General features: G+C 21.9%; 69 protein-coding genes and 1 pseudogene (2 of these 70 running past the window's edge). 12 read left to right on the top strand and 58 right to left on the bottom strand.

Annotated features, from left to right (window positions below; genetic code table 11):
* On the bottom strand, window positions 1-563 hold the 5' portion of the coding sequence (locus Q8777_RS00700; RefSeq protein ID WP_318749433.1) for a hypothetical protein. 193 nt of this gene lie to the left of the window's left edge; 563 of the gene's 756 nt are visible here — the first part of the coding sequence; it begins with the start codon at window positions 561-563; its stop codon lies beyond the left edge, outside the window.
* Between the two features lie 253 nt (window positions 564-816).
* Entirely contained in the window at window positions 817-1,686 is an 870-nt protein-coding gene (locus Q8777_RS00695) for a hypothetical protein (RefSeq protein WP_318676207.1), read from the bottom strand.
* A 764-nt stretch (window positions 1,687-2,450) separates the two neighbouring features.
* Here Q8777_RS00695 and Q8777_RS00690 point away from each other — a divergent pair.
* From Q8777_RS00690 to truB, 3 genes are all read left to right on the top strand, one after another.
* A complete protein-coding gene (locus Q8777_RS00690) occupies window positions 2,451-3,386 on the top strand; it encodes an HD domain-containing protein (RefSeq protein ID WP_318676208.1) in 936 nt (311 codons plus the stop codon).
* 70 nt (window positions 3,387-3,456) lie between these two features.
* Window positions 3,457-3,777: a thioredoxin family protein gene (locus tag Q8777_RS00685; protein ID WP_318676209.1), complete on the top strand. Its 321-nt coding sequence runs from the start codon at window positions 3,457-3,459 to the stop codon at window positions 3,775-3,777.
* Window positions 3,778-3,792: 15 nt separating this feature from the next.
* Entirely contained in the window at window positions 3,793-4,644 is an 852-nt protein-coding gene (gene truB / locus Q8777_RS00680; protein WP_318676210.1) for a tRNA pseudouridine(55) synthase TruB, read from the top strand.
* Here truB and metG read toward each other — a convergent pair.
* From metG to rpsT, 49 genes are all read right to left on the bottom strand, one after another.
* A complete protein-coding gene (metG, locus tag Q8777_RS00675; protein ID WP_318676211.1) occupies window positions 4,628-6,202 on the bottom strand; it encodes a methionine--tRNA ligase in 1,575 nt (524 codons plus the stop codon). The two genes, truB and metG, sit on opposite strands and share 17 nt — an antisense overlap.
* Before the next feature lie 102 nt (window positions 6,203-6,304).
* On the bottom strand, window positions 6,305-7,021 hold the full coding sequence (gene rsmI, locus Q8777_RS00670) for a 16S rRNA (cytidine(1402)-2'-O)-methyltransferase (protein WP_318676212.1): 717 nt from the start codon (window positions 7,019-7,021) through the stop codon (window positions 6,305-6,307).
* Window positions 7,015-7,992 (bottom strand): hypothetical protein, encoded by a 978-nt coding sequence (locus Q8777_RS00665; RefSeq protein ID WP_318676213.1) that lies wholly within the window; start codon window positions 7,990-7,992, stop codon window positions 7,015-7,017. The genes rsmI and Q8777_RS00665 overlap by 7 nt, the downstream gene beginning before the upstream one ends.
* Window positions 7,989-8,609 (bottom strand): dTMP kinase, encoded by a 621-nt coding sequence (gene tmk, locus Q8777_RS00660; protein ID WP_318676214.1) that lies wholly within the window; start codon window positions 8,607-8,609, stop codon window positions 7,989-7,991. Before tmk ends, Q8777_RS00665 begins: the two co-directional genes overlap by 4 nt.
* Before the next feature lie 18 nt (window positions 8,610-8,627).
* Complete coding sequence (truA, locus tag Q8777_RS00655; protein ID WP_318749435.1) at window positions 8,628-9,338, bottom strand: tRNA pseudouridine(38-40) synthase TruA; 711 nt, start codon at window positions 9,336-9,338, stop codon at window positions 8,628-8,630.
* A gap of 69 nt (window positions 9,339-9,407) precedes the next feature.
* Window positions 9,408-10,475: an energy-coupling factor transporter transmembrane component T gene (locus tag Q8777_RS00650; RefSeq protein WP_318676215.1), complete on the bottom strand. Its 1,068-nt coding sequence runs from the start codon at window positions 10,473-10,475 to the stop codon at window positions 9,408-9,410.
* Window positions 10,468-11,334, bottom strand: a complete 867-nt coding sequence (locus Q8777_RS00645; RefSeq protein WP_318676216.1) for an ATP-binding cassette domain-containing protein — start codon at window positions 11,332-11,334, stop codon at window positions 10,468-10,470. The genes Q8777_RS00650 and Q8777_RS00645 overlap by 8 nt, the downstream gene beginning before the upstream one ends.
* Entirely contained in the window at window positions 11,310-12,149 is an 840-nt protein-coding gene (locus Q8777_RS00640) for an energy-coupling factor transporter ATPase (protein ID WP_318749434.1), read from the bottom strand. The genes Q8777_RS00645 and Q8777_RS00640 overlap by 25 nt, the downstream gene beginning before the upstream one ends.
* A gap of 84 nt (window positions 12,150-12,233) precedes the next feature.
* Entirely contained in the window at window positions 12,234-12,593 is a 360-nt protein-coding gene (rplQ, locus tag Q8777_RS00635; RefSeq protein ID WP_318676217.1) for a 50S ribosomal protein L17, read from the bottom strand.
* A gap of 185 nt (window positions 12,594-12,778) precedes the next feature.
* Entirely contained in the window at window positions 12,779-13,738 is a 960-nt protein-coding gene (locus tag Q8777_RS00630) for a DNA-directed RNA polymerase subunit alpha (RefSeq protein ID WP_318676218.1), read from the bottom strand.
* 30 nt (window positions 13,739-13,768) lie between these two features.
* Window positions 13,769-14,158: a 30S ribosomal protein S11 gene (gene rpsK / locus Q8777_RS00625; RefSeq protein WP_318676219.1), complete on the bottom strand. Its 390-nt coding sequence runs from the start codon at window positions 14,156-14,158 to the stop codon at window positions 13,769-13,771.
* 2 nt (window positions 14,159-14,160) lie between these two features.
* On the bottom strand, window positions 14,161-14,556 hold the full coding sequence (rpsM, locus tag Q8777_RS00620; RefSeq protein ID WP_318676342.1) for a 30S ribosomal protein S13: 396 nt from the start codon (window positions 14,554-14,556) through the stop codon (window positions 14,161-14,163).
* Between the two features lie 31 nt (window positions 14,557-14,587).
* Window positions 14,588-14,704 (bottom strand): 50S ribosomal protein L36, encoded by a 117-nt coding sequence (gene rpmJ / locus Q8777_RS00615; RefSeq protein ID WP_318676220.1) that lies wholly within the window; start codon window positions 14,702-14,704, stop codon window positions 14,588-14,590.
* 38 nt (window positions 14,705-14,742) lie between these two features.
* Complete coding sequence (locus tag Q8777_RS00610) at window positions 14,743-14,955, bottom strand: translation initiation factor IF-1 (protein ID WP_318676221.1); 213 nt, start codon at window positions 14,953-14,955, stop codon at window positions 14,743-14,745.
* A 51-nt stretch (window positions 14,956-15,006) separates the two neighbouring features.
* Complete coding sequence (gene map / locus Q8777_RS00605; protein WP_318676222.1) at window positions 15,007-15,750, bottom strand: type I methionyl aminopeptidase; 744 nt, start codon at window positions 15,748-15,750, stop codon at window positions 15,007-15,009.
* 56 nt (window positions 15,751-15,806) lie between these two features.
* Entirely contained in the window at window positions 15,807-17,090 is a 1,284-nt protein-coding gene (gene secY, locus Q8777_RS00600) for a preprotein translocase subunit SecY (protein WP_318676223.1), read from the bottom strand.
* Between the two features lie 18 nt (window positions 17,091-17,108).
* Window positions 17,109-17,552 carry a 50S ribosomal protein L15 gene (gene rplO, locus Q8777_RS00595; protein ID WP_338140411.1) on the bottom strand — a complete coding sequence of 148 codons (444 nt, stop codon included), beginning with the start codon at window positions 17,550-17,552 and terminating at the stop codon, window positions 17,109-17,111.
* 6 nt (window positions 17,553-17,558) lie between these two features.
* Window positions 17,559-17,759, bottom strand: a complete 201-nt coding sequence (rpmD, locus tag Q8777_RS00590) for a 50S ribosomal protein L30 (RefSeq protein ID WP_318676225.1) — start codon at window positions 17,757-17,759, stop codon at window positions 17,559-17,561.
* Window positions 17,760-18,293, bottom strand: coding sequence for a 30S ribosomal protein S5 (rpsE, locus tag Q8777_RS00585; protein ID WP_318676343.1), 534 nt, complete (start codon window positions 18,291-18,293; stop codon window positions 17,760-17,762).
* 5 nt (window positions 18,294-18,298) lie between these two features.
* The gene (gene rplR / locus Q8777_RS00580; RefSeq protein WP_318676226.1) at window positions 18,299-18,652 is read right to left on the bottom strand and encodes a 50S ribosomal protein L18; all 354 of its coding nucleotides are present in this window, start codon (window positions 18,650-18,652) and stop codon (window positions 18,299-18,301) included.
* 29 nt (window positions 18,653-18,681) lie between these two features.
* Window positions 18,682-19,224, bottom strand: a complete 543-nt coding sequence (rplF, locus tag Q8777_RS00575) for a 50S ribosomal protein L6 (RefSeq protein ID WP_318676227.1) — start codon at window positions 19,222-19,224, stop codon at window positions 18,682-18,684.
* A 19-nt stretch (window positions 19,225-19,243) separates the two neighbouring features.
* Window positions 19,244-19,618 carry a 30S ribosomal protein S8 gene (gene rpsH / locus Q8777_RS00570; protein ID WP_318676228.1) on the bottom strand — a complete coding sequence of 125 codons (375 nt, stop codon included), beginning with the start codon at window positions 19,616-19,618 and terminating at the stop codon, window positions 19,244-19,246.
* Window positions 19,619-19,630: 12 nt separating this feature from the next.
* Window positions 19,631-19,900, bottom strand: coding sequence for a 30S ribosomal protein S14 (rpsN, locus tag Q8777_RS00565; RefSeq protein WP_318676345.1), 270 nt, complete (start codon window positions 19,898-19,900; stop codon window positions 19,631-19,633).
* A 43-nt stretch (window positions 19,901-19,943) separates the two neighbouring features.
* On the bottom strand, window positions 19,944-20,486 hold the full coding sequence (rplE, locus tag Q8777_RS00560) for a 50S ribosomal protein L5 (protein WP_318676229.1): 543 nt from the start codon (window positions 20,484-20,486) through the stop codon (window positions 19,944-19,946).
* A 29-nt stretch (window positions 20,487-20,515) separates the two neighbouring features.
* The gene (gene rplX, locus Q8777_RS00555) at window positions 20,516-20,851 is read right to left on the bottom strand and encodes a 50S ribosomal protein L24 (protein ID WP_318676230.1); all 336 of its coding nucleotides are present in this window, start codon (window positions 20,849-20,851) and stop codon (window positions 20,516-20,518) included.
* A gap of 10 nt (window positions 20,852-20,861) precedes the next feature.
* Complete coding sequence (gene rplN, locus Q8777_RS00550; RefSeq protein WP_318676232.1) at window positions 20,862-21,242, bottom strand: 50S ribosomal protein L14; 381 nt, start codon at window positions 21,240-21,242, stop codon at window positions 20,862-20,864.
* Complete coding sequence (rpsQ, locus tag Q8777_RS00545; protein ID WP_318676234.1) at window positions 21,239-21,505, bottom strand: 30S ribosomal protein S17; 267 nt, start codon at window positions 21,503-21,505, stop codon at window positions 21,239-21,241. The genes rplN and rpsQ overlap by 4 nt, the downstream gene beginning before the upstream one ends.
* 76 nt (window positions 21,506-21,581) lie before the next feature.
* A complete protein-coding gene (gene rpmC / locus Q8777_RS00540) occupies window positions 21,582-21,782 on the bottom strand; it encodes a 50S ribosomal protein L29 (protein ID WP_318676235.1) in 201 nt (66 codons plus the stop codon).
* Window positions 21,782-22,201 (bottom strand): 50S ribosomal protein L16, encoded by a 420-nt coding sequence (gene rplP / locus Q8777_RS00535; protein WP_318676236.1) that lies wholly within the window; start codon window positions 22,199-22,201, stop codon window positions 21,782-21,784. The genes rpmC and rplP overlap by 1 nt, the downstream gene beginning before the upstream one ends.
* 127 nt (window positions 22,202-22,328) lie before the next feature.
* A complete protein-coding gene (rpsC, locus tag Q8777_RS00530) occupies window positions 22,329-22,994 on the bottom strand; it encodes a 30S ribosomal protein S3 (protein WP_318676237.1) in 666 nt (221 codons plus the stop codon).
* A gap of 17 nt (window positions 22,995-23,011) precedes the next feature.
* Window positions 23,012-23,356, bottom strand: a complete 345-nt coding sequence (gene rplV / locus Q8777_RS00525) for a 50S ribosomal protein L22 (protein ID WP_318676238.1) — start codon at window positions 23,354-23,356, stop codon at window positions 23,012-23,014.
* Between the two features lie 20 nt (window positions 23,357-23,376).
* Complete coding sequence (gene rpsS / locus Q8777_RS00520; RefSeq protein ID WP_318676239.1) at window positions 23,377-23,658, bottom strand: 30S ribosomal protein S19; 282 nt, start codon at window positions 23,656-23,658, stop codon at window positions 23,377-23,379.
* 26 nt (window positions 23,659-23,684) lie between these two features.
* Window positions 23,685-24,512 carry a 50S ribosomal protein L2 gene (gene rplB, locus Q8777_RS00515; RefSeq protein WP_318676240.1) on the bottom strand — a complete coding sequence of 276 codons (828 nt, stop codon included), beginning with the start codon at window positions 24,510-24,512 and terminating at the stop codon, window positions 23,685-23,687.
* 55 nt (window positions 24,513-24,567) lie between these two features.
* Window positions 24,568-24,864, bottom strand: a complete 297-nt coding sequence (gene rplW / locus Q8777_RS00510; RefSeq protein ID WP_318676241.1) for a 50S ribosomal protein L23 — start codon at window positions 24,862-24,864, stop codon at window positions 24,568-24,570.
* Window positions 24,864-25,487 (bottom strand): 50S ribosomal protein L4, encoded by a 624-nt coding sequence (gene rplD, locus Q8777_RS00505; RefSeq protein ID WP_318676242.1) that lies wholly within the window; start codon window positions 25,485-25,487, stop codon window positions 24,864-24,866. The genes rplW and rplD overlap by 1 nt, the downstream gene beginning before the upstream one ends.
* The gene (rplC, locus tag Q8777_RS00500; protein ID WP_318676243.1) at window positions 25,480-26,142 is read right to left on the bottom strand and encodes a 50S ribosomal protein L3; all 663 of its coding nucleotides are present in this window, start codon (window positions 26,140-26,142) and stop codon (window positions 25,480-25,482) included. The genes rplD and rplC overlap by 8 nt, the downstream gene beginning before the upstream one ends.
* 41 nt (window positions 26,143-26,183) lie before the next feature.
* Complete coding sequence (gene rpsJ, locus Q8777_RS00495; protein WP_318676244.1) at window positions 26,184-26,498, bottom strand: 30S ribosomal protein S10; 315 nt, start codon at window positions 26,496-26,498, stop codon at window positions 26,184-26,186.
* A gap of 357 nt (window positions 26,499-26,855) precedes the next feature.
* Entirely contained in the window at window positions 26,856-27,779 is a 924-nt protein-coding gene (rsmH, locus tag Q8777_RS00490; protein ID WP_318676346.1) for a 16S rRNA (cytosine(1402)-N(4))-methyltransferase RsmH, read from the bottom strand.
* 39 nt (window positions 27,780-27,818) lie between these two features.
* Window positions 27,819-28,034: a DNA-directed RNA polymerase subunit omega gene (rpoZ, locus tag Q8777_RS00485; RefSeq protein WP_318676245.1), complete on the bottom strand. Its 216-nt coding sequence runs from the start codon at window positions 28,032-28,034 to the stop codon at window positions 27,819-27,821.
* Entirely contained in the window at window positions 28,034-28,672 is a 639-nt protein-coding gene (gene gmk / locus Q8777_RS00480) for a guanylate kinase (RefSeq protein WP_318676246.1), read from the bottom strand. Before gmk ends, rpoZ begins: the two co-directional genes overlap by 1 nt.
* A gap of 44 nt (window positions 28,673-28,716) precedes the next feature.
* On the bottom strand, window positions 28,717-31,161 hold the full coding sequence (gene leuS, locus Q8777_RS00475; RefSeq protein WP_318749341.1) for a leucine--tRNA ligase: 2,445 nt from the start codon (window positions 31,159-31,161) through the stop codon (window positions 28,717-28,719).
* 44 nt (window positions 31,162-31,205) lie between these two features.
* Window positions 31,206-31,448: an acyl carrier protein gene (locus Q8777_RS00470; RefSeq protein ID WP_318749342.1), complete on the bottom strand. Its 243-nt coding sequence runs from the start codon at window positions 31,446-31,448 to the stop codon at window positions 31,206-31,208.
* 145 nt (window positions 31,449-31,593) lie between these two features.
* Complete coding sequence (locus tag Q8777_RS00465) at window positions 31,594-32,181, bottom strand: YqaJ viral recombinase family protein (protein ID WP_318676249.1); 588 nt, start codon at window positions 32,179-32,181, stop codon at window positions 31,594-31,596.
* 116 nt (window positions 32,182-32,297) lie between these two features.
* Entirely contained in the window at window positions 32,298-33,179 is an 882-nt protein-coding gene (gene argS, locus Q8777_RS00460) for an arginine--tRNA ligase (protein WP_318749432.1), read from the bottom strand.
* On the bottom strand, window positions 33,163-33,999 hold the full coding sequence (gene argS, locus Q8777_RS00455) for an arginine--tRNA ligase (RefSeq protein WP_318749431.1): 837 nt from the start codon (window positions 33,997-33,999) through the stop codon (window positions 33,163-33,165). The genes argS (Q8777_RS00460) and argS (Q8777_RS00455) overlap by 17 nt, the downstream gene beginning before the upstream one ends.
* 74 nt (window positions 34,000-34,073) lie before the next feature.
* Window positions 34,074-34,979 carry an RluA family pseudouridine synthase gene (locus tag Q8777_RS00450; protein ID WP_318676252.1) on the bottom strand — a complete coding sequence of 302 codons (906 nt, stop codon included), beginning with the start codon at window positions 34,977-34,979 and terminating at the stop codon, window positions 34,074-34,076.
* Window positions 34,980-35,153: 174 nt separating this feature from the next.
* Window positions 35,154-37,250, bottom strand: coding sequence for an ATP-dependent zinc metalloprotease FtsH (gene ftsH / locus Q8777_RS00445; protein WP_318676253.1), 2,097 nt, complete (start codon window positions 37,248-37,250; stop codon window positions 35,154-35,156).
* A 41-nt stretch (window positions 37,251-37,291) separates the two neighbouring features.
* Window positions 37,292-38,566: a serine--tRNA ligase gene (gene serS, locus Q8777_RS00440; RefSeq protein ID WP_318676254.1), complete on the bottom strand. Its 1,275-nt coding sequence runs from the start codon at window positions 38,564-38,566 to the stop codon at window positions 37,292-37,294.
* A 64-nt stretch (window positions 38,567-38,630) separates the two neighbouring features.
* The gene (rpsT, locus tag Q8777_RS00435; protein WP_318676255.1) at window positions 38,631-38,894 is read right to left on the bottom strand and encodes a 30S ribosomal protein S20; all 264 of its coding nucleotides are present in this window, start codon (window positions 38,892-38,894) and stop codon (window positions 38,631-38,633) included.
* Between the two features lie 964 nt (window positions 38,895-39,858).
* On the opposite strand from rpsT, the gene Q8777_RS00430 reads away from it, so the two are divergent.
* From Q8777_RS00430 to Q8777_RS00415, 4 genes and pseudogenes are all read left to right on the top strand, one after another.
* Complete coding sequence (locus Q8777_RS00430) at window positions 39,859-40,521, top strand: CDP-alcohol phosphatidyltransferase family protein (RefSeq protein ID WP_318676256.1); 663 nt, start codon at window positions 39,859-39,861, stop codon at window positions 40,519-40,521.
* Between the two features lie 154 nt (window positions 40,522-40,675).
* Window positions 40,676-41,680, top strand: a complete 1,005-nt coding sequence (gene recA / locus Q8777_RS00425; RefSeq protein ID WP_318676257.1) for a recombinase RecA — start codon at window positions 40,676-40,678, stop codon at window positions 41,678-41,680.
* A 30-nt stretch (window positions 41,681-41,710) separates the two neighbouring features.
* Window positions 41,711-42,709, top strand: coding sequence for a class 1b ribonucleoside-diphosphate reductase subunit beta (gene nrdF, locus Q8777_RS00420; RefSeq protein ID WP_318676258.1), 999 nt, complete (start codon window positions 41,711-41,713; stop codon window positions 42,707-42,709).
* A gap of 1,060 nt (window positions 42,710-43,769) precedes the next feature.
* Window positions 43,770-43,897 (top strand): annotated as a pseudogene (locus tag Q8777_RS00415) (ribonucleotide-diphosphate reductase); the annotation flags it as partial.
* A 614-nt stretch (window positions 43,898-44,511) separates the two neighbouring features.
* On the opposite strand, the gene Q8777_RS00410 reads toward Q8777_RS00415, so the two are convergent.
* The 7 genes from Q8777_RS00410 to Q8777_RS00380 all read right to left on the bottom strand — a co-directional run bounded on the left by Q8777_RS00410 (window position 44,512) and on the right by Q8777_RS00380 (window position 51,346).
* Window positions 44,512-45,273, bottom strand: coding sequence for a TatD family hydrolase (locus Q8777_RS00410; protein ID WP_318676259.1), 762 nt, complete (start codon window positions 45,271-45,273; stop codon window positions 44,512-44,514).
* A 148-nt stretch (window positions 45,274-45,421) separates the two neighbouring features.
* Window positions 45,422-46,798 carry a dihydrolipoyl dehydrogenase gene (gene lpdA, locus Q8777_RS00405; RefSeq protein WP_318676260.1) on the bottom strand — a complete coding sequence of 459 codons (1,377 nt, stop codon included), beginning with the start codon at window positions 46,796-46,798 and terminating at the stop codon, window positions 45,422-45,424.
* Window positions 46,799-46,828: 30 nt separating this feature from the next.
* A complete protein-coding gene (locus Q8777_RS00400; RefSeq protein WP_318676261.1) occupies window positions 46,829-47,578 on the bottom strand; it encodes a 2-oxo acid dehydrogenase subunit E2 in 750 nt (249 codons plus the stop codon).
* 36 nt (window positions 47,579-47,614) lie between these two features.
* Window positions 47,615-47,845, bottom strand: coding sequence for a biotin/lipoyl-containing protein (locus tag Q8777_RS00395; protein WP_318676262.1), 231 nt, complete (start codon window positions 47,843-47,845; stop codon window positions 47,615-47,617).
* A 29-nt stretch (window positions 47,846-47,874) separates the two neighbouring features.
* Window positions 47,875-48,873: an alpha-ketoacid dehydrogenase subunit beta gene (locus tag Q8777_RS00390; RefSeq protein ID WP_318676263.1), complete on the bottom strand. Its 999-nt coding sequence runs from the start codon at window positions 48,871-48,873 to the stop codon at window positions 47,875-47,877.
* Between the two features lie 5 nt (window positions 48,874-48,878).
* Window positions 48,879-49,982: a pyruvate dehydrogenase (acetyl-transferring) E1 component subunit alpha gene (gene pdhA, locus Q8777_RS00385; protein ID WP_318676264.1), complete on the bottom strand. Its 1,104-nt coding sequence runs from the start codon at window positions 49,980-49,982 to the stop codon at window positions 48,879-48,881.
* 557 nt (window positions 49,983-50,539) lie between these two features.
* Window positions 50,540-51,346, bottom strand: a complete 807-nt coding sequence (locus Q8777_RS00380; RefSeq protein WP_318676265.1) for a hypothetical protein — start codon at window positions 51,344-51,346, stop codon at window positions 50,540-50,542.
* Between the two features lie 836 nt (window positions 51,347-52,182).
* Between Q8777_RS00380 and asnS the strand changes: the two genes are divergently transcribed.
* From asnS to Q8777_RS00355, 5 genes are all read left to right on the top strand, one after another.
* Window positions 52,183-53,574 carry an asparagine--tRNA ligase gene (gene asnS / locus Q8777_RS00375; RefSeq protein WP_318676347.1) on the top strand — a complete coding sequence of 464 codons (1,392 nt, stop codon included), beginning with the start codon at window positions 52,183-52,185 and terminating at the stop codon, window positions 53,572-53,574.
* A gap of 67 nt (window positions 53,575-53,641) precedes the next feature.
* Entirely contained in the window at window positions 53,642-54,739 is a 1,098-nt protein-coding gene (locus tag Q8777_RS00370; RefSeq protein WP_318676266.1) for an ABC transporter ATP-binding protein, read from the top strand.
* Window positions 54,740-55,672, top strand: coding sequence for a sugar ABC transporter permease (locus tag Q8777_RS00365; protein WP_318676267.1), 933 nt, complete (start codon window positions 54,740-54,742; stop codon window positions 55,670-55,672).
* A 181-nt stretch (window positions 55,673-55,853) separates the two neighbouring features.
* Entirely contained in the window at window positions 55,854-56,615 is a 762-nt protein-coding gene (locus tag Q8777_RS00360) for a carbohydrate ABC transporter permease (RefSeq protein ID WP_318749430.1), read from the top strand.
* A protein-coding gene (locus Q8777_RS00355) for an extracellular solute-binding protein (protein ID WP_318676269.1) crosses the window boundary here: on the top strand, window positions 56,599-57,671 show its 5' portion. The gene runs 502 nt beyond the window's last position; the window shows 1,073 of its 1,575 coding nt (coding positions 1-1,073); it begins with the start codon at window positions 56,599-56,601; the stop codon falls past the right edge of the window. The genes Q8777_RS00360 and Q8777_RS00355 overlap by 17 nt, the downstream gene beginning before the upstream one ends.

Raw genomic sequence — 57,671 nt, 5'->3', positions numbered from 1 at the left:
TTAGTTTGTTTATGTCTTTTTTCTTCTTCATGTAATCGTTGTTTCAATAACTCAATGTGATGTTTTAATTCTTGGTTTTCTCCTCCTAAAGCAGTATTAGCGGTTTCTAAACCTTTAATTTCTCCTTCTGATTGTTTGATATGTTCATTTTGTTCTAGATATAATTTCAACAATTTTTCATTTTCTTCTTGTAAAGTATTTATTTCTGTTATTTGTTGTTCAATTGTTTTTTCTAATTCTTTGATTTCTTCATCTTTTTGTTTAATAATTTCTTCTAAATTTTTTTTATGTTCTTTTAAAGTGTTTTGTTTCTCTTTTTGTTTCTTTAATTCTTCATTTTTGGCATCTAATAATTTAATTAAAGTTTGATCTGTGTTTTGATTTTGTTTTAAATCATTTTCAATTTTGTTTATTTCTTCTTGTAAACGTTTATTTTCTTCTTCTGATTGAATTAAATCAGTTATTACTTGTTTTAATTTAACGTCATATTCTGTTTTTAAAGCTTCTTTTTCTGCTTCAGATTTCTTTAATTTAGCTTCTGTTCTTTCTTTTTCAAGTTCCATTTCTCTTGTTTTGTTTTTTTAAAAATGCCTTTTTTATCATTTTTCTTCCTTCAATATTTTTTTATTAGAAGGGTTATCTTTTTTTAAAAAACAAAAAAAGACCAATTTTAAAATTGGTCTTTATTATTAATTCTTTTCTTTATTTTTTATTCTATGTTGCCAATGTAACCTCTTCATATTGTTGTATAGTGGATAGGATGAAGTGCGATTTTTAAAAAAGTCTTAATTTATAAATAATAATTTCTTTAAATTATTATTTAATGATAAAGTATTTTTTTAAATCATCGACTGAATTCGACAAACTAATAAATTTATTTTTAGATTCAATCATTTTTTTTATACTTTTTTTAATTTGTTCATTACTTTTTAAAGAATCTCGATAATAATCATAATTATCTTCTAATTTCTTTAATTCTATATTAATTTCAGTTATTTCGTTAACAATTTTAGAAATTTTATTTTGTAACTTGTTGACTTCAGTTTTTATTTGTTCATTATTTTGATTTTGATTTAAAAAAATCTTTTTACTTTCGATTTCTTGTTTCAAAATTTCTTTTTCAATTTCTTTTTGAATTTTTTGTTTTTTCAATAAATCTTTTTGACTAAAGCAATTATTGATCTCATTTTGTAAAAAATTTATTTCATTTTGAGTAGAAATCATCCAAATTTCGTTTTCTTTAAGAGTTTTCAACATTTCTGGTAAATTATTCCTTTTTATAAACTCTTCTTTTAATGTTATTAAGTTCTGAATTATTTTTTTTGCTTCTGGTTGTAAAAAATCAAGAGAAGGTAATTTTTCTTTAGAATAATAATAATCAAAATAACGGTTAAAATAAATTAAAATTTTATCCCATTCTTCTTGAGTCACTTCAAATGATTTTAATATTTCTTCTTCTTTTTTAGATTCTTCTTTAATTTCTATTAAATCTGTTTTTATGAAATTATTATTTAAAAAATTACCTTTATCATTCAAAATATTTTTTTTATCTTTTTCAGAAATAATTTCTGGTGTTTGTTGTATTTTTGTATTAAGTGATTTTAAAATAAAAATAAAAAAAGAAATAAAAATAATAATAGCAATAATAATAAAAAATTTTTCTTTTATATTTTTTTGTGCATTCACAAATTCTATTTCCTGTCTAAGGTTAAGTAATAATAAAAAAATAGAAGTAATTATAACATTATATTACTACCTAAACCGAACAAAATTATTATAACAAAAAAATAACAAAAATATTTTTTATGATATAAAAATTTAAAAAATATTTTTTTTATTTTTGAATTAACTTTTGTAAATTATTTAATTGTGGATTTTTTCTATTTTACTTTTGTAATAGCTCAAAAAATTATAATCTTTTTTTTAATTTGTTAAAAAAATGTTATTTAAAAATCAGAATAAATCTTTTTTTAAAAAAAATTTAAAAATTTAGAAAAATGAATAATATTTTAAAATAAAAATTAATTTTCTTTAAAAATAAATTGAAAATATAGCTATACAATTTTGAAACAAGAATTAAATAATTAAATGTAAATAATAATAAAAAATAGATATGTAGAGAATAAGGTTTATAATATAAAAATAAAAAAAGAAATTTTTCTTATTTTTATTTTATATATATTATTTATTTTATGTAGTATTTCATCTTTTGTAACTTATTTAAAAAAATTAGTTTTTAAAAAAGATATTAAATATCACTAAAGTTAATCCTAGTAAATGATTTTTTAAGTTTTTTTATTGTTAAAAAATTTAAAAAATATTTTAAAAATTTTATTTTTATGTTATCATAAGGGTAATTAATGAATAAATTTACTAAAGTATGATAAAAATTATTTTTATTCATGATTGAAAATATTTTTGAATAAAATAAAAATAAAATAAAGATAAAAATGAATCAAACAGAATTTTTAAAAAATAAAAAAATAGATACTAAATTTTCTTTTATAGGAAAAATAAACAGCATAAATAAAGGAGAAAATTTTATTAACGTGGATCTTTTGTTAGTAGAAAATTTTTCTGTTAATATCAAATTAAATTTTGATTTTGATGTCCCACATAAAGAAAAAATTTATTTTTTTGAAACAAAATATATCGCCAAAAAAGAAAAAAAAATTTTAATATGCGAGAAATATAAATTAATAGAAGATATTTTAGATTGGCAAAAAATTTATTATTATTATAAAATTTTTTTTAAATGTTCAGATATTTCTTTCGAAGAAATTGATAAACAAATTAATAAAATTTTAGACAAAATTAAAAATCCTATTTTGAAAGAAATAACAAATAATTTATACCAAAAAAATAAAAAAAATTTTTTGATTTCTCCTGCTGCTTGTAAAATGCACCATAATTTTTACGGCGGATTAGGTCAACATACTTATAATATGTTAAGAATGTCTAATTATTATAGCCAAATCTACCCTTTCATCAATAAAGATTTATTAAATTGTGGAATTATTCTACATGATATAGCAAAAATAAAAGAATTTGATTTTATATCTAAAACTTACAAAATAGAAGGAGTTTTATTAGGGCATTTAATTTTAGGAGTAAATATTATCCATGAAGAATCAAATAGATTAGGATATAATGATAAAGAAGAAGTTTTAATTTTAAAACATTTATTAATATCTCATCACGGCTTGTTACAATATGGTTCTTTTAAAGAACCTCTAATAACCGAAGCTCTTTTATTATGGCATTTGGATGATATAGATTCAAAATTAAATACTTTACAAGAAAATTTAGAAAAAACAGAAAAAGGTAAATTTACTGATAAATTAAATTCTATTAAATGTAAACAATTTTATAAACCAAATTTATAATAAATATTTTTTTTAATATCATTAAATTTAAAAATAAAAAAATTATAAAATTTTATAAAAGGAAAAAAATATGTCTCAAAATAATGATCTTGTTATAAATGCAGAAACTTTAAAAACTTTAATAAATCAAGAAGAAATCATTTTAATTGATTTTTTCGCTAATTGGTGTAAACCTTGCAAAATATTAATGAATATTTTAGATAGCTTTATTCAAAAAAATAAAAATATCAAACTTATTAAAATTGATGTTGATTTATATCCTAAATTAACCTTAAAATATAATATCACAAGTTTTCCTACTTTAATATTATTCAAATTTGGAAAAGAAGTAGAAAGAAAAATTGGCTTGTGTTCTGAACAAGAATTATCACATTTCATAGAAAAAAATTAAAAGATTAATATAATTATGGATGGAATTTTTTTAGTTAATAAAGAAAAAAATATGACTTCCCATGATATTGTGAATTTAATTAAAAAGAAATTTAATTTTCAAAAAGTCGGTCATACAGGAACTTTAGATCCATTAGCCGAAGGACTTTTAATCATTTTAGTAAATAAAGCTACTAAATTAACTTTTTTATTCGAAAATTTAAATAAAAAATACGTAGGAAGTATAATTTTTAATTATAATTACGATACGTTAGATATTAACGGAAAAATTTTAGATAAATCCAATGCTTTTATTTCAGAACAAAAAATAAAAAAAGTTTTTTCTTATTTTAATAAAAAAAAATATTTACAAACTCCTCCAATGTATTCAGCTATAAAAATTAGGGGAGAAAAAATGTATAATTTAGCAAGAAAAAATATTAAAATAAAAATTCCTCCAAGAGAAATTTATATCCATAATTTAAAAATGCTTGGACGTTTAAAAAATAATATAATTCAATTTCAAACAAATGTTTCCAAAGGAACATACATTAGAAGTTTAGCAAGAGATATAGCTGATAAAATGAATACTTATGGCGCTTTAAACAGTTTAACTAGAACTAAAATAGGTCCTTATAATTTAAACAAAGCCCAAAAAATAGAATCAATTAGTTTAAATAACTTAATCAATCACAAAATTTTATTTCAAAAAAAACAAAAAATTATTTTAAGTGATTATCTTATTAATTTAGTAAAAAATGGTATTATTTTAGATCAAAGACAAATTATAACTACTCAATCTTTTGTTGTTATGGATCAAAAAAAAAATTATATTGCTTATTACCAACCAATAGAAAAAAATAAATATTCTGTTAAATATTTTTTTTAAAAAAATCTTCTTTATTTAACCTTGTAAATAATTTTTTTTCTAATTTTAATTCTTTATTTTGAGTGATCCCAAAATATTCTAAACTTTTAAAAGTATTTTCCTCTGATTTTATTTGTTCTAAAATATTTTTTGATGTCTCAGGTAAAAAAGATTGCAATAAAACACCTATAAAACGTATAGTTTCTACTAAATTATATAGAGTAGAATCTAATTTATCTGAATCTTCTGGTTTTTTAAATAATTCCCATGGTTTTTTTAAATCAATATATTTATTACATAAATGAGCTAATTTAAAAATAGATTTTAAAGAATCACCAATTCTATAATATTTCATATATTTTTTAACTAATGAAAAAGTTTCTAAAGATTTTTTTTCTAAATCAATCATTTCAGATATTTTAAAAGTTTCTTTTGAAGGATAAATTTTTTTTAAATGATTTTTTTTATATTTAACAATCATTCCTAAAGTTCGACTTATTAAATTACCAAGGGTATTAACTAAATCTTTATTGTATCTTTCAAATAAAAGATCATAAGTCAAAATTCCATCAGAATTATAAGGAATTTCATTTAAAACAAAATAACGAATTGCGTCTACAGGGAAAATTTTTAATAAATCACTTACATAAATAACATTATTCAATGATTTAGACATTTTTTTATCATTAAACAAAATCCAAGGATGAATTAAAAATTTTTTAGGCAAAGGTAAATTTAAAGCCATCAATAAAATAGGATAATAAATTAAATGAAATTTACTAATATCTTTACCTATTATATGAAGATCACATGGCCAAAATGCTTGAAATGAATAATTATTTTTTTGAGAATAATATTCTAAACCTGTTATATAATTACACAAAGCATCAATCCAAACATAAACTGTATGTTCTGGATCAAATTGAAAATTAATACCCCATTTTAAAGAAGTTCTGGAAATACATAAATCTATAAGTGGTTTGTCTAATAAATTTAAAATTTCTTTTTTAATAGAATGAGGTAGAACAAGATCAGGATCATGATTCAAATATTGTAATAATCTTTTTTTATATCGAGATAATTTAAAAAAATAAACTTTTTCCTTTTCCCAAATCGGAATTTCTCCATGAACTGTTTTTCCATTAATTAAATCTTTTTCTGAAATATAACTTTCTTCATTAACAGAATACCATCCTTCGTAAACCCCTAAATAAATATCATTTTGTTTTTTTAACTGATTAACAATATTTTGAACTTTTATTTTATGAAACAAATCACTTGTTTTAACAAAAAAATCATATTGAATATTCATTTGACTATAAATTTCTTTAATTTGTTGAGATATTTGATCAACATAAATTTTAGTTGGAATTCCTTTATGGTTTGCTTTTCTTTCTATTTTTTGACCATGTTCATCTGTACCTGTTTGAAAATAAACACTGTATCCTTCCATTTTTTTAAAACGTGCAACCACATCTGCTAAAATAATTTCATAAATATTGCCAATATGAGGAATAGAAGAAGCATAGACAATCGAAGTTGCGATATAAAATTTTTTTTCAGAATCATAATAATTCATTATTTTTGAAAACCGCCTTTTTATTAAGAAAAGTAAAAATTAATTGAACTAAAAATTTAAATTAATTTGTTTTTTTGAATAATATTTTTTTATATAATACTATCAACATTCATCGATTAAAATTTTTTTATATTTTTCTATTACTAAAACATATTCGCCTTTAATTATTAATTCTTCTTTTAAAATATCATCTAAAGAACCATTCACAATTGTTTCAAATTTTTTAGTTAATTCTCGAGATAAAGAAATATTTCGATTTCCATAAATCTCACGAATAAATGTTAATGTTTTTTTAATTCTTTTTGCAGATTCATAAAAAATAATAGTTCCATCAAAAAGAAAATATTTAAGTAAAATTTTTTTTTTATCGCTTTTTTTTTTAGAGATATAACCTAAAAATAAAAAAGGTATTTCAAAAGAAGACAAAACAAAAGCTGATAAAAAAGCAGAAGCGCCCGGAATAACAGTAACAAAAAAACCTGCTTTTTGAACTTCTTTAACTAGAAAAAACCCTGGATCATTAATTAAAGGTGTACCAGCATCACTAATTAAAGCTAAATTTTTTTTATTATTTAACAAAAATAAAACTTGCTTTATACGAGATTTTTCATTATATTTATGCAAAGAAATTAATTTATTTTTAAAATTATAAAAATTTAAAATTTTCATCGATATTCTTGTGTCTTCTGCTAAAATATAATCAACTGTTTTTAAAGTTTCCAAAGCTCTAAAACTAAAATCATTCATATTACCAATTGGCGTTGAAACTAAATATAAAATATTTTTTGTTTCCGTAAAAGTTTTTTGAATAATTAACATATCATATCTAAATCCGTTTTTTTTATCTGTAATTCTTTTTCTATTTGAATAAATAAAAACATAAAACAAAATTTTGAATCTAAAATATTTTTTCTTTGTTCAATTTCGATTAATAAATTTAAAATCTTTAAATTTTGTTTTAAAGATAATTTATTATATTTTTTTTTACTTAAGAAAGATTTAGGAAAAATAACATTTAAATTATTTTTATAAAAATATAAATCTAAAAAAAAACTTGTTCCAATTAGTAAAAAATCATCAATAAAAAATTTTATTTTGTTCAAATAAAAACTGTTAAAAAATATTTGAGAAATTATTTTTTTTTCAAAAATATTATCTAAAAAAGACAAAAAAAATTCTTTTAAAGAAAAATAATAATCACTAATTTGTTCTTTTTTAAATATTTTTAATAAAAAAAATAAAACTTTATCTAATTCATCTTCTGATAATTTTTTGGAACTATCATTTATGCTAAGAAATTTAGAATTAGATTTTAAAGAAAAAACTTGTCCACGAGACAAAATAGTAGGAAGTAAAAGATTACAATCACAAGTAAATAAAATTCCCAAATGATGTTTACTAACAGGATTTTCTAAAAAAGATAATAAACTATTAGTTATTTTATAAGAAACATTTTCAATACAATTAATAATAAAAATCTTTTTTTTTTCTATCAAAGATGTATGATTTAAATATAATTTCATTTCTAAAATATCTTCTTTAGTTATTTTTTTATTTTTAGCATCTAAATAATAAAAATTAGGATAAGAAAATTTATTTATAAGATTCTTTAAAATAATATTTTCTTCAATAAAACTTTCATCTTTTTTGAAAAATTCATAAACTAATTCAAACATAAAAGATTTTTGTTCTTCAATATCCTCGTCATGTTCTATAATATAGAAATGAGATAATTTTTTATTTTTAATAATTTTTTTAAATTTTTCTAATAAATTTTCTTGTTCCATCATATTTTTATTTTTAATAATTGCTCAATTTTAATTTGAATAATTGTTTCTAATTCTTTCAAAGAAAGATTAGAATCTAGTTTATGAATTCTTTCAGGATATAAAGTTACAAGTTTTAAAAAACCTTGTCTCACTTTGTTATGAAAATTAATTGTTTCTAAATCAAAATATTCTATTTTATCTTTTCTTTTAGCTTTTAATCTTTGGATGCTTATTCTTGGATCTAAATCTAAATAAAAAGTAATCTGAGGTAAATATTTTAAAGCTAAAAAATTAATTTGCTTAATTATATCTTCGCCTAATTCTCTTGCATAACCTTGATAAGCGATAGAAGAATCCAAATAACGATCACAAATAACTATTTTGTTTTTTTTTAAAGCAGGAATGATAATATTTTTCAAATGTTCATTTCTATTAGCAGCATACAACAAAGCTTCTGTATAAAAATCCATTTTATTATAAAACTTAAATAATATTTTTTTTATTTCTATATTAAATAAATTTCCTTCACTAGGTTCCTTTGTTAAAATAACAGGGAATTTTTTTTTTATTTTTTGAAATAAATTCAAAGATAAAGTTGTTTTTCCCGTTCCTTCACAACCTTCAAAAGTAATAAACATATTTAAATTTGAACCTTCTTAATATAAAATTTTTTTTAAACACAAACCATTAGCTGGTGCTGAAAAACGAAATTTTTGCTTATTTTTTTTATTAAACATATTTTTTAAATCTAATAAATTTTTTTTTCTTTTTCCGATATAAATTAAAAATCCTAATAACAAAAGAATCATTTTTTTTAAAAATCCTTTTCCGTGAAAAAATATAAAAAATTGATCTTTTGTTTCTTTACAAAAAACTTTATAAATAAATTTAATAGTATTTTTTTTTAAATTTTTCTCATTAGTGAACAAAACAAAATCTTTTTCCCCCTCAAGTAAATAGAAAGCTTCTGAAATCAATTTAAATTCAATATTTTCGATATAGACTTGAAATCTACAATTAAAAGGATTTGTTTTTTTCTTAGAAAAGACATATTGATAAATTTTAGAATGAACATTATAACGAACATGAAAGGGTACACATAATTCTTCAACATCTAATATTAGAATATCGCGAGGAATTATTTTATTCAAAGATCTTTTTAAAATATCAGGAGCAATACGAAAATTAGTTTGAAAACTAACAACCTGCCCTTCAGCATGAACACCTTTATCAGTTCGACTAGCAGCAAGAGTTAAAATTTTTTGTTTAGTTATCTTCAATAAAGCATTTTCCAAAACTGATTGAATTGTTATAACATTAGGTTGTTTTTGAAAACCATGATAATTTGTTCCATCATAACTTAAAATTAATTTATAAGTAATAATTATTATAAAAACCTCTTTCTTAGAAAATTAAAAAAGTTTATTATACTAAAACTATTTTATAAAATAAACTCCATATAATAAAAATAAAAATAAAAACAATATAAGGTAATCAGTCTTTTTTGTTTCATATAAAATAAATTTAGTTCTTTCTTTTCCTATTATATAACCTCTTGTTTCCATTGCATTAGATAAAACAAAAGATTTTTTAAAAGATAGTATAAAAATAGGAATCAATAAAGAAAGTAAATAATAAGTTTTTTTAAAAATATTTTTATTATAAAAATTTAATCCTCTAGAGATTTGAGCTTTTAAAATTTTTTGAGTTTCTTCTAATAAAAAAGGAATAGATAAAAAAATCAAAGACAACATAAGAGTTAAAATTTCTACAGGAAATTTAATTTTCTTTAAAGGTTTTAAGATCAATTCTAAACCATAATTAATTTCTATAAAAGAAGTAGTTTCTTTTAAAACAATATTAAACATTAAAAATAAAAAAAAACGTAAAAAAATAAAAAAAATATTAAAAAAATCTTCTTTATAGAAATATAAATAAGAATTAGTTTGTTCTTTAAAAAAAGAAAAAGAACTATTTAAAAAAGAAGGTAATATAAAAAAAAATAAAAAAATAAAAATAAAATAAAATTTCTTATATTTTTTTTTTTTAAATAAAAATAAAGGTAAAAGATATAAAAAAAATATAATAAGAAAAAAGGTTCCTTCATTTAAATTCCAAAATGGAAAATATAAATAATTAGATTTTTCTAAATATAAATTTGTGTTTTGAATATTACAATGTAATAATAAACTAAAAAAGAAAAGAAATTTAAAACCTAAAAATTTTTTTAATAACATCGAAAATGAATAATTAACTACTATTAATAAAAAAAGAAAAATAAAAATAAAAAAAAGATAATATAACAAACAAAAAAAATTTTTAATTATACCTTTATTTGTAAAATCCCAAACAAATCTAAAGTTTTCCAAATTCAAACTAAGAATAATTTGAAAAATTAAAATAGTTAAAATAATTTTAAAAGAAGGATGAATATAATGAATAAAAGATTTATTAAAATTTGTTATAGAACCGCATTTATTATTAACCAAATTCATCTTAATCATTTTTTTTGTAACTTTCGCAAACTTCTTTTAAATATTTAAATAATTCAAAAGAAGAATATTTATATTCAAAAGGAATTTCTAACTCTTTATTTAAAAATTTTAAAATTTGAAAAGTTCGTGGTTCTATAAAATTAAATTTAGATAATTCAACATTATGAAAAAAATCTTCTTTATATCCATAAAAAATAATTTTTCCTTTTTCTAATAAAAGAACTTTATTAGCATATTCAGATACTAAATTTATATCATGAGTAATAAAAATAATAGTTTTATTATCTTTTTGATTTTTTTTTTGCAAAATACTCATAATTTGTTTTTGACTATCAATATCTAAACCTCTTGTTGGTTCGTCTAAGATTAAAATAGATGGTTCCATAGCTAAAACACCAGCAATAGCAACCTTTCTTTGTTGCCCTTCAGATAACTTAAAAGGTGAAGAATCAAATAATTCTTCTTCTAATCCCACTTGTTTTAAAGCTTCAATAGCTTTTTTTTTAGCTTCCTCATTCGTCATATTAAAATTTTTAGGACCAAACATTACATCTTTTAAAACAGTATTTTCAAAAATTTGATATTCAGGAAATTGAAAAACTAATCCTATTTTTTTTTTAAAAGATGTTAGTAATTGAGGTGATGTTTTTTTATCTATTTTTCTATTAAAAATTTCTATATAACCCTCTTTTGGAATCAATAAACTATTCATTAATTGAACTAAAGTTGATTTACCAGAACCTATTTTCCCAATTAAAGCAATAAAATCATTTTTAGCATTTATTTTTAAATTAATTTTTTTTAAAACAGGATCAATCTTACTCTTGCTATTATAATAAAAAGTTACATTTTCAAATTGTATTGCCATAAAGTATCCTTTAATTTCTTAAAAAATTTTTGATTTATTTTTTCTAAATCTAATTCATTTTTTAATTTATAATAAATTTGAATTGCTAAAGGTAAAAAATTAAAATATTTTAAACAAAAATCTTCATCTTCCAATAAATGCTTAGGTTCAGTATATTTATACATAAGCCCTTTTTCTAAAACTATTATTTTATCACTTTTAAAAGCAAAATGTAAATCATGGGTAATGGTTATTAAAATTTTATTTCTTTTTGTATGAATATTTTTAATAATATCAAAAATTTCTTGAGAACTTTGAGGATCTAAAAAAGATGTAGGCTCATCTAAAATAATAATTTCAGGTTCCATAGCTAAAACAGAAGCCATCGCTACTTTTTGTTTTTGGCCACCAGATAATACTTGGGGTTTTTCATATAATAAATTTTCTATTCCAATCATTTGAGAATATTTTTTTATTCTTGCTTGTATTTCTTTTCTTGATAATAATTGATTTTCTAAACCAAAAGCTATATCATTTTGAACATCAAAACCTACAAATTGATAATCAGGATTTTGAAAAACAATTCCTATTAAAGAACGCAACTCAAATAAATTATCTTCAGTTAATTCTTTATCATAAATAAAAACTTGTCCTTCTTTATGTTGTAATAAACCTGTTAAAATTTTAGCTAAAGTAGTTTTTCCTGAACCATTATGACCTATAACAGAAACCCATTCACCCATAGAAAATTTTAAATTTAAATTATGAAAAATTTTTTTGTCTTTATAGCTAAAACCTAAATTTTTAATAACTATCATTTTATTACCATTTTTTATATTTTTTGAAAAAATATTATTTTTTTATCTCAAAAAAATAATAAAATTGTAAAAAAACATAAATATTTAACAAATACAAAAATATTAATCGATTAAAGAAATCAAAGCAAGAGGAGCAGCATCACCTCTTCTATACAATCCTTTTATAATTTTTGTATATCCGCTTATTTTATTTTCATATTTCGGAACTATTTCTTGAAATAATTTTTGCAAAACATTTATATTAGAATCTATTTTTTTATTAAACAAAAAATTTAAGGCCAATCTTCTGGCACTTAAATTATTTTGTTTACTTAAAGTAATAATTTTATCAACTATTCTTTTAATTTCTTTAGCTTTTGATTCAGTAGTTATAATACGATTGTTAATTAACAAATCAGAAACTAAACTTCTTAACAAAGCTTTTCTTTGAGACGTATTACGTCTTAATTTACTATAAGCCATTATATTAATTTCACCTTATTTTTTTAATAATTTTAAAAAATAAATATTTATCAAAATTAATCTATTCCTTAAAAAAATATTATTTTTTTATTTTCTAATGTTTTTATGTTCAAAATAAAAAAATCTCAATAAAAATTGAAAATTGTTTTTTTTAATTAAGAATAAAAATTAAAAATTAATTTTTTTTAATTAATAAAAATATCATCTTGAAAATTAATTTCTAATTCTTTCATTTTATTTTTTAACTCTTCTAAAGATTTTTTCCCTAAACTATTTAGCTTAGTTATATATTTTTCATTTTTATCTACTAATTCTTTTACTGTATTAATTCCTGATTTTTTTAAACTATTAAATAATCGCACAGATATTCCTAATTGATCAATTCTTAAATTTAAAGCATGGCTATGACTTTCTTTTTTAGGTTCATAAATAAAAAAATTATTTTTTGCTTTTTCAGATAAATTAACCAAAACATTAAAATGATCGATTAAAATTTTAGATGCTGTAGATAAAGCTTCTTTAGAAGAAATAGATTTATTAGTCTCTATTTCGATAACTAATTCCTCTTTACTATTAAGTTTTGGTTCAACATTATAAGTAACTCTAACGATAGGAGTATATAAAGAATCAATTGGAATTACTCCAAATTCATTTTTACTATAAATTTTATTATCTTCAGATGAAGCATAACCGATCCCTTTTTTTACAGTTACTTTCATTTGAAAAAGAGTATCTTTTGTCAAAGTAGCAATTATTTGATCTTTATTAATAATTTTTACTCCATCAACTAAATTAAAATCAGCCGCTGTTACTACTTTTTCACCTACAGTATCTATCTTTAATTCAGTTTCAAAATCTTCTTCTTCAGAATCTACTGAAATAACAACTTTTTTTAAATTTAAAACAATCGACATAACATCTTCTAAAACTCCAGGAATAACACTAAAATAATGATTAACACCTTCTATTTTAGTATTAACAATTGCAACACCTGGTAAAGAAGATAATAAAACTCTTCTTAAAGAATTACCTATAGTAATTCCTAATCCTCTTTCTAAAGGATAAATTCTGAATTTACTTAGAAAAGAATCTGTTCCTTCTTGTTCGATAAGCATATTAGGTTTTATAAATTTTAATTTTTGCATTATATTAATCCTTTTTCAGATATTTTGATTTTATCCACGTGGACGTTTTGGAGGCCTACAACCATTATGAGGTAAAGGTGTAACATCTTTAATAGCAGTAATCTCTAAACCAGATTCTTGCAAAGAACGAATTGAAGTTTCTCTACCAACTCCTGGCCCTTTGACAAACACTTCTATTTGTTTCATTCCTTGTTCTTTAGCTAAAGCAGAAACTTTTTTAGCAACTTGTTGAGCAATATATGAAGTAGATTTTTTGCTGCCTTTATAACCTAAAGAACCAGCATTACTCCAAGCAATTGTATTACCTTCTAAATCTGTAATAGTTATAATAGTATTATTGAAAGTAGCTTGAATATGAGCTATTCCTAAAGGAACATTTTTTTTTATTTTCTTGCTTTTAATTCTTTTTTTTTGTTTCATAATTAAACTCTTTTTCTTAATCCTTTATCATTTTTTTTATTAACTAAAATAACTTTTTTACGATTTTTTTTAGCTGTTTTAGCATTATTTCTAGTTTTTTGACCTCTAACAGGAAGCCCTTTACGATGATTAATTCCTCTATAACAACCTATTTCCATTAATCTTTTGATACTTAAAGTTCTTTCTCTTCTTAAAGCACCTTCTAAAACTAATTTATTTAATTCATTTTTAATAATAGATAATTGATTTTCACTTAACTGATCAACTCTAATATTAGAATCTATATTTAATTTATCTAAAATTTTTTTAGAAGTTTTTTTACCAATCCCATAAATATAAGTCAAAGCAATAAATATTGTTTTATTATTAGGAATATCTACTTCTGCAATTCTTCTCACTACCATTTATTATTCAAAAAATCCTTTCTATTTAACCCTGTCTTTGATTATTACGACGTTTTTTTTTATTTATAATATAGATTCTTTTTTTACGACGAACAATAATATCATCAACGCTACGTTTTTTTACAGAAGAACGAACCTTCATATAAAATATCTCCTTTTTTGTTTATATAAAAAATTATATCATTTTGAATTTTTATCAATATAACGAAAAACAATACGACCTTTATTATCAACTTTTACTTTATCACCTAACAAAATACCAATTTTATTTACACGTATTTTTCCAGAAATATAAGAAATTATAATTCTATCATCAGGAAGTTTTAATTTAAATTTAGCATTCGGTAAAACACCTACAACAATAGCATCTACCGTATTTTCATTGTTAATCATTTTATAGAAAATTTCCTTTTTTCATAATTTATATTATATATTTTATTTATTTTAAGTTAGAATTTCATATCCTTTGTCAGTTACTAAAACTGTATGTTCAAAATGAGCACTTAAACTAGAATCTAAAGTTACAGCACTCCAACCATCTTCTAAAATTTTAACCTCTTTACTTCCTAATGTAAACATAGGTTCTATACAAAAAGTCATACCAGGTTTTAATTTATAATCTTTTATAACAAAATCAAAATTAAAAATATAAGGTTCTTCATGTAATTTTGTTCCTATTCCGTGACCTGAAAAATTTTCTATTATTCCATAATTATAATTTTTTCCAACCTTAGATATAACACGAGAAATATCAGAAATTTTATTTCCAGGTTTAACTTGTTCAATTCCTAAAAATAAAGATTTTTTAGTATTTTCTATAAATTCTTGATTTTTTTTAGAAATATCGCCTAACCAATAAGTCCAAGCTGAATCAACAAAATAATCTTTATACTTTATTCCCAAATCAATAGTTACTACATCTCCGTATCTAATAATTTTTTCCTTAGATGGTAATCCATGAACTATTGTTTCATTTATAGAAATGCAAGTATGAAAATTATAAGATTGATAACCTTTAAAAGCAGAAACAACACCATGTTTTTTCATTAAATCAAAAGCAATCATATCCAATTGATAAGTAGAAATTCCTATTTTTAAATAATTTAATAATTTTTTTCTTATAGAAGATAAAATTTTACCAGCTTCTTTCATTATAATAATTTCATTTTTATTTTTAATCAAAAACATAAAAATAAACAACCTTTTGTTATAATCATTTAATAAATAAATAATTATAAATATTTTTAAAATAAATTGTTATAATTTTTTTTAATATTTTTCTTTTCTTTAATATTCTGTATAAATTCTAAAGAAGTACCAACAACAATTAAAAGACTAGTTCCGCCAAATTTAATTTTATAGCAAACATTTTCTTGTTTAAACAAAATTAAAAAAAAATTAATTATATCAGGAGCAGCAGTTAATAAAGTTAAAAAAATAGTTCCAATAAAAATTATTTTAAACATTTCATGAGTTATTTTTTTTACAGTCGGAAAACCAGGTTTAATATTTTTTAAATAAGCATTTTGTTTAGATAAATGTTCTGAAATATCATAAGGATTAATAGTTATAAAAGATGTAAAAAAAGAAAATAAAATAATTAATAAAAGATATAAAAAAAACGATATTCCTAAATCATAACGTGGTTTTTCGAAAAATGATATAAAATTATTAATTTTTTTATTTTCAAACATTTTTATATACTGAGTTATATTTAAAAAGACTTCAGCAAGAATAATAGGTAAAATTCCAGCTATATTCAATTTTATAGGAATATATTTGTCTAATCTATCATTATTTTTATTTATAGCATAGTTAATAGGAATTTTTAAATAACCTAAAGTTAAAAAAACTGTCAATATTAATAAAATCAAAAATAAAAACAAAATTAAAATTTTTGTCATAATCAATGACATCGATATCTCTTTTAAATCTAAATTTAATAAAAATTTAAAAGTTGAAAATAACTTATCAGATATTCCAACAACTATTAAAATTGATACTCCGTTTCCTATTCCCTTAGATGTAATTAAATCAGATAACCAAATACAAATAAAAGTTCCTACAATTAAAAAATAAAGAGAAATAAAAATAGAAGATTTATTATTTTCAAACGAAATTGTTTGTTGTTTTAAAATCATCCAACCTTGTCCTAAAGCAAAAAAAAAAGTCAATCCTCTTGTAACTAAATTAATTTTATATTTTCCTTTTTCTCCTTGATTAAACCATTCTTTTAAAGAAGGTAAAACTTTTTGTGAAAATTGAACTATAATAGAAGCAGTAATATAAGGTGAAATACCTAAAACAAAAATATTTAAACTATTCATGTTAAAAAAACTAGAAAAAAGATTAAAAGAATCATCATCTTTTACATTTTTAAAAAAATTCATTCTTTGATAATATTCTTTTTCTAAAAAAGGAATCGGAATTTCTCTTCCTATAACATAAATAAAAACAATAATTAAAGTAAAAATAATTTTTTTAATTATATTTTTTTTATCTAATAAAAAACTAATTATCTTTTTCATATAAAAATTACCTTAAAATTACCTTATTATTTCTATACTTCCACCATTTTTTTCAATAACAGCTTTGGCTTTATTAGAAAATTTATTAGCTTGAACAATTATTTTTTTACTAAAACTACCTTTAGATAAAATTTTAAATAATGAAGTATTTTTTTTAATTATTTTATTTTGCAATAATACTTCTTTCGTTATTAAAGAACCATTTTCAAAAAATTCTAATTCTTTTAAATTAATTAAATGATATTTTTTTTTATTAAAATTATAAAAACCTCTTTTGGGGATTCTTTGAAAAAAAGGTGTTTGTCCGCCTTCAAAACCTAATCTAGTTCCACCACCAGCACGAGCTAATTGTCCTTTATGACCTTTTCCTGATGTTTTGCCGTTGCCACTTCCAGGACCACGACCTAAACGTTTTACTGTTTTTCTAGCATTTTTAATAGGTTTTAACAAATGTAACATTATCATCTATCAATCTACGCTCTCTTTTTCAATAATTTCTTTAACTAAAACTAAATGATTAATTTTTTTTATAATCCCTCTAATAACTGGTGAATCTTGTTTAATAACTTTTTGATTAATCTTTCTCAATCCTAAACAATAAATATTTTTAATTTGATTAGGAGTTCTTCCGATTATACTTTTTTTTAATATAATTTCTAATTTTTTCATTTAATCAACCTTTTTTTTAAACTTAGATATTAAATTAATTCCTCTTCTTACTTCAATATCTTTTATAGTTCTTAAATTTTGTAAACCATTAACTATTGCTCTTAAAATATTGATAGGTGTTCTTGAACCAAAAGATTTCGCTAAAATATCATTTATTCCAGCTAATTCTAAAACAGTTCTAGCTGATTTGCCTCCCGCAATAATCCCTGTCCCTTTTTTTGCTGGTTTTAATAAAGCTTTAGAAGCACCAAATTTACCAATAATCTCGTGAGGAATAGTTGTACCAACAAGAGAAATTTGAAATAAATTTTTTTTAGCTTTTTCCGATGCTTTTTTTATAGCATCTAAAACTTCTTGAGCTTTAGAATTAGAAAAACCTATTTTACCTTTTTTATCTCCAACAACAACCAAAACAGAAAAACGTAAGCGACGTCCTCCTTTAACAACCTTAGTTACCCTATTAATAGAAATCACTTTTTCTTCTAAATTAGTATTAACTTTTTTAGGATTAAAAGTGTATTTTTTAGTATTCAAATCTTTCAAAATATTAATCCTTCTTTTCTTGAAGAGTCAGCCAACGCTTTAATTCGGCCGTGATATAAACGTCCTCCACGATCAAAAACAACTCTACTAATACCATTTTTTAAAGCTTTTTGAGCAATGATTCTACCTATATCAGATGCAACTTTTATATTAATAACATTAGCTTTTATTTCTTTACTATGAACGCTGCATAAAGTAACTTTATTTTGATCATCAATTATTTGTGCATAAAAATACTTATTAGAATAAAAAACATTTAAACGAGGTTTATCTTTCGTTCCTATTATTTTTTTTCTTAAACGCAAATGTCTTTTTTTTCTTAAATATTTTAATGATTCTTTATTTATCATAATATTTTATTTATCATTTAAATCCTTTCTTATTTTTTGGCACTTTTACCAACTTTACGATGAATATATTGATTAAATAATCTAATTCCTTTACCTTTATAAGGTTCTGGTTTACGTAATTTTAATATTTTAGCAGCAAATTCGCCAACAAATTGCTTATCTATCCCTTTGACAATAATTTCTTTATTTTTTATAATTTCTATTTCTAGATTAGAAGGAATTATCAAAGAAATAGTATGTGAAAAACCTAAATTAAAAATTAATTTAGAATCCTTTTTTTCAACATCATAACCTAAACCAACAATTTCAATTTTTTTTATAAAAGATTTTTTTAAACCTGTAATCATATTAAATAATAAAGCTCTTGTTGTTCCATGAATTTTCTTCATAAAAACTTGGTTATTTTTTCTTGCAATTTGAATATAATTATCTTTTATATTTATATTCAACAAAGGATTGAATTGATATTGTATTTTTTTTTCATTATAACTGATATTAATTAAATTTTGTTCATTTACTTCTACTTTAATACCTTCTGGAATAAAAATAATTTTTTTTCCTACTCTCGACATTTGAATCTCCTTCGATAATTTACCAAATATAAGCTAAAACTTCTCCACCTAAATTATATGATAAAGCTTCGTAATCTGTCAAAATACCTTTTGAAGTAGAAATTAAAGCAATACCTAATCCGTTATAAACTCTTGGTATTTTATTTACAGTAACATATTTAGATACTCTTTTTAAACCTAAAATAGCTCTTTTTTTATCAGCACTGTATTTTAAATAAATAGTGATAATTTTTTTAGATTCGTTTAACCAAAAATCTTTTATAAAACCTTCTCTTTTTATAACTTCTAAAATTTTAATTTTAAATTTAGAAATAGAAACTGAAACTTTTTCATGATTCATTAAATTTGCATTACGTATTCTTGTCAGTAAATCAGCAATAGGATTTGTTATCATTTTTTCTCTCCTTTACCAACTAATTTTTTTAACACCTGGTATTTCCCCTTTATTAGCTAATTCTCTAAATTTAATTCTAGATATACCAAATTTTCTTATATATCCTCTAGCTCTTCCATCTATTTTATCTATATTTTTTAATCTTACAGGAGATGATTGAACAGGAAGTTTAGATAAACCTTTATAATCTCTTTTTTTTTTTAATTCTAATCTTTTATCTTTGTATTTCAAAAATAATTCTATTTGTTTTTGATTTTTAATAATTTTTGATTTTTTTGCCACAAAAGACTCCATTCTTTCTTTAATAATTAAAATATTAATTTTTTTATTTTGAAAAAGGCATGCCATAAAATTGTAATAATTTTTTAGCATCTGAATCATTTTTAGCTGTAGTAACAATGCAAATATCCATTCCACAACTTTTTTTAACTTTATCAAGATCAATTTCAGGAAAAACAATTTGTTCTTTAATTCCTAAAGAATAATTACCTTTTCCATCAAAAGATTTAACACTTAAACCTCTAAAATCTCTTATTCTAGGCAAAACTATTTTAATTAATTTATCTAAGAAAAATTGTTTTTTCATCCCTCTTAAAGTAACTTTTAAACCAATCGGCATTCCTTCTCTCAATTTAAAATTAGAAATAGATTTTTTAGATTTAGTAATAACAGGTACTTGGCCGCTAATTAGAGTTAATTGATCATAAAATTCATCCAAAATTTTAACATCAGAAACAGCACGACCAACTCCCATATTAATAACTATTTTTTCTATTTTCGGAATTTGCATTATTGATTTAAAATTAAAAATTTTTTTTAAATCTAAAAAAATATTTTGTTTATTATATTGAATATTATATTTTTTCATAAATTCATCCATGCTTTCTTTAAACCAAATTATATAGTAATACCTGTTTTTTTGGAATAACGAACTTTTTTTCCATTTTCAAAACGAAACCCAACACGTGTTGGAATTTTTTTTTCAGGATCGATTAATGATAAATTAGAAACATGAATTGGCATTTCTTCTTTAATAATATTTCCTTTTTCGCCTTCTTTTGTAGTGGCTTTATGTTTAGTAGCGATATTAATTCCTTCGACTAAAACTCTTTGTTCTTGAAAAAAAATTTTTACTACTTTACCAGATTTAATAGTTTTTTCTCCATTTTCATTTTTAAAAAAACGATCTTTACCAGCGCGAATAGCAACTATATCACCTAATTTAATATACATTACAATTTCCTCATATTACAAAAACTTTCTCAGCTAAAGAAAGAAATTTAAAAAAATTATTATCTCTTAATTTTTGATTTTTAACTACAGGTCCAAAAATCCTGGTTCCTCTTAAAGTGGTATCATCTTTAATAATAACTACGGCATTATCATCAAATTTAATATAAGTACCATCTTTGCCTCTTAACCCTTTTTTAGTACGTAAAATCAAAGCTTTTGCTTTGTCTCCTTTTTTTAACATACCCGAAGGAATAGCTTTTTTAACAGAAACAACAACAATATCTCCAATATTAGCATAACGTTTTTTACTTGAACCAGGAATATTAATAACCGAAACCTCTTTAGCACCACTATTGTCAGCTACTACCAAACGACTATTTATTTGAATCATATTTTATTTACCCTATTTTTACTAAAAATAATATTTGATAAACGAAATTTTTTAGTTTTAGATAAAGGTCTTGTTTCTGTAAAACTAACTAAATCACCTATTCGAGCAATTTCTTTTTCATCATGAACATGAAATTTATTAGTTTTTTTAATTCTTTTCCCATATAAAGGATCTTTTTTATAATAATTAACTAAAACGACAATTGTTTTTTGCATCTTATCAGAAACAACAACACCTGATAAAACTTTTCTATTATTACGCATTCATTTACCTCTTTTTTTAATAAAAGATTTCATTTTTTTTGGAAAAATGTAAAAAATATTTATATATTATTTTAAATTAAATTAATTCTTCACGTTTTTTTTCATTTAAAACTGTTTGCATTCTTGCAATATTTTTTTTAATTTTACGAACAATAGAAGTATCTTTAGATTTTGCTAAATCTAATTTTATTTTAGTTTCAAATAATTCTTTTTTATAAAAAATAATTTTTTGATTTATATCTTCTTCTTTCATTAGACGAATTTCTTTAATTCTCATTATTCTTGCCCTCTTTTAACAATTTTGGTAACAATTGGTAATTTATGTGATGCTAATCTTAAGGCTTCTATTTCTACTTTGTCTAAATTATTATTATCACTAACTTCAAAAATTACTTTTCCCTTTTTGACAACTGCAACCCATAATTCAGGATTCCCTTTTCCTGAACCCATTCTTACTTCTAAAGGTTTTTTTGTCAAAGATAAATGAGGGAAAATATTAATCCAAACTTTACCTAATCTTTTCATATGACGTGTCATAGCAATACGAGCAGATTCAATTTGTTGACTAGTTATCCATGAACCCTGTTTAGCAATTAAACCATAATTTCCGTTTATAATCTTGTTTTGTCCTTTAGATTTGCCTTCATAACTGATGCGATGAGGACGACGATATTTAGTTTTCTTTGGGATTAACATAATTTTATTTTATTTACATCCTTTTAAATTGATAAAAATTATTATTCTTCAAACACTGAATTAATTATTTTAAATGTTATATATATATACTTATTATTTTTTATATAAAAATAAGTTTTTTTTATGTTTATTTAATATCAAAAATATTTTTATTAGATAGAATATAACCATGATTAATAATAACTTTTATTCCTAAAACTCCATAATTAGTATGAGCTTCTTCAAAAGCATAATCTATATTAGCTCTTAAAGTATTCAAAGGTACAGCGCCTACAGAAACAGATTCACTTCTTGCTTTTTCTGCTCCACCCAAACGACCTGAAATAATAATTTTAACACCTTTGACATTACTTTTTAAACATCTTTGAATTGCTGCTTTTTGAACTTGTCTATAAAAAGCTCTTTGTTGTAATTGAATAGCAATGTTTTGGGCTAATAAAGAAGCAATTTTATTAATAGCTTTAACTTCAAAAATATTCATTTCTATTTTTTTATTTATTAATTTTTCTATTTTATTAATTAAAATTTCTTTATTTTTGTTATCTTGACCTTGTACTATTCCTATTTGAGAAGTATACAATTGAATTTGAATAATTTCATCATTAGTTTTTTTTAAACGTTTAATTTCTATTTTAGAAATAATTCCTTTTGAAAAATTTTTTTTAATTAAATCTCTAATTTTAAAATCTTCAACAACTAAATAAGGAACTTGTTTATCATTGCTATACCATTCGGATTCCCAATTACGAATAATCCCTAATCTTAAACCATTAGGATTACTTTTTTGACCCACTTTAATTTTTCTCCTTTTTAATTATTTCTTTTATATTCTGAAACGAATATTGTTATATGACTTGTTCTTTTTTTTTTTTTATCTGTTTTTCCCTTTGCTCTAGGAAATAAACGAGGTAAACGAAGACCTTCATTAACATAAACCATTTCTACATATAAATCATTTATATTAAGTTTAAAATTATGAACAGCATTAGCGATAGCGCTTTTTAATAATTTGATAACAATTGGGGAAGCCGATTTAGGAGTAAACATTAAGATTGCTTCCGCTTCTTTAACTCTTTTGCCGCGAATTAAATCAATAACTAAACGTGCTTTTCTAGGAGTAATAGGAACTTGATTTGCAATTGCTTTTACTTTCATATAAAAATACCTTCTTTAAATTATTTTTTAGTAATTTTTTTATCACCTTTAGCATGGCCACGAAAAGTACGAGTAGGAGAAAATTCTCCTAATTTATGACCTACCATATCTTCTGTAATAGAAGAAATTGTATATTGTTTGCCATTATAAATAGCAATTTTATGTCCTATAAATTCAGGTAAAATAACACTTCTACGTGAACGAGTTTGAATAACTTTTTTAATTTTATTTTTATTTTGTTTCAAAACTTTTGATAAAAGATGTTCATCACAAAAAGGTCCTTTTTTAATAGAACGAGCCATATTGAATAAAACCTCCTAACTAATTTTTATTTACGTTTTTTTAAAATTAAACTATCATAATTTTTATTTTTTTTACGAGTTTTGATTCCACGAGCTTTTTTACCCCAAGGTGTCATAGGTGTTTTTCGACCAATAGGTGCACGACCTTCACCACCTCCATGCGGATGATCATTAGGATTCATAGCTGAACCTCTTACTGTAGGTCTGATAGATAAATAACGAGTTCTTCCTGCTTTGCCATTACGAATTAATTTATAAAATTCATTTCCTAAAGAACCAATTGTTGCTCTACAAGAAATTAAAACTTTTCTTATTTCGCCAGAAGGTAAATTTAAAACAGCATACTTATCTTCTTTTTTGACAATTTGAACTGAAGTTCCAGCACTACGAGCCAATTGTCCGCCTTTACCAGGTTTTAATTCTATATTATGAACAAAAGAACCGATCGGAATATTACTTAAAGGTAAAGAATTTCCAACTTTAATATCAGAATCTTTACCAGAAAAAATATTATTACCAACAATAATATCTTTTGGAGTTAAAATATATCTTTTTTCTCCATCTGCATAATGAATTAAAGAAATATTACAATTTCGATTCGGATCATATTCTATAGTAACAACTTTACCAGGAATATTATCTTTATTACGTTTAAAATCAATAAGTCTATAATTTTGTTTAACGCCGCCGCCACGATGTCTTACTGTTATTTTGCCTTGATTATTTCTACCACCTGTTTTCTTTTTAGGAACTAATAATGTTTTTTCAGGAACAGAAGTTGTAAGTTCACTAAAATCTTGTAACCTCATATTTCGATGTCCATTAGACGTAGGCTTATATTTTTTAATTGCCATTTAACACTACAAAAACCTTTCTAATTTTTTTAAAAATTGATGATATATATTTTTTTTATTTATCTTCATGAAAAATATTAATTCTTTGTCCTGGAAGTAATTTAATAATTGCTTTTTTATAAGAAGAAGTATAACCTGTATACTTACCTCTTCTTTTAAATTTAGGAAGAACGTTCATAACATTAACAGATAAAACCTTAACATTAAAAATATATTCTATAGATTTTTTAATTTCTGTTTTATTTGATTTTTTATCCACCTTAAAAGTATATATATTTTGTGAATCCAATTTTTTATTTGTTGATTCAGTAATAATTGGAGAATAAATTAAATCATAATATTTATAAACCATTACTTTAAAACCTCTTCAAAATATTTAATGACTTCTTGGTTAACAAGAAGATTTTTGGCATTTAAAATTTGATAAACACTAACATGAGAAACACTTTCTAAAGTTACTTGAGGCAAATTTCTAGTAGAATAGATTAAATTTTCATTTAATTCATCAACTATCACTAATACTTTGTCTTTTATTTTCAATTTATTTAAAAATGAACTAAAATAATTTGTTTTATGACTTTCCAACTTTAAAGAATCAACTACTATTATATTATCATTTTCTTTTTGCCAAGATAAAGAAGAAATCATAGCTAATTTTCTAATCTTAGCATTCACCTTAAAATTATATTTTCTAGGCTTAGGTCCGAAAGCAACACCTCCACCTTTCCATAAAGGAGAACGAATAGAGCCATGTCGTGCATTTCCTGTTCCCTTTTGTGCCCAAGGTTTTCTCCCTCCACCAGAAACAGCAGCTCTATTTTTAGTACAATGTGTTCCTTGACGCATTGCTGCTCTTTGTTGATTTACTACATCATATAAAACTTGTTTATTAGGTTTGATGCCGAAAATATTTTGAGATAAAAATAATTCTGTTACAAATTCTCCTTTTTGATTAAAAACATTACACTTAGTCATTATCAATAAACTTCCTTGTTATTTTTTTAACAGCAGATTTTATAATTACAAAACTTTTTTTTGGACCAGGAATACTCCCTTTAATTAAAAAAATTTTTTTTTCTGAATCAACAGAATAAAGAATTAAATTTTGCAAAGTAATTTTTTTATGTCCCATTTGTCCTGGTAATTTTTTACCTGTTATATTTCCTTTAATTGGACCCATTGAACCAGGTCTTCTGTGATACCTAGAACCATGGCTTTCAGGACCACGACTTTGATTATGTCTTTTAATAGAACCAGAAAAACCTTTCCCTTTACTTATGCCTGTTACATCAATAATTTCTTTTGCCTTAAATAAATTAATATTTACAATATCACCTTCTGATAAATTTTTTAATTCGTTTATTTCATCTGATGAAAAAGAAATTTCTCTAATAAAACGTTTTGGTTTTGTTTTAGTTCTTAAAAAATGCCCCAAAAGAGGTTTTGTTGTTATTTTTTCTTTTTTAGAACCAAAACCTAATTGAGTTGATTGATAACCATCTTTTTCAAAAGTTTTTTGTTGTAAAACAACATTTTCAGATACATCAACTATAGTTATAGGAATTAAAATTCCTTTGTCATCGAAAATTTGGGTAATTCCTACTTTTTGACCTAAAATTCCTTTAGCCATTTCTTCCTCTTTTCTAAATTAAAAATAATTTATTTTATCGTTTATTTTTTCAAAAAAATATTTACCGCAGAAGGTAAATTAATATGCATCAAAGCATCTATAGTTTGATTATTTGGTTCAATAATTTGAATTAAACGTTTATGAGTAAAACGACCAAACTGTTCTCTGCTATCTTTATTTACAAAAGGCGAACGAATAACAGTAAAAATTTCTCTTCTAGTTGGTAATGGGATAGGACCTTTTATTTTAGCTCCTGTTCTAATAACACTGTTAATAATTTTTTTTGCTGCCTGATCAATCAAATAATAATCATATGTTTTTAAAAGAATCTTAACAATTTCTTTTTTTTTAGCCATTTTAATAAAAACCTTTCAAAAAACCTTTCATAAAAATATATTCTATAACATGTTTTGTAATTTAAAAAATTTATTAAACAATCCGTTTTAAAAATAATTAAAAATTATAATTAGAATTTATAATTTATTTTTTTCATTTAATAAAAAAAATTATATTAAATTTTTAATAATATTAAAAAACAAAAAATAATGAAAATAAATTATTCAAAAATTAATTTTTGAATAATTAAATATAAAAATTAACTAAAAAAAGACAATCAAATTAATTATATATTAAATTTGATTCTTTTACAAAAAAAATGCTTATTAATGAATGAAAAATATAAATTATCAAGCTAATCTTATATTTTTTTTTACTCAAAAATTTTTAACAGCTGCTCTCAATTTAGCAGAATGACTTCTTGGATTAAATTTGATTTCTTCTTCAGAAGGAAGAATAATTTTTTTGGTAAGAATAGTCAAGGGTGATAAAGGAATATCTTTTTCTGCAAAAGGAAATTGATGATTTAAATTAAATTTACTATTTGTCTTTAAAAAATTTTTAATTAACCTATCTTCTAAAGAATTAAAACTAATTAAAACTAATCTTCCATTTTTTTTTAAAATTTGCAAACTTTGTTGTAAAGCTTTTTCTAAAGATGATAATTCTTGATTCACTTCTATTCTTAAAGCTTGAAAAATTCTTTTGGCACTATGTCCTTTTCTTTTTTTCATATAATAAGGATAAAATTTATCAATGATTTCAACTAATTCTAAACTTTTTTTTAAAGGTCTTCTTTTTATAATCTCGTTAGCAATTAAAGATGCTTTAGGTTCTTCTCCAAACAAAAAAAAAATTTTCTTTAATTCAGAAAAACTATAATTATTGATAATAAAAGAAGCTGTTTTTTTTTTTCGAAGATCCATTCTCATATCTAAAAAATTATCTGTTAAATAACTGAACCCTCTATTAGGAAGATCAATTTGAGAAGAAGATAACCCTAAATCAAAAACAATACCATCAACCTTAAATATATTTCTTTTTAATAATTCTTCTTTTAAAAAAGAAAAATTATTATGTATTAAATTAATATTTTTTGTATTTTTGAATTTTTTTTGACATTTTTGAATTGCAAATAAATCACAATCAAAAGAATACAAAAAACCTTGATTTATTTTTTTCAAAATAACTGCACTATGGCCACCATCGCCTAAAGTAGCATCAACATAAATTCCTTGAGAATAAATATTTAAATATTCAATAACTTCTTTAGTTAAAACAGGAATATGATTCATTTCAATGTTATCGCCCCCCTTCCGTATTTATTAAATAAATTTTTATTATTCGAAAACAATATGAAAATTGTTATTAATAATTTCTGATAAAGCTTTAGTTAAAATTTTATTACCTTCAACATGAGTAACATCTATATTTTTTTCTTTTATTATATGAGCAATTTTGCTCGCTAAATAAGCTAATTTATATTTAGAATCTATTCTTTTTAATAATTCATCGATTGAAGGATAATCTAAACCTTCTTTTTGTTTTTTTAACATCAATAAAATTCTCCTTTTTTTAAAATTTCTGTCAAATAATAATCAATACTGTTTTTAGTTTTAGAATGTTCTGCGATAATAATAGAAAAAATTTTATCAACAGCGTTATCTATTTCATCATTGACAACTATATAATCATATCTATAAGCTAAATGAATTTCTTTTTCTGATTTTAACATTCTTTGTTTAATATCTTCTGGAGATTCAGAATTTCTTTTTTTTAAACGTTCATAAAGAACCTTTTTAGAAGGAGGAGCGATAAAAATAAAAACACTATCTTTATGAACCTTATGTTGCATGATTTGTAAAGCGCCTTCGATATCTATTTCTAAAATCACTTCTTTATGTTCTTCTAATTGTTTCAAAACATTTTTATAAGGCGTACCATAGTAATGGTTAACAAATTTATTATATTCTAAAAAAAAATTTTCTTTAATTTTTTTTTTAAATTCTTCTTCTTTAATAAAAAAATAATCTTTACCATTTTTCTCTTGTGGTCTGGGGCTTCTGGTTGTAGCAGAAATAGAATAAACAAAATTACCATTACCTCTTTTAAGTAAAGTTTTTTTTATCTCTCCTTTTCCGACACCAGATGGACCAGAAATAACTATTATTAACCCTTTTTTATTTAATTTCATATGAAATCTTATTATCCATTTCTTTTCTTGTTTAAAATAAAAAATTAAATAACTAAATTTAATATTTTATTTTTGATATAGATAACATTTAAAATTTTCCTATTTTTGACCAAATAACTAATTTTGGTTTCCTTTAAAGCTTTTTTTAAAATTATTTCTTTATCATCTTTTGCAAAAACCTTAATTTTAGATTTGTAATTACCATTAATTTGAATAATAATTTCTAATATATTTATATTATCTTGATCAATAAATAATTTATTTTCATAAGCAGGCCATCGAGAATAAACTAACTCTTCTGAATTATTTAAAAATTTTTGATTTAATTCTTCAGTTAGATGAGGTGCAAGAGGGTTAAGTAATTTTAAAAAAATTAAAGCTTGTTCATGATTTATCTTTTTGATTTTACAAACTTGATTAATAAAAATCATTAATTGACTTATAACAGTATTAAATTTTAATTTTTCATAATATTCTGTAACTATTTTGATAGTTTTATTTAATGTTTGAACTAATAAATGAGACTCTTCTTTGACTAAAAATAATGAAAAACAATTATAAACTTTATTCAAAAAACGTTGAACACCTCTTAAACCATTTTCATTCCAAACTTTATCTTCTTCTAAAGGTCCTAAAAACATAATATAAATTCTTGTTACATCAGAACCATATTTTTCTAAAATCAAAGAAGCGTTTACACTATTTTCTTTAGATTTACTCATTTTTAAATGATCTTCTCCTAAGATCATACCTTGATTTACGATTTTAGTAAAAGGTTCTGAACAAGAAACCAAACCTAGATCATATAAAAATTTATGCCAAAAGCGAGAATATAATAAATGTCCTACTGCATGTTCTTTACCACCGATATAAAGATCAACAGGTAAGAAATAATCTAATTTTTCTTTTGCTTCTTTGGAATTTAAAGGAATAATTCCGGATTTATTTTTTAAAATATAAGCTATATAATACCAAGAACTACCCGCTGTTTGAGGCATAGTATTCGAATCTCTTTTAAATTTTTTTTCATCTTTTGTAAAATATAACCATGATTTTATTTTAGATAAAGGAGAAAAACCATCTCCTGAAATTTCTATTTTCTCTAGAATAGGTAATAATAAAGGTAATTTTTCGTCTTCTTCTAAATAAATATTATCATTTTCATCATAATAAATAGGGAAAGGTTCGCCCCAATATCTTTGTCGAGAAAAAATCCAATCATGCATTTGATAAGTAGAATGAATATATCCTAATTTATTTTTTTGAGCTAATTCTATAATTTTGGAATCAGCTTCCTCAATATTCATTTTATTTAAAAAAAAACTATTAATTAAAAAATTATCCATTTTATTATATATTACTGAATGATTTGCACAATTATCATGAAATTCAAAAATTGGAATTATTTCTAAATTATATTTTTTAGAAAATAAAAAATCTCTTTCATCGCAAAAAGGAACAGACATAATAGCACCTGTCCCATAATAAGGTAAAACATAATCAGATATCCAAATAGGTATTTCTTTCTTAGTAAAAGGATGGATAATATAATTACCTGTAAAAACTCCTGTTTTATTTTTATTAATATTTCTAGTTAAATCAGTTTGATTTTGTATCTTTTTTATATAAGAATTAACTGATGAAACGAATCTTTTTTTAGTAATAGAGAAAACTAACGGGTGCTCAGGTGATAAAACTATAGAATTAACTCCAAAAATAGTATGAGGACGAGTTGTAAAAACTTTTATAATATAATTCGGCTCATCAGAAACACGAAAATTAAAAATAAACCCTTTTTTTTTGCCTATCCAATTCTTTTGAATATCTTTTAATTGAGATGGCCAATCTAATAAATTTAAATCTTCTAAGAGTCTATCAAAATAAGAACTAATTTTTAAAACCCATTGTTTCATTTTTTTTTTTACAACGGGAAAATCACCTTTTTCTGAAAAAGTTCCTTTATTTTCTACTGTATAAACTTCTTCATTGGATAAAACCGTTCCTAATTGTTCACAAAAATTAACATTTACATCTTGTAAAAAAGCAATATTTTTTTCATAAAATTTTTTAAAAATCCATTGAGTCCAATGATAAAAATAAGGTTCAGAAGTGGCTAATTCAGTATCCCAATCGATACCTTTTCCTAACATTTTGATTTGTTTTCTAAAATTATCAATGTTTTTATAAGTAAAAGAAATCGGATTATTACCTGTATTCAAAGCATATTGTTCTGCTGGTAAACCAAAAGAATCCCATCCAAAAGGATGAAAAACATTATAACCATTCATTCTTTTAAATCTATTAACAATATCACTCGCTGTATAACTTTTAATATGTCCAATATGTAAACCTGAAGAAGAAGGATAAGGAAACATATCTAAACAATAAAATTTTTTTTTATTAAAATCTATATTAGTTTTAAAAGTTTTTTTATTTTCCCAATGAACTTGCCATTTAAATTCTATTTTTTTAAAATCATAGACTAACATAATAAAATTCCTTAATTTAATTAAAAAATAAAAAAATAATTCAATTAAGATAAACTTTTTTGAATGTAATCAACAACATCTTGGATTATTTTAAATTGTTGCATAGCTTCATCACTTATTTTTAAATTAAAAGTTTGTTCTAATTCAATAGCTAATTCAACAGCATCAAAAGAATCTAATCCTAAATCCTCTTTTAATCTTGTTTGATGAGTAATTGTAATATCTTTGACATATTTTTTACGAGAAATAATATCTTTAATAGTATCTAAAATCATTCCTATCCTCATTTTAATTATAAAATATTTTTTTATAATTCTTATTTATTTAATATAGTATAATTATACTAATTATACAATAATTTTTCTATTTTTATATGTTAATAGATAACAAAATTAAAAAATAATAAAAAAGATAATAAATTCTATTTTTTTTTTATTCAGAAATTTTATCTAAAATTTTTCTTGCTTTTATAAAAAGATTATAAAATTCCAAACATTCATTATACATTCTATCAATAAAAGATTTATCTCTTAAAATAACTTTTATTTTGGCATTTTGATAATTTTGAAAAACTAAAAAAAAAGCTTTTTCTGCATTTGAACAATAAATTTGAGCTTGAATTTGAGCATAATAATAAATAGGAATTTTATCATTCATAAAAAAATCTTTCCAAGTATTAGAATTTAAATAAAAAGGACATTTAATTTCTAGCAAACTATTAGTTTTTTTATTCCAACCATCTAAAGACGCTGAAAAAAATTCTTTAACAAAAACTAAAGGTTTAAATTCTGTTTTGTTAATATCATTAAAAAAATCTCGCGCTTTAGATTCTAAATTTCTGCCATAACGCATAAATAAATTATCCTCTATTTTTTCATCAAAAAGTTTTCTTTTAAAAAAATTTTTTTTACTTTCAAAAGGATTTAAACCCATAATAATTGATACTTCTGAAGCATTAATATATTTTCTTCTATGAAGATGCCAATCATTGGAATTTTGTTCTAAATCAAAACTGTTCACAAATAAAAAACTCTTTTCTTTTTAAAATTATTCATGATGAAAAAATATAAAAATAAAATAAAACAAATTATATTTTAAATATGTAAATTTTGATTTAAAAATCAATCAAGAATTAATTACATTTCTTCTAAAACAGGAATACCTAAAATATTTAAACCTTCTTCAAAAACATTTAAAAAATTTTTTATCAAAAAAATATTAGCATTTTGTAAAAATAGATTTTCTTTGTTTAAAATTCTTTCTTTTGCATAAAAATGATTAGCATTTTTAGCCAACTGAAATAAATACCTAGCTAAAAAACTGGGCATATTTTTATTTTTAACTTTTTCTAATATTAAAAAAAAATTATCCATTAATCTAATCAACTTATAATAATGAAATTGAAGATAATAATTATTCATTTTTAGAGAATTTAAATCATAATTATTAATATTTTCTACTTTTTTTAAAATAGAACGAAATCTAACTGATGTATATTGTAAATAAGGACCAGTATTACCTTCAAATTGCAACATTTTTTGTAAATTAAATTCTATATTTAAAGAACGATCGTTTTTTAAATCATTAAAAACGATAGATCCTACTGCAATTTTCAAAGATATAGCGTTTATTTTTTTTTTATCTAAAAATCTTTTTTTTATTATTTTTTTTGATTCATTTTGTGTTTGTTTAATAATATCAATTAATTTGAAATCATTACTTTTTCTTGTAGCAATTTTCATATTTTGAAAAAAAACTAAACCAAAATTAATATGTTCTAATTTAAGATTATCATAACCTATTTTTTTAACAATTAAATTTAATTGTTGATAATGTAATTTTTGTTCATTTCCAACAATATATAAACATTTATAAAAACCAAATTTTTTATAACGATATAAAACACATGCTATGTCTCTTGTTAAATAAAGAGTACTTGTATTTTTTTTTTGTATTAAAGCTGGTAGAATATTATTCCCTAAATCCATAATATATGCTTGATTATCTAATACTAACATTTTTTTTTTTTTTTAATTCTTTTAATAATTTTATCGCTTTATTATGAAAAAATGATTCACCAATAAAATAATCAAATTTAACACCTAACAAATTATAAATTCTTTTAAATTCTTTTAAAGAAATTTTTTTTAACCATTTCCATAAATCAGTTATTTCTTTATCTTTTTTTTCTAAATGAAAAAAAATTTCTCTTGCTTTTTCTTCTAAAGAATTGTCTTTTTTAGCTTCTTCATGAAACAAAATATAAACTCTTTGTAATTCGTCGATAGGATTTTTTAAAATATTTTCTTCTTTAGCCCATTTTTTATAAGCTAAAATCATTTTTCCGAATTGAGTTCCCCAATCACCTAAATGATTAATGCTAATAGTTTTAAAACCTAATTTTTTATAAACATTTTTTAAAGCATTACCGATCATTGTAGAACGTAAATGACCGATAGAAAAATTTTTAGCTATATTAGGAGAAGAATAATCTAAAATAATAACTTTTTTATAATTATTTTGTTTTTTTAAGTATTCATCAATAGATTTTTTATTTTTTACAAAAAAATTATCAATTAACATTTTTCTATTTAATTTAATATTTAAAAAACCATTTAAAAAAAAAACTTTTTCTATTAACTTGTTTAAATATAATTGATTCTTAAAATCTTCAAAAATATCCAGTAAACTTTTTTGCATTTTGTCTTTATATTGAAACAATGACAAAAAAAAATCAAAATCCTCTTCAATATATTCAGTTTGTAAATTTATCTGAATATCAGAATATTTATAATTTAAAATTTTTTCTATTTGAATTTTAATTTTTTGAAAATACATAGAAATATCCTTGATTAATATACAATAATTATTTTGTCATTGAGATGAATAAAAAATATAATAATATAAAATTATTAGTAAACTATTTTTGATAAAAATTCTTTAAAATGATTAGATAAATCAATTTCTAATCTTATTTCTTCATTATTAAAAGGATGGTAAAAACTAATTTTTTTAGAATGTAATAATTGTGAACTTATTACTTGATTTTTAGGACCATACAAACAATCTCCGACAATAGGATGTTTTAAATAAGATAAATGTATTCTAATTTGATGTGTTCTTCCTGTATCTAATTTTAATTCCAATAAAGAAAATGTAGAAAATTTTTTTAAAACTCTAAAATGTGTAATAGCAGATTTTCCTTGAGGAGAAATTTCCATTTTTAAATAATTACTATAATTTCTTTTAATAGGTAAATTAATAGTTCCGTATTCATGACTTAATTGACCATAAATTAGCGCCCAATAAACTCTTTGAACTTTTCTTTTTTGAATTAAATTTTGCATCATTCTTACTGATTCATCTGTTTTACCAATTATAATCAAACCTGTAGTGTTTTTATCTAAACGATGAATAATCCCTGGTCTTGTTATATCTGAACAATTAAAATCTTTAATTTGATAATATAATCCATTAATCAAAGTGATTCCTGAATAACTAGAAGAAGGATGAACTATTAAATTCAATGGTTTATCAATAACAACAAAATATTGATCTTCATAAATTATTTTTAAATTTAAATTAACAGGCTGAAAAATATCAAAAATAGATTTTTTTTCTATAATATTTACTTTTACTAAATTATTTTCTTGTAATATGTAACTTTTTTTTTTAATAATTTTATCATTAACTAAAACTAAACCAGAATTAATGAATGAATAACATTTATTTCTGCTAATATTTAATTTTTTTGTTAAAAAAATATCTAAACGCAATTTTTTATATTTATTTTCAACAATAAATTCTTCTTTTAGCATTATTGAAAAAACTTTCTTAATTTAAAAATAAAAAAATTATACATATACTTATATTATGCTTATAACTAATATTTAATAATTTAAATTATTTTAAAATTATTTTTTTATTATTTGGAGAAAATATTTTAATTTTTTTGTTAAAAAACAAAGTTAAAAAAACAAAGAATAATTCTTTTATTCTTTGTTTTCTTCTTTGTTTTCTTCTTTGTTTTCTTCTTTGTTTTCTTCTTTGTTTTCTTCTTTGTTTTCTTCTTTGTTTTCTTCTTTGTTTTCTTCTTTGTTTTCTTCTTTGTTTTCTTCTTTGTTTATTTTGTTAATAAAATTATTTGATTTTTTATCATCAATCCAACTTATTTTACCTGTGTTGAAAATTTCATCAATATCTTTTTTACTAAGAGTTTCGATTTCCAATAAATAATAACTTATTTTTAAAAAAAGTTCTTTATTTTCAGAAATTATTTTTTTAGCCGTTTCATAACAATTAGAAATAATTTTTTGAATCGCTTCATCAATTTCCAAAGCTTTTATATCTGAAAATTTCTTATGAAAACTAACACCGTCTGAATCATCAAATTGAGTTAGTCCTAATTCACTCATTCCATATTTAGTAACCATTAATTTAGCCATTTCAGTTGCTCGTTCAAAATCACCACAAGCACCAGAGGAAATATCATCAAAAAATATTTCTTCTGCAGCTCTTCCCCCTAAATAAGAAACAATATTAGATATCATTCTTTTTTTAGAAGTAAAAAAAGTTTCTTTTTCAGGAAGCATTAAATTATAACCACCAGTTGAACCTCTTGGAATAATAGTTATTTTTTGAACTTTTTGAGCATGTTCTAATTTTAAACCAATTACAGCATGACCTGCTTCATGATAAGCAACCATTCTTCTTTCTTCTTCTGAATATCGAATTGTTTTTTTTGCTGGCCCCATTAAAATACGATCTACAGCCTCACTAATTATCGCTTTATCAATAATATTAGAATTGTTTCTAATAGATAATAAAGCAGCCTCATTTAAAATACCTTCTAATTGAGCGCCACTAAATCCTGGAGTTTCTTTAGCTAATTCAAATAAATCTACATCAGAAGATATTTTTTTATTTGAAGAGTGTAATTTTAAAATGGCTTCTCTATCTTTAACACTTGGCAAATTAATATTAAAACGACGATCAAAACGACCAGGTCTCAACAATGCTGGATCTAAAAAATCAGGTTGATTTGTTGCAGCAATAACAATAACTCCTCTATTATTATTGAAACCATCTAATTCAATTAATAATTGATTCAAAGTTTGTTCCTGTTCAGTGTTGTTTAAAGACATCCCTCTTTTACGTGCAACAACTTCGATCTCATCTATAAAAATTATAGAAGGAGCATGTTTTTGAGCAGTTTTAAATAAATTTCTAATACGAGCGGCACCAAGACCAACAAATAATTCTACAAATTCAGAACCCGAAACAGCAAAAAAAGGTACTTGAGCTTCCCCAGATAAAGCTTTTGCTAATAATGTCTTACCAGTTCCAGGAGGACCAGATAATAAAATTCCTTTAGGAATTCTAGCACCCATTGAAATATATTTTTGTGGATTTTTTAAAAAATCAACCAATTCTTTCATTTCCTCTTTTTCTTCTTCAGCGCCAGCAATGTTTTGAAAATTTATTTTAGGTAATCTAATAACTCCTTTTTTTTGTTCTAATTTATTTTTATCTGATAATTGATCTACTAATTGACCTGTAGCTTGTTTTAATAAATCATAAAAAAAATAAAAAATCAAAATGAAAAAACTAATATTCAAAGCTTGCACCAAAGGTTCAAAACCGTAATACAATTCTTTTTCTTTAGGTCCAAACAATTTTAAATATTGCATATTATCTTTACAAAATGCACGAATTTCTTCAAATTGTTGGATATTTAAACCTATATATTTTATTTTTTCAGATTTGTTTTCGCTATCTCTTTTGTATTCAACTTCTACATCATAATGATTTTCAGAAGAAAGGTAATATTCAATACTATTAATGCCAATAACATCTGTTATTTGAGTATCTTTATCAGTATTGACTGCTATTTTTTTTGGATTTTCTAGAAAATTTGACTCTTTTTGTTTTTTTATTTCACTTAATACATTACTAAGATCATTTGGATTTAATAACTTAGGTTTATTTATTTTTTTATGAACAACGAAATATAAACCTATCATTATAACTAAAGAGACAACGTGTAAAACATTAATTTTTTTAATAAAATCTTTTATTTTGTTCATCATAATTTTTTCCTTATATAAGAATAATAAGAATATAAAACGTTTTATTTAATTAAATGTGTTCCTAAATAACTATGTAATACTTCGGGTAAAATAATATTTCCATCTTTATCTTGATAATTTTCCATGATAGCCATTATTGTTCTGCCGATGGCTAAAGCCGAACCATTTAAAGTGTGTAAATACTGTTTTTTATTTTTTTTAGAAGAAATAAACTTAATATTAGCTCTTCTAGATTGAAAGGTTTCAGCATTACTTATAGAAGCTATTTCAACATATTTTTTTTGACTAGGAATCCATACTTCAATGTCATAAGTTTTACTCATGCTAAAACCTAATTCACCCGTAGATAAAACAACAATTCTATATGGTAAATTTAATTTCCTCAAAATGTTTTCGGAATCTTTTAAAATTTGTTCTAAAACTACATAAGAATTTTTTGGATCTACAAATTGAATTAATTCAACTTTATTAAACTGTTTTTGTCTTAAAATACCCTTTATATATTTGCCAGAAGAACCAGCTTCTTGCCTAAAACAAGTAGTATAACCAACATATTTTAAAGGCAATTGATCAAAATTAAAAATACTATTACGATGCAAATTAATCATAGGAACTTCAGCTGTAGGATTCAAATACCAATTATGTTTATCTAATTTTAATTTAAAAAGTTCTTTTTCGAATTTAGGAAGTTGTCCAGAAGATAACACAGATGACTCATTAACAATATAAGGAGGTAAAATTTCTTTGTATCCTCTAGAAACATGAGTATCCAACATAAAATTTATTAAAGATCTTTCTAATTTTGCCCCTAAACCTTTTAAAACAACAAACTTACTACCAACAATTGTAATAGCTTTATCAAAATCTAAAATATCTAATTTTTTTCCTAATTCTACATGATTTCTAACAGGAAAAGAAAATTTTTTAGGTTCTAAAAAACGAAATACTTCGATATTATTTTCTGCTCCTTTACCAATGGGAACTGAATCATGGTAAATATTAGGGATATTATATAAAATATTTGAAATATTTAATTCTAATTCCTTTAATTTTTTTTCTAATTCTTTAAGTTTCATCTTTTCAATTTGTTCTTTTTGAAAAAAAAGATTATCTAGTTGTTGATTTTGTTTTAATTTAGGAATGCTATCAGATAAATTATTTTTTCTGAAACGAATCTTTTCTATCTTAAAAATTAATTCTTTCCTGCAACTAGATAAATCAATAATTTTATTTAAAAAAGAAGTATCGATATTTCTGTTTTTCAATTGATTTAGAACTAAATCTATATTAGAAAGAACAAATTTCAAATCTAGCATGTAGAAAATATATCCTTTGAATAATTTTTTATTATTATAGTAATCATAATTTTTATAACTTTTATCAATTTATGCTATTCAACAATTTAGCTAAATTAGATTTATTTCTAGACACAAAATTGATATGATAAATTCTTTTTGAACGTCCCTTATCTAATTTCTTATTAATAATATTGAGAAAAGAAATAGCTTTATCTTTATCAGAATAAGCGACAGATTTTTTAAATTTTTTAATAAAAGTCCTAACTGATGATTTAAAAGATCTATTAATTAATCTACGTTTTTCATTAGTTTTAACACGTTTTTTTTGTTGTTTAATATTAGCCATTTTTTTAACATTCCTTATTTAGTAAAAATAAATTAATAACTTTAAATTAAAGTAAAACAAATAAAATATATCACAAATAAAAAAAATAATATTAAAATTTTAATAATTAAATATCTAAGAGATAAAAATCTAGAGAAAGAAAAATTAACATATGAAATTGAAATTAAAACAAAGTTAAAATATAAAAATAGAAATTCAAAATAAAATTGAATGTTTTTATTTTAATAAAATAGACATTAAGATGAATTAAATATAAAACATTAAAAAATATTTTTTTATAATCCATACATATAATTAATTCTAACACCTTTGTGAATAATTTTTTTTGTTATTCATAATTCATAATTCATAAATTAAAGAACCAAGAACCAATTTTAAGAATATATATAGATTAATACTTAAAGATTAATATAGATTAATAAATATAATTAAACAAATAACAAATAACAACAATTATTAATTATATATATGTTATATAGGTTATTATAGAATAAAATAGATAGAAAAAATATAAATAAAACATTTTTAATCTTATGAATATTTGAAAAACAATTAATTCTAATTACATTACTTTTCTAATCATATACTCTATTTTATATTAAAATTACATTTTTTTATTAAAACTTTAATATTTTATTATTTTATACAAAAAAAATTTATAATAAATTATATAAGAAATGCCACCAAAAAATAGAGATAAAAAATAAAAGGCATCTACATATAAAAATTGTATATAAAAATTTAGAAATATTTATACAAAATTATATAAAATTATATAAGGCACGAATATTGTATTTACTAATTAACCAAGATTAAAAAAGAAACTAAAAAAGCAAAAAAACAGTAAAAAAAAATATTAAACGAAATATTTTAAGAAATATAAGAAATTAACTGAATATATTTTTATAATATTTAACAATTAAAAATTAAAAATAAAAACAAAAAAAGAAAGTTCAATTAGAGAATGAGAAAAATAATAAAATTATCAGCTAATTTACTAACCATATTCAGAATTATTTTAGTTTTCTTTATGCTACCTTATTTATTTATTAGAGAAAATTATAATTACAAGTGTCAAGATTTATCTTTATTCAAAATAATTTCGAATAGACAATTTTTTTTTCTTATTTTTGTTACTGCTTCTATAACAGATGTATTAGATGGTTTTATAGCTAAAAAAATAACCAAACAAACAATTTTTGGTAAATTTTTTGATCCAATAGCGGATAAACTTTTAATTATTGTTTCTTTTTTTTACGTTTATAAAATAAGTAATGAAAAAATATTACTATTAAAAAATAATGATTCCGTAGAACCTTTCATTCTTAGCATTTTACTCATAAATATCATAAGAGATTTTATTATAATGGGAGTAAGATTGATGGCTTTTGAAAAAAAAAATATTATAATAGCTTCTCTATGGGGGAAAATAAAAACTATTTTTAATTTTTTAACTATTTCATTGTTATTATTATCAATTCAAATAGAAAAAAAAAATATATTAAGCAATGAATCATTATTAATGTTAATAAAAATTATTTTAATTATTAATGCTTGTTTAATTATTTTTTCTGGTTTAGAATATATAAAAAAAAATTTTAAATTTATTAAGAAAAACTTTTATTAAATTGATTAAAAAAAATTTCGATTTCATAAATTATAAAATATAACTATAAATTTTTTTTTGAGAAAATATATAATAAAGAAATAAGTTTTTTAAAATTACTTCTTTAAATTGCTTCTTTTAATTAAATTAATATTAAAAAAGGAAAATTAAACAAATGAATAAAATGAACAACGAAAATAAGACAAAAGATATTCTAGAACAAACATTAAAAGACATTGAAAAACGTTTTGGCAAAGGAAGTATAATGAAACTTAATTCAAAAAAGGTAAACAAGATTCAATCTATCTCTACTGGTTCTTTAAATTTAGATATTGCTCTTGAAATAGGTGGTTTTCCTAAAGGAAGAATTATTGAAATTTATGGTTTAGAAAGTTCTGGAAAAACTACTTTAGCGTTACACGCCATATCAGAAGCACAAAAACAAAATGGTAATGTAGCTTTTGTAGATGTGGAAAACGCTTTAGATATTAACTATGCTAAAAAAATTGGTGTTGATATAGATAATTTCATAGTTTCTCAACCCGATTCTGGCGAAAAAGCTTTAGATATTGTTGAAACTTTAATTAAAAGTGAAGCCGTAAGTTTAATAGTTGTAGATTCAGTAGCAGCATTAGCACCTGAAGCTGAATTGAAAGGAGAAAGCGGAGATTCCTTCATGGGTTTACAAGCCAGAATGATGGGCCAAGCCATGAGAAAACAATCAGCAATAATATCTAAAACTAATACAACAGTAATTTATGTAAATCAATTAAGAGATAAAGTAGGAGTGATTTATGGTAGTCCCGAAGTTACACCGGGCGGCAAAGCTTTAAAATATTTTGCTTCTTTAAGATTAGATATTAGAAGATCTGAATTTATAAAAAATGATAACCAATTTATAGGAATCAGATCTAATGTCAAAATAGTAAAATCTAAAGTTTCTTCTCCTTTTAAAGTAGCTAGTTTTGAAATAATTTATGGCCAGGGTATTTCCAAAATTGGTGAAATTTTAGATTTAGCAGTAAACATGGATTTAATACAAAAAAATGGTTCTTGGTTTAGTTATAAAAATGAAAAAATAGGCCAAGGAAGAGAAACAGTTAAAGAATTTTTAATTAAAAACAAAGAAATAACTCAGGAATTAGAAATTCAAATTAAAAAAAGTTTTAATTTAATTTAATTTTTTTAAAAAAAGGAGAATAGATTTAAAATGAAATCAAATCATAATCAAACAAAATTTAAAGGAGCAAATTGGAATAAAAAAGAAGATGATTATACACAACACTTTTATGAACAAAATCTAAGTCAATTTTGGAGACCAGAAGATATAAGTTTACAAAGCGATCTCAATATTTGGGGTAAATTAACACCTCAAGAAAAAGAAACTTATTCCAAAAATTTATTAGTTTTAACCTTTTTAGATACTTACCAAGGTGATATTGGCATGCCTTCTCTTCTTGGTTCTTGTTTACCGTGGGAAAATCAAAAAAAAGCAACTCTAAATTTTATGGGAGCAATGGAAGCTATTCATGCCAAAAGTTATTCTAATATTTTTATGACTTTTTTAAACCAAAAAGAAATTGATGAATTGTTTAAATGGGGAGAAGAACAAATCAATGTTCAAAATATTTTAAAAAATATTGTTTCTCTTTATGAAAATTTAAAGAAAGAACATTCACAAAATAAACAAATAACACAATGGAAAGCAATGGTTGGTTCTGTTTTTTTAGAAACTTGGTTATTTTATTGTGGTTTTTATTATCCTTTATATTTTTATGGGCAAGGAATGTTGATGCAAGCAGGCGAAATTGTTAATTTAATTATTAGAGATGAAAGTGTTCATGGCGTATATATTGGTCGATTAGCAAAAGAATTATATAATGGTTTCTCGCAAGATCAACAAAAGGAACTCAAAAATTGGATGAATACTTTTTTAGAAACTTTATACCAAGAACAAGAACAATTAACAATTGAACTTTATCAGAAGATAAACTTAGTCGAAGATGTCAATAAATTTATTCGTTATAACGCAAATAAAGCTTTATTAAATTTAGGATTTTCTCAAAAATTTCCTTATGAAGAAATAAATCCTGTTATTTTAAATGGTTTAAATACAGAAACAAAAACAATGGATAATTTCTCGATGAAAGGTAATGGTTATCAAAAAATGATTTCTGAAAGTTTGCAAGATGAAGATTTTATTTTTTAATGAATTATCTTTTTTTAAAGACCCTTTGAAAAGGGTCTTTTTTATTTAAACAAATAAAAAAAATCTTAACTGAGAAAACAAAAACTTTTGTTTTGATAAAAAATAAAAATAAAAAAAATAGTTTTAAGATGAAAAAATACACAAATAAAAGTTATGTATTTTGATGGAGGGAAAAGGGAAAAAAATTATTTTTCTCTTAATTGAACAATTAAAGATTTAAAATCAATGGGAAAAGGTGCCCCACTAAAATATATATTTTTAAAAAACCTTAATTTATTATTAAATATCTAATAAACACTGCCTATTTTTTAAACTAAAAAATTATAATCATATCCCAAATGTTTTATGAGCTGTACCCCAAACAATAAACAGTTTTAAACAAGAACTATTATCACAAAAGAAGACCGAATTATCAATTTTAAGAAAACTGAAGATAGAAATTTTTTCAAAAATCTTCCTTTAAGTCTTTTGTATTCAACTATTACATTTTCATTATTGTTTTGATTAATTAAATTAAAACCTTTCATCCTAAAATATCAGTTTGTTTGCACATGATTTTTTATGTTGTGTATTCTTTTCTAATTATTATTGGTTTCATATTTAGTTTCATATTTGCTTTATGTTTATCTACCACTCTTACTTTAATTTAAGGGCACGCGCAAGTACGATATGAACATTTATCTCACTTTAACTCTTTTACAAAAATTTTATCATTTAAAAAATAGAAAAAAACACGTCTCAAACTAAATCATGCCAAAGAAAAAAATAAACTTCAAAAAAATAAGTAATCTTTTATTAGATAAAATAAATTAAAAATGAATTAATTATTTTAATATTAATACAATTTAAAATTCTTTTTTTCTCAAAAGACTTTTTTCAAAAGGTCTTTTTTTATTTAAACAAAAAAATTTTTAACTAGAGAAATAAACAAGTTTTTATTAATAAAAAACGAAAAAAATAAAAAAAGAGAAATCATGAAAAAATAATAAAACAAATATTTATGATCTTAGTGAAAGTGTTTATGTTTTATATTGTTAGTCGATTAGCAAAATAATTATATATAAATCCTGTTATTTTAAATGGTTTAAATACAGAAACAAAAACAATGAATAATTTTGCTATGAAAGGTTATATGGTTGTCAAAAAATGATTTATGAAAATTTGCAAGATGAAGATTTTATTTTTTAATGAATGAAAAATTAATTGTACAATTATTTTTTAAACATTTTTATATTTCTTAAAATTAGTAATAAAAAATATTTATTTAATTTTATTTTAAATAATATAAAAATAAGCTCTAGTTATATTCTAATAAAAGAAAATAATTATCTGAAAAAAGATTTAAAGTTGTTATTTATTAATAATATTAATTATACAAAAACAAACACTTTGGGAAGGTATATAATTTAAGTCATTAAAAAAAATTCTGTCTCAATTAAAACAGAAACAATAAAAAATAAATAAGTCAATTTGTTTATAAAAACAATTTGACTTATTTATTTTAATCAAATAAAAAAATTTTTAAAAATATATATAAATTTAAAATAAATTATTAAATATATATTTTTTTTAGCTATTTTTTTATATTTAAAATATCTAGAAATTAACTTATTAATAAAGAATTATTTTTAAAAATAATTCATTATAAAAATTTTAAAATAAAAATTACTTTTGAATAAAAACTATCAATTTAATTTTAATAAAAAGAAAATATAAAAAAGAATAATCTTTTAAATATTAATCAGTATAAAAACTTACTAAAATAACAAAAAAATTTTAGTAATTGAAAAAAACTTTTTAAATTAAAAAATTATGTTAAATAATTTTTTAACATTTTTTGTTGTTTGTTCTTCAATTTCTTTCAAAGTAACATTTTTGAAGAAAGCTATTTTTTCGGCTATAATTTTAATAAATTTAGGTTCATTTCTATTTTTTTTAGAAAAAGGAGAAGGAATTAAAAAAGGAGAATCAGTTTCTAAAATAATTTTTTCTAATGGTATTTTTTGAGCTATTTTATGAGCTTCTACATATTTATCATAAGTTATAATTCCGCCTAATCCAACATAAAAATCTAATTCTAAAGCTTTTTTAGCTTCTTCTAAATCACTTGTTAAACAATGGAACACTCCTCTAATTTTTCCTTTATAAGGGAGCAATATTTTATATAATTCATTAAAAGATTCTCTTGCGTGTAAAATTACAGGTAAATTATATTTAACAGCTAATTTAAGTTGAATATCTAAATTTTTTTTTTGAATTGATAAAGAACTTTTATCATGATATAAATCTAAACCAATTTCACCTACCGCTACAACTTGAGGATATCTTAAATATTTTTCAATACTAAAAGGATTTTCATTTGCAAAATGGCAAGGATGAATCCCAACAGAAGCTTTAATAAAAGGATATTTAATAGCTAATTCAATAGATTTTTCATTTGTTTTTTGATCAACACCAGGAACAATAAAATATCGAACATTATTTTGATAAGCTTTTTTTATTACTTGTTCTAAATCTTGTTCGAATTCTGAAAAATTAAGATGTGCATGAGTATCAATTAACATAATTTTATTTCTCTTTTAAATTTTTTTATTTTTTAAATATAAAAATATTTTGAAAAACAAAAAAATACCAATTAAATAGGTATTTTTTTAATAATGTAAAAAAACATTTTTAATGATAATCTAAAAATAAAAATTTAAAATTATAAATTTACATATGAATAGGTTTATCAATTGCTCCTAAAAAAGTTTCTAGAATTAATTCTGATAAAGTAGGGTGAGGATGAATTGTTTCTGCTATGTCGTAAGCTGTTCCTTTTGAATTCATAATCACAGTAACTTCAGTAATTAACTCTGTAGCATTATGAGATATGATATGCATCCCTAAAATTTTTAAATCAACTTTATCAACAATTAACTTAGCAAAACCATCAACTTCTCCATCTGATAAAGATTTACCAATATTCTTAACATTAAAAATAGAAATTTTATAATCAATATTCTTTTCTTTAACTTCTTTTTCAGTTAATCCAACAGAAGCAATTTCTGGAAAACCATAAACACAAGAAGGAACATAATCATAATTCATAGGTTTTATATTTTGTTGTCCCAAAGCATGAGAAACAGCAATTTGTCCTTCGTGACTAGCAACATGAGCTAACATATGCTTTCCATTAACATCTCCGATAGCATAAACTCCCTCAATAGAGGTTCTTAAAAATTCATCAGTTACTATTCCTTGAGGAGATATTTTTAAATCTAAATTTTGAATTCCTTTTAAATTAGGTCTTGTTCCTACAGCCATCAAAATAATATCGGAAAAATTTTCATGAATTTGATCCTTTATTTTATAATAAACTTTATTATTTTCTATTTTAACCACTTCTGTATCTGTATTTATACCGATTCCATCTTTTTTTAATTTTTCAGTATAATAATTAACAATATCAGAATCCATATTATTTAAAATACTTTTTTGTTTCTCTAAAATAACAATTTCAGAACCAAATTTTTTAAAAATGGAAGCAAATTCTACCCCAATAATTCCTCCGCCTATTATAATCATCTTCTTAGGAAATTTATCTAAATTCACTAACTCTTTACTAGTATAAAGAAATTTATTTTCAAAAGACTCTTTAGCTCCTGGAATAGGAGGAATAAAAGCACTAGAACCTGTAGCAATAATAATTTTATCAGTTTTTATTTTTTGTTCTCCTACTTGAACTAGACGAGAATTTAAAATATTAGCAAAAGAATTATAAAAATCAATTTTGTTTTTTCTTAATAAAAATTCAACGCCATCATTTAATTGTTTGACTACTTTATTTTTACGTGCTAAAATAGATAACCAATCAAAAGAAACATCTTTATTGCTATTAATTCCAAATTTTTCAGAATTTTTTAAAAAATCAAAAACTTTAGCACTTTTTAAATAAGTTTTAGTAGGTATACATCCATAATGAAGACAAATTCCACCTAATTTATGGTCTTCTACTAAAGCTACCTTTGCTCCTAATTGTGCTGCTTTGATAGCAGCTACATATCCTCCTGGACCCCCACCGATAATTAAAATATCATATTCCAACATATATTACTCATTTGTGTATTTTTTTAATTTTTAAAAAATATGTTTTTCTAATTCGCTAGTGTCATTTAGCAATGAAGAAATTCTATTTAAAAATCTAGCAGCAGGAGCTCCGTCTATAATACGATGATCAAAAGTCAAAGAAAGATGCAAGATATCACCAATAACAATATTATTATCTTTTACTATTGGTTTTTTTATAATTTTTCCTATTCCTAAAATTGCTATTTCAGGAATATTAATAATAGGAGTACATTGCAAACCACCTATAGATCCAAAATTACTTATTGTAAAAGTTCCATTCCTAATTTGTTCTAATGTTAATTTTTCTTCTCTTGCATCTTGAGATATTTTTTGAATTTCATGAGCTAAATCAAAAATGTTTAATTGATCTGCATTTTTGATATTAGGTACCATTAAACCATTTAGAGTATCAACAGCTATCCCTAAATTAATAAATTTTTTTAATAATATTTCTTTTTTATCAATATCAAAACTAGAATTAAATAACGGAAATTCTTTTAAAGCAATAATTAATGCTTTTGATATAAAAGAAATATAAGTTAATTTAATTCCTTTTAACTCTGCTTCTTTTTTGAATTTTTTTCTTAAAAAAACCAAATTAGTAATATCAACTTCATCCATTAAAGTAGCATCAGGAATTTCTGTTTTTGAAACTACCATTTTTTTTGCAATTATTTTTCTTACATTAGAAATCTCAATAATTTCGAATTTTTCATTATTTTTATTTTCTAAATTATTATCTTTTTTTTTATCAATCATATTAAAGAAATTCCTTTTATCATTTTATTTAAAAAATTATTCAATTGTTAGTATCAAATCGCCAACTTCTATTTGGTCTCCTTCATTAAAAAAAATTTTTTTAATTTTTCCTGTTTTAGGAGAAGAAATCGGAACACTAACTTTGTCTGTTTCTACTTCTAACAAATTTTCTCCTTCTTTAACAAAATCACCTTCTTTATAAAAGAAAGTAATAATTTTACCTTCATTAATTCCTTCGCCAATATCAGAAAAACGTAATTCAACCATTTTTAAAATCATCCTTTTTTTATTTAATTTTAAATATTATTTTTATTAAAAATTCTTTTTATTCCATATACTATCTTATCAGAATTTAAATTTTGATGGTACTCTCCTCTAGCTAAAGGCATAATAATATCAAATCCTGTAATTCTTTGTGGAGCACTTTTTAGATAATCAAAAACATGTTCATTAACCAGAGAAATTATTTCACCAGCAGGGCCATAAGTGCGCGTTGCTTCATGAACAACTACTAATCTACCTGTTTTTTTAACAGAATTCAAAATTGTTTCTTTATCAATTGGATTAATAGTTCTTAAATCTATTAATTCAACCGATATACCTTCTTTATTTAAAATATCAATTGCTAATTTAGAAAATAAGACAGCAGAACTCCAAGCAACCAAAGTAACATCAGAACCTGAATGAACTACTTTTGCTTTTCCTATTTCTATTTCAAATTCTTTTAATGGAACTTCTTGTTTTTTTCCACGATATAAAAGTTTTGGTTCCATATATACTACAGGATCAGGAGAATTGATAGCAGCAATTAAAAGACCTTTAGCATCATAAGGATTAGAAGGAACAACTACTTTTAAACCTGGAATAGAACCTAAAATAACTTCTAAAGATTCAGAATGATGTTCTAAAGCTTTTACCCCTCCTCCAATTGGAAATTTCAAAACCATAGGGCAAGTGTAAGAACCTCTAGACCTATTTCTCATTCTAGCTGCATGAGCAATTAAATCTTCTAATCCGACATAAACAAAACCATCAAATTGAATTTCAGCTATCGGAATCAAACCATTTATAGACATTCCAATTGCGCTTCCTACAATAGCAGATTCAGATATTGGAGTATCAAAAACACGATCTATTCCATATTTTTTTTGTAAACCTGCTGTTACTCTAAAAACGCCGCCTAATTTTCCGATATCCTGGCCAAATAAAACTATTTTTGGATTTTTTTCTAATTGCATATCTAAAGTATGATTAATTGTTTGTAACATATTCATTAAAGCTTTGTCTGAACTCATAATTTTTATTGTTTTTTTCCTTCTTTAATATTCTTTAAAAAAGATTCATATTCGAGATATTGTTCTTTTAATTGAGGAGTCATTTCTTGATAAACATGCTCAAAAATTTCAATAGGTTCTATTTTAGTTCCATAAGACATAATTTTTTCATGAGTTTGCGTAACATGTTCATAAGTTTCTTTTTCATACTTTTCTATCAATTCTTGAGTTAAAATATTTTTATTTAATAAATATTTTTCAAAACGAGTAATTGGATCTTTTTTTATCCATTCTTCTTCTTCTTCTTTCGAACGATATAAAAAAGTGTTGTCATTAGTTGTATGCGGTCCTAAACGATAAGTTAAAATTTCTAATAAACTAGGACCTTTTTTTTGTCTTGCTCTTTCAGAGAATTCTTTAACAGCTACATGAACTGCTAAAATATCATTACCATCAACTTGAATTCCTGGTATACCAAAAGCGTAAGCTTTTTGAGCTAAAGTTTCTGAATTAGAAGCAATTTTTCTAGGAGTTGAAATAGCATATTGATTATTTTGGATTGCTACTACCAAAGGAGCTTTAAAAACTGCAGCATAATTCAAACCTGCATAAAATTCTTCATGAGCTGTTCCACCATCACCAATAGTTGCCAAAGTTACTTCATCTTTATTTTGTAGTTTGCTTGCTAAAGCTAATCCTGCACCAATATTTATTCCTGAACCTATTATGATATTTACAGGTAAAATACGTTTAGAATGATCCATTTTAGAACCTTTTTCATTTCCGAACCAGTAAAGATATATATTTTCTAAGGGAATTCCGCGATATAAATATAAACCTATATCACGAAAATAAGGAGAAATCCAATCTTTTTCTTTCAAAGCTGAAGCAGCGCCAACTTGACAGGCTTCATGACCTTTATTAACAACATAAGAAAGCATTCTTCCTTGTCTTTGATATTGAACCGCTTTTATATCTGAAATTCGACATAAAACCATTGTTTTATACATTTTGATTAATTCAGAATTAGATAACTTTGGTTCTAATTCTGGATAAATAACTTTACCTTCTAAATCTAGAATTTGAAACTGTTTTTTTTTTAAAGGGTCATATAAATCAAATATTTCCACGGTTAAATCAATCCTCTTTTTTATTTCTATTTAAAAAAAATATCAAAAATTATAAAAAAATAAATCATTAATCTTATTTCAAATTAAGAATTTTTAATATTTTTTTAAATTAATTTTAAAACAACAATAAGAGTATATTCTTAAATTAAAGAACAAAATATTTTAAAGTTCCTTATTAATTCAAAAATAACTAACCCAACGTTTATTATATTATAAGTAAAACTATTTTTTACTATTTTTCATTATACTTTATTAAAAAATTGAAAAATTTTAATTTATAAAAAATAATTTAATTGTGTTCCATTAAAACAAAACTATTTTTTTAAAAAAAAATTGTTCTAATAATTAAAGTTCTAATAATTAAAATCAAACTATTTACTAATTATAGTTATTATATGATAAAATGTTCCATATTTAAATCTAAAAGAGATAAAAAGTCAAAATATTATTTTAATAAACATTTTGACTTTCCCACTTTTTTTATTAGTCTTATTCCTAACAGAAAGTAATATAAAAAATAAAAAATTAATAAATCAAATATAATTTAATAATTTTTTTTAAACCATAAATGGATCAATATCATAAATATTATCAATTGTTTGCTTTAAAACATTATGAAATTCATTTAATTCTTTTTGTTTATAATATTTGGCCAAATTTAAATTTTTCAAATTTTTTTCTTTTTTTTTAATAAAAAAAGGTTTTTTTTGAATAAAAATTTCTTTTTCTTTTTGTAATGAAACTATTTTTTTTCTCAGATCTATAATTTCTATATCCAAAAGAGGTAATTGTTCTAATAATAAATCTATTTCATTTTGTAAAGGAAATAAGATACTATATTTTTTGAAACTGTATTGCAATGATAATAATAGATCTTTTCTTTTAATTATAAAATCATCTTTTTTTTGTTTGATTTTGTTTTCAATAAAATCTTTTTTTGAATTTAAAAACAATAGTTCTCTGTCTAAATCGGATATAATTGTATCCAGGGCATTTAATTTATTTTGACATTTTTTGATTTCTGTTCCCCATTTATTTACATTTTTTAAATAATGATCGATAATTATTTGATTTCTTTTTATTATACTTTGGTAATAACTTTTTAATACCTTTTCCGCTTGACTCAAATAAATCTCTTTCTTTTCAGGATTATTATCCACAATATAATCAATTTTTTGATTTAAATCTTTCGGATTAATTTTAATTTTTAAACTTTCCCCAGCGGAATTAAACATGTAAATTGAAGATTTAGAAAATTCATTTATTATTTCTTCATCAATATTATCATTATTATCATTTACTCTAGTTTTAAATATACTTTTTTTTGAAAAAAATTTATTTAATTTATTTTTTATATTATCCATATTTTGCTTTTTATTTTGATGAATAAAACACAAAAAAAATATAATCGGTATTATCAACAAAACAATAAATATTTTTTTTTTAAAAAAATTAATATTTTGAATCATTTCTTATTAAATATTATCTTTCTAATCTTCATTCTTATCATTAAATAATAAAATCAAAAAAATATAATTTTATAATATAGAAAATATATATAAATTTAAAAAAATATTACTATTAAACAATCTTAATTATAACATTAGTTAAAAAAATATTTTTATAAAATCAATAAAAATAAATTAAAAATAAAAAATATAAATTTTCGTCTGAAATTACTTAATTTAAGAATTTTTTTTATTATAAGAAATATTTTAAATATTTTGATTTTTTCTTACTTATAATTTAGTTAATAATTTATTAAGTGAAATAAAAAACTAATAAATAAAAATGATTTTATATCTTTTTTTTACAAAAAATTATAATATAGAAAGAATAATTTAAATGTTAAATTAAGTAAATAAGTTAAATATTAATAAATAGTTAAATATTAATAAATATTAAATGATAAAATACTGTTATAATAATATTAAAATATTAAATGATAGGATATTTTATGTATTCAATGCAGTAATAAATTTAATTTGGTTTGTATATTTTGTATTTTTAAAACGAGGTAATTCAAATATTTATAAATTAATTGTTTTGTTGACTTATTTATTATTTATATAAATTTTTGATTATTGATTATTAATATTTAATATTCAATTTAAATTTTAAATTTCTTTAAACTTTATTTTTTGAACTTTTTAGTTTAATAATTTTAGATAAAAAAATATGATGTTAAAAAGGAAACATAATAATGTATTCTGTCAAAAACCTTTATGATAATTATGAATTACTTTTAAATAAAAAAATTTTTATTAATGGATGGGTTAAAAATTGTCGTTTTCAAAAGAAAGTATTTTTTTTGGATCTTAATGATGGTTCTTACATAAAAGATTTACAAATAGTTTATAAAAATATTAAAAATGAAGAAATTAACCAAATTAAAAAAAAATTACAAGTAGGAATTTCATTATGTTTAGAAGGTGAATTAGTCTTAAATTCTCTCATAGATCAAAATTTCGAATTTCTTGCTGAAAAAATAATTTTTTTAGGTCATAATCATAAAGATTATCCTATTCAACCAAAAAAACATTCTAGGAATTTCTTGCGACAAATTCCTCATTTAAGATTAAGAACTAAGCTTTTTGGGGCTGTTTTTAGAATACGAAATTCTGCTAGCTATGCTATTCATGATTTTTTCCAAAAAGAAGGTTTTATTTTGGCTCATACTCCAATTATTACTATCAACGACGGAGAAGGAACAGGAGAATTGTTTCAAGTCACTACTTTAGATTTAAATAAAATTCCTTTAGATGAAAATAAAAAAATAGATTATAAAAAAGATTTTTTTGCCAAACCAACTTTTTTAACTGTTACTGGTCAATTAGAAGGAGAAGCAATGGCTTTGTCTTTCGGAAAAATTTATACTTTTGGACCTACTTTTAGAGCTGAAAATTCTAATACTACAAAACATATTTCTGAATTTTGGATGATTGAACCAGAAATGGCTTTTTATAATTTACAAGACAATATTAAAGTAGCTCAAAAATTAATTCAACATGTAATTGTATTTTGTTTAGAAAAAAATAAAGAAGATTTTGTATTTCTAGAAAAAAATATAGAACAAAATTTAATTAAAAGATTAAAAAAAGTTGCTAATTTAGAAGAATTTAAAAAAATTACCTATACCAAAGCAATTGAAATTTTAATTAAAAACGAGTCAATTTTTGAAAATAAACCTTTCTATGGTTCTGATTTATCTACTGAACATGAAAAATTTTTAACTGATTTTTTTCAAGAACCTATTTTCATAATTGATTGGCCGATTAATATTAAATCCTTTTACATGAAAAATAATCCAGATAATAAAACTGTAGCAGCAATGGATTTATTAGTTCCTGGAATAGGCGAATTGATTGGAGGTTCTCAAAGAGAAGAGAATTTAGATATTTTAAAAGAAAAAATGAAAAAATTTAATATTTCTCAAAAAGAATTAGAATGGTATTTGGATTTGCGCCGGTTTGGAAGTTGTATTCATTCAGGTTTCGGTCTAGGTTTAGAAAGATTATTAATTTATTTAACTGGCCTGGATAATATTAGAGATGTTATAGCTTTTCCAAGAACTCCAAAAAATATTTCTTAGATGTTTTTTTTAAAAAATAATAATTGTTAAAATTAATTAAAAATTAAATTAAAGGTTTTTTAGTATAATGGGTATCATATTACAAAATGTTTCGAAAATTTTTATAAATAAAAAAGATAAAAAAAAATATTATGCAGTTAATAAAGTAAATTTAGATATATCTACAGGAGAATTAATAAGTCTTTTAGGACCTTCAGGTTGCGGAAAATCAACTATTCTTTATATAATCGCTGGTTTAATTCAAGCTAACGAAGGGAAAATTTTATTTGATGGAAAAGACGTTACTAATATAAATCCTGAAAAAAGAGGAATCGGTTTAGTTTTTCAAAATTATTCTTTATATCCGCATATGACAGTACGCCAAAATATTATTTTTCCTTTACAAAATTTAAAATTTTCTAAAAATAAGATCGAAGAAGAAGTAAAAAGAATTTCTGTTTTAGCTTCTATCGAAGATTACCTAGATAAAAAACCCTCTGAATTATCAGGTGGTCAACAACAAAGAGTTTCTTTAGCAAGAGCTTTAATTAAAAATCCCAAAATTTTATTATTAGACGAGCCTTTATCAAACTTAGATACAAGATTACGTTTTAAAATGAGAGAAGAAATAAGAAGAATTCAAAAAAAAACTAAAATAACAGCTATTTTTGTTACTCATGATCAAGAAGAAGCGATGTCAATTAGTGATAAAATTTACGTTATGAATAACGGAATAATTCAACAACAAGACACCCCTGAACAAATTTATGATAATCCTGTTAATTTATTTGTAGCTTCTTTTTTAGGAGTTCCTCATATTTCTGTTTTTAATGGTAAAATAGAAAATAACAAATTAATCATAAACAAAAAAACAATCAAAGAAGATAATTTATTTCAAAATATAGGCAATAAAGAAATCCACATAGCAGTAAGACCAGAAGGTTATGTTGCAGATAAAAATGGTTCTATAGAAGTAGAAGGCATAGCTTTAGAAAATATTGGAAGAGAACTATTTTTATTAGCTAAACATCCTTGTTCTATTTATTCTAATTTCAAAATCATTATTCCCAACGATCAACAAAAATTATTAGATTTATCAAGTGTTTACAAAAAAAAATTTCGTTTCAATATCTTAGAAAAAAGATTTTTTATTTTTGATAAAACAACAGGAAATAGGGTTTATTAAATGTTTAAAGATAAAAAAATAAATAAAAACTGGTTATATCTTTTACCAGCAATAATTATTTTAACTATTTTTACTTTTTTACCCTTAACAAAAGTTTTAATAATATCTTTTAATTCTAATTATGATAAATTTAGCGATACTTTTGGAATAAAAGTAAAAGAATTGTTTAGTTTAAAAAATTATATAAATGTTCTTAGAGATTACGAATTCAAATATGCATTAAGGAATACTTTTTTATTAGTTCTTTTCGTAGTTCCTTTATCACTTATTTTATCTTTAATAATTGCATTACTATTGAACAGAATTAAAAATCATTTTTTTAAAAATATTTTTAAAACTTTTTTTTTTATGCCTTTAATTTCTAATACAGTGATTATGGGAATGATTTTTAGCATTATATTTTATTTTAATGTTGGAATTTCTTCAAATAAACCAGAAGGTTTGTTTAATTCTTTTATAAAATTTTTCGGTTTTAAACCTCAAGAATGGATAGTTGTAACATCTCCTTTTATTAATAAAATATTCGTTTTGATTTTATACAATATTTGGATTCGCCTTCCATTTAAAATTTTTGTTTTTCTTTTAGCTATTCAAAACATTGATAAATCCTATTATAATGCTGCTAAAATTGATGGTGCTTCTAAAATTAGAACTTTTACCAAAATAACTTTGCCATTAATCAAACCTATTATTTTTTATCAATTTATTATAGAAATGTTAGCTATTTTTAAAGAATATGAATCTATTATTGGATTATTTGGTGATAAACCATCTTATAAAATTCAAACAATAGTGGGTTATATTTATAATCAATTATCAAACTCAAGTTTTCAATCTTATTCTAAAGGTGCAGCAGCTGCAATGATACTTTTTTTTATTTCTATTTTATTTACAACAATAAGTATTCTTATTTCAAAAAAAACTGAAAAATAAATTAAAGGTTTAAAATAACTCCATAATGATAAATATAAATAATAATATTCGAAAATATTTTTTGAATTTAAAAAATAGTTTAAAAAAAGAAGCAAAAAAAATTAATTTTTTCTCCTTAATCAAATATCTATTTTTGTTTTTTATTTCTTTTTTATTCATTCTACCATTTTTTTTGATGTTCATGATATCTATTAAAAGTTTTTCAGACATTATTCAAAATAATTACTTATCATTACCAAAAAATGGTTGGCATTGGGAAAATTATAAACTGGCTCTGCAACAAATGGAGTTTATTAAATTTTTTTTAAATACTTTAAGAGTTACTTTTTTTTCTACTTTATTAGGAACTTTATGTAGTATTTTAACGGCTTATGCTTTAAGCATTTTAGATTTAAAATTTAAACCTATTTTATTGATGTTTTTATTATTAGGTTTAATGACAACAAGTGAAACATTAGTAATAACAAATTATAGAACAATTTCCAACGCTGGTTTAGTTGATTATGGTCAAGGTCCTAAAGTTCCTTTTGGTACTGATTATGCTGTAATTTTGCCTTATTTAGTAAATATTGTTCATATTTTATTATTAGTCAATGTTTTTAAAAATACACCAAAGGAATTGTATTACACAGCTAAAATCGATGGAACTAGTGACTGGCAATATTTATGGAAAATACTAGTTCCTATTGCTAAACCTACAATTATTGTAACTGTTATTTTTAGAATAGTTGGTTGTTGGAACGCTTATGCATGGCCAAATTTAGTAGGAGCTCAATTGTTAACTAATATGGCAAGAAAAGTTTTTGATATTGAAACAGAAATAGATAAAATTAATCTCCAAATGGCTAATCTTATATTAATTAATATCCCTTTATTTTTGATTTTTATTTTTTTTAAAAAATATATTATTTCAGGAGAAGCTAAAAGTGGTATCAAAGGATAAAATTAAAAATTTTTTATTTATATTTATTTTTTTTAATTTTTTAGCACTGATTATTTTTATATCAAATGTATTTTCAAAAAAAAACAAAGATTATTTTGAAAAAGAATACCAAGATTTAGAAAAGTATTTGGCATCAAAACAAGATTTAGATAATAACTTTAAAGATAAAAATGGTCCAAAAATTTATATTAATTTTTGGCATAATTTATATCCTAAAGAACAAAAAATATTACAAAAAATAATTGATGATTTTTTAAAACAATACCCACAAATTGAAGTTAAAGATGAAAACAAAGGAAATTGGAATCAAATAGTGAAAAATATTCAAAGCGCATTAACTGTTGATAAACAACCTCATTTAGTTTTTTCTTATCCTGATCATGTTAAGTTTTATTCTAAATCTGAAAAAGTAATACCTTTAGATATTTTTATAGAAAAAGATAAAAATTTTAAAGAATCAGATTTTTTAAATAATTATTTGAAAAAAAATTATTTAGAAGATTATTCTTCAGAAAGAAAAAATTCTTATTTTTATTTTCCTTTTTTAAAAACAACAGAAATTATGTTTTATAATAGTTATCTATTAAAAAAAATTTATCTTAAAATTCAAGAAAATCAAGAAGATAAAGAAGAATTAAATAATTTAATAAACCAAGAAGGAAAAATACAAGAAGATATAACATGGGAAGAAATGGAAACAATATGCCGAATTATTAAAAAATATAAAACAAAAGATTTTATTCCTATTTTAGTAGACAGTGCAGACAATTTGTTTATAATTAATATAGAACAAAGAAAAAATAATGATTTAAAATACCCTGAAAACAGAGATGAATTAGATCAATTTTTTCAAAATAAAAATTTTCATGAAATATTTGAATATTTTAAAAAAGAATTTTATGATAAAAAATATTTAACTTTTAGTCAATTATGTGGAGAAAAAGAAATTGAAAATTTTATCTTAAACGAAAACATATGTTTTTATATTACCTCAAATAGAAGATTAGAATATTCATTTAATATTCAGAATTTTGTTCCAAGCATAAGTCCTTTACC

The sequence above is a fragment of the Candidatus Phytoplasma stylosanthis genome, assembly GCF_032886435.1.
In the GTDB taxonomy this organism is placed as follows: domain Bacteria; phylum Bacillota_I; class Bacilli_A; order Acholeplasmatales; family Acholeplasmataceae; genus Phytoplasma; species Phytoplasma stylosanthis.
The sequence above is the reverse complement of the archived record's forward strand: the minus strand, read 5'-3'. Positions and strand labels throughout refer to the sequence as shown.

Coding starts and splice junctions, on each gene's coding strand:
- Q8777_RS00410 (WP_318676259.1), bottom strand. CDS start 45,273: ATGTTAATTGATACTCATGCACATCTTAATTTTTCAGAATTCGAACAA.
- rpmD (WP_318676225.1), bottom strand. CDS start 17,759: ATGAAAAAATTAGAAATTATATTAAAAAAAAGTATAATCGGAAGAACT.
- Q8777_RS00430 (WP_318676256.1), top strand. CDS start 39,859: ATGAGAAAAATAATAAAATTATCAGCTAATTTACTAACCATATTCAGA.
- rplW (WP_318676241.1), bottom strand. CDS start 24,864: ATGGTTTATAAATATTATGATTTAATTTATTCTCCAATTATTACTGAA.
- Q8777_RS00380 (WP_318676265.1), bottom strand. CDS start 51,346: ATGGATAATATAAAAAATAAATTAAATAAATTTTTTTCAAAAAAAAGT.
- rpmJ (WP_318676220.1), bottom strand. CDS start 14,704: ATGAAGGTTCGTTCTTCTGTAAAAAAACGTAGCGTTGATGATATTATT.
- rplQ (WP_318676217.1), bottom strand. CDS start 12,593: ATGGCTTATAGTAAATTAAGACGTAATACGTCTCAAAGAAAAGCTTTG.
- rsmI (WP_318676212.1), bottom strand. CDS start 7,021: ATGTTAATTATTCAAAAAACTTTTACGGAAACAAAAAATATTTTATAT.
- rpsT (WP_318676255.1), bottom strand. CDS start 38,894: ATGGCTAATATTAAACAACAAAAAAAACGTGTTAAAACTAATGAAAAA.
- rplE (WP_318676229.1), bottom strand. CDS start 20,486: ATGAAAAAATATAATATTCAATATAATAAACAAAATATTTTTTTAGAT.
- Q8777_RS00400 (WP_318676261.1), bottom strand. CDS start 47,578: ATGATTGATAAAAAAAAAGATAATAATTTAGAAAATAAAAATAATGAA.
- tmk (WP_318676214.1), bottom strand. CDS start 8,609: ATGTTTATTACTTTTGAAGGTTGTGAAGGAACGGGAAAAACAACTTTA.
- argS (WP_318749432.1), bottom strand. CDS start 33,179: ATGTTAGTATTAGATAATCAAGCATATATTATGGATTTAGGGAATAAT.
- lpdA (WP_318676260.1), bottom strand. CDS start 46,798: ATGTTGGAATATGATATTTTAATTATCGGTGGGGGTCCAGGAGGATAT.
- Q8777_RS00685 (WP_318676209.1), top strand. CDS start 3,457: ATGTCTCAAAATAATGATCTTGTTATAAATGCAGAAACTTTAAAAACT.
- argS (WP_318749431.1), bottom strand. CDS start 33,999: ATGTATTTTCAAAAAATTAAAATTCAAATAGAAAAAATTTTAAATTAT.
- Q8777_RS00645 (WP_318676216.1), bottom strand. CDS start 11,334: ATGGCAATACAATTTGAAAATGTAACTTTTTATTATAATAGCAAGAGT.
- secY (WP_318676223.1), bottom strand. CDS start 17,090: ATGAAAAAGATAATTAGTTTTTTATTAGATAAAAAAAATATAATTAAA.
- Q8777_RS00390 (WP_318676263.1), bottom strand. CDS start 48,873: ATGAGTTCAGACAAAGCTTTAATGAATATGTTACAAACAATTAATCAT.
- rpsJ (WP_318676244.1), bottom strand. CDS start 26,498: ATGGCTAAAAAAAAAGAAATTGTTAAGATTCTTTTAAAAACATATGAT.
- Q8777_RS00610 (WP_318676221.1), bottom strand. CDS start 14,955: ATGATTAACAATGAAAATACGGTAGATGCTATTGTTGTAGGTGTTTTA.
- rplC (WP_318676243.1), bottom strand. CDS start 26,142: ATGGCTAAAGGAATTTTAGGTCAAAAAGTAGGAATTACCCAAATTTTC.
- map (WP_318676222.1), bottom strand. CDS start 15,750: ATGTTTTTGATTAAAAATAAAAATGAAATTATTATAATGAAAGAAGCT.
- Q8777_RS00360 (WP_318749430.1), top strand. CDS start 55,854: ATGATATCTATTAAAAGTTTTTCAGACATTATTCAAAATAATTACTTA.
- ftsH (WP_318676253.1), bottom strand. CDS start 37,250: ATGATGAACAAAATAAAAGATTTTATTAAAAAAATTAATGTTTTACAC.
- truB (WP_318676210.1), top strand. CDS start 3,793: ATGGATGGAATTTTTTTAGTTAATAAAGAAAAAAATATGACTTCCCAT.
- Q8777_RS00450 (WP_318676252.1), bottom strand. CDS start 34,979: ATGCTAAAAGAAGAATTTATTGTTGAAAATAAATATAAAAAATTGCGT.
- rplV (WP_318676238.1), bottom strand. CDS start 23,356: ATGAAAGTAAAAGCAATTGCAAATCAAGTTCCTATTACTCCTAGAAAA.
- Q8777_RS00370 (WP_318676266.1), top strand. CDS start 53,642: ATGGGTATCATATTACAAAATGTTTCGAAAATTTTTATAAATAAAAAA.
- Q8777_RS00690 (WP_318676208.1), top strand. CDS start 2,451: ATGAATCAAACAGAATTTTTAAAAAATAAAAAAATAGATACTAAATTT.
- rpmC (WP_318676235.1), bottom strand. CDS start 21,782: ATGAGAATTAAAGAAATTCGTCTAATGAAAGAAGAAGATATAAATCAA.
- recA (WP_318676257.1), top strand. CDS start 40,676: ATGAATAAAATGAACAACGAAAATAAGACAAAAGATATTCTAGAACAA.
- rpsH (WP_318676228.1), bottom strand. CDS start 19,618: ATGATAACAAATCCTATTGCTGATTTACTGACAAGAATACGTAATGCA.
- rplR (WP_318676226.1), bottom strand. CDS start 18,652: ATGATAAATAAAGAATCATTAAAATATTTAAGAAAAAAAAGACATTTG.
- rplP (WP_318676236.1), bottom strand. CDS start 22,201: ATGTTAATCCCAAAGAAAACTAAATATCGTCGTCCTCATCGCATCAGT.
- Q8777_RS00665 (WP_318676213.1), bottom strand. CDS start 7,992: ATGATGGAACAAGAAAATTTATTAGAAAAATTTAAAAAAATTATTAAA.
- rplF (WP_318676227.1), bottom strand. CDS start 19,224: ATGTCGAGAGTAGGAAAAAAAATTATTTTTATTCCAGAAGGTATTAAA.
- Q8777_RS00650 (WP_318676215.1), bottom strand. CDS start 10,475: ATGATTAAGATGAATTTGGTTAATAATAAATGCGGTTCTATAACAAAT.
- Q8777_RS00630 (WP_318676218.1), bottom strand. CDS start 13,738: ATGCAAAAATTAAAATTTATAAAACCTAATATGCTTATCGAACAAGAA.
- gmk (WP_318676246.1), bottom strand. CDS start 28,672: ATGAAATTAAATAAAAAAGGGTTAATAATAGTTATTTCTGGTCCATCT.
- nrdF (WP_318676258.1), top strand. CDS start 41,711: ATGAAATCAAATCATAATCAAACAAAATTTAAAGGAGCAAATTGGAAT.
- rpsQ (WP_318676234.1), bottom strand. CDS start 21,505: ATGCGTAATAATAGAAAAGTTTTATCAGGTGTTGTTGTTTCTGATAAG.
- Q8777_RS00395 (WP_318676262.1), bottom strand. CDS start 47,845: ATGGTTGAATTACGTTTTTCTGATATTGGCGAAGGAATTAATGAAGGT.
- rpoZ (WP_318676245.1), bottom strand. CDS start 28,034: ATGTTAAAAAAACAAAAAGAAGGTTTAGATTATCCTTCAATCGATGAA.
- rplX (WP_318676230.1), bottom strand. CDS start 20,851: ATGTATATTAAATTAGGTGATATAGTTGCTATTCGCGCTGGTAAAGAT.
- rpsS (WP_318676239.1), bottom strand. CDS start 23,658: ATGGCTCGTTCTATTAAAAAAGGACCTTTTTGTGATGAACATCTTTTA.
- serS (WP_318676254.1), bottom strand. CDS start 38,566: ATGCTAGATTTGAAATTTGTTCTTTCTAATATAGATTTAGTTCTAAAT.
- rpsK (WP_318676219.1), bottom strand. CDS start 14,158: ATGAAACAAAAAAAAAGAATTAAAAGCAAGAAAATAAAAAAAAATGTT.
- Q8777_RS00470 (WP_318749342.1), bottom strand. CDS start 31,448: ATGAGGATAGGAATGATTTTAGATACTATTAAAGATATTATTTCTCGT.
- metG (WP_318676211.1), bottom strand. CDS start 6,202: ATGAATTATTATGATTCTGAAAAAAAATTTTATATCGCAACTTCGATT.
- leuS (WP_318749341.1), bottom strand. CDS start 31,161: ATGTTAGTCTATGATTTTAAAAAAATAGAATTTAAATGGCAAGTTCAT.
- rplB (WP_318676240.1), bottom strand. CDS start 24,512: ATGGCAATTAAAAAATATAAGCCTACGTCTAATGGACATCGAAATATG.
- rplN (WP_318676232.1), bottom strand. CDS start 21,242: ATGATTCAAATAAATAGTCGTTTGGTAGTAGCTGACAATAGTGGTGCT.
- rplD (WP_318676242.1), bottom strand. CDS start 25,487: ATGACTAAGTGTAATGTTTTTAATCAAAAAGGAGAATTTGTAACAGAA.
- Q8777_RS00365 (WP_318676267.1), top strand. CDS start 54,740: ATGTTTAAAGATAAAAAAATAAATAAAAACTGGTTATATCTTTTACCA.